Source organism: Micromonospora sp. DT231, from assembly GCF_049847025.1.
Taxonomy (GTDB): domain Bacteria; phylum Actinomycetota; class Actinomycetes; order Mycobacteriales; family Micromonosporaceae; genus Micromonospora.
Map to the genome: position 1 here is coordinate 242,068 of NZ_JBNCNO010000009.1, position 55,715 is coordinate 297,782.

Below are 55,715 nucleotides of genomic sequence, written 5' to 3' on the forward strand. Positions count from 1 at the left end.
CGCCGGCCTGAACGACCACCTGGACGAGATCGCCGTCCTCTTCTTCGCCCGCCGGTTCGCCCTCACCAGGCCCTTCCCGGACGTGCCGGCGGCGTTGGCCGCGTTGCGCTCCCGGTACACCCTGGGCTTCGCCACCAACGGCAACAGCCGCGCCGAACGCTGCGGGCTCACCGGTGAGTTCACCTTCGAGATGTACGCCCACGAGAACGGCCTGCCCAAGAAGCCGGCCCCGGAGTTCTACGCGGCGGTGGTCGCGGCAGCCGGGGTGCCAGCCGGCCAGATCGTGTACGTCGGGGACTCGTGGGAGCACGACGTGGTGGCACCGCAGCGAGCGGGCTTGCGATCGGTGTGGCTGAACCGACACGGTCTGCCGCGCCCGGACGATTCCGTGCCCGATGCCGAAGTGTCCAGCCTGGCCGACCTGCCGGCCGCGCTCACCAACCTGCCGGCCGTGCGGACCGACGTACCGGCGGTGCTGACCGAAGTGCCGGCTTCGCGGGCCGACGTGCGGGCCGACGTGCCGGCCTCGCGGGCCGATGCGCCGGCCGCGCTGATCGACGTGCCGGCCTCGCGGGCCGATGCGCCGGCTTCGCGGGCCGGTGCGCGGGGCGGTCTGCGGGCTTGATCGACTCGATTTTCTTGAAGGTGGGGTGTCGAGGTGCGGTGGAAGGCGCGGTTTGCGGGAACCCGAGTCGATCATGGTCATGTGGGCGATCCCCGTCGCCATCCGCGGCTGACCAGCGCGTCCCGCACCTCCCGAAGCACCGCCGGGAACTCACGGTTCAGCCGTCGGCTGGTCACGTGCAGGACCAGCCAACCCGCGTTGACCAGTAGGTTCAGCCGACGGCGGTCGCGGTGCAGTTGCTCTGCGTCGGAGTGCCACTTCCCGTCGTACTCCACCGCTACCCGATATTGCGGCCAGGCCAGATCGGGGTGCAGGACAACGCCGATGGGCAGGCGTACCGGATGTTGCGCCACGGGGCGCGGCAGCCCACCCAGCACCAACCGCACGCGTAGGTGCGACTCTGGCGGAGATTCGGCTCCGCCGTCGGCCAGGTCGAAGACCCAGCGCGCTCGTCGCCCACCGGGCCGATCGGCGTTGCGGGCAGCCAGGGCGGCCAGGGTGTCGCGATCGGCCAGCCCCTGCCCGAGCAGCGAGTCGACGATGGCGACGGCCCGAACCGGATCGAGCCAGACAGCCGTTTCCCAGGCGGCCCGCCCAGGGTCGGACCGGGGGATGAGGACACCCTGCTCTCGAGACCCGAGTGTGCTGGCCGCCGTCCACCCAACGCCCGGCCGGGCCGTCGCGATGGCCCCTGCTCTGATGGACGCCGCCGGGCGGAACAGTTGTCGTGTTGGGCGTGGTGACGTTCCGCCGGCAGGTGGGCGCTCTGCTCCCATAGGTCGCGCCGCATCACGTGGACGTCCAGCGCTCGACGGCCGCCCTGCGGCTGGTGGCCGTCTTGTGTCCGGTGGTTGGCTCGCGTCCGGTGGTTGGCCCGCGGCTGGTGGCCGTCCTGCGTCCGGCGGATGGCCTGCGGCTGATGGTCGTCTTGTGCCTGGCAGTCGCCGTGTCGTTGGTGAGGGCGCGGCCGGCTCTGGGGTTTCGCTCGCCGTTAGTGGGGTGAGGGCGTTGACGTGCACACTGAGGCCGCGCTGTGGGCCGACCCGCAATGATCGGGGCACGAGGACGTGCACATCGTCGGTGAAACTCGCGGCGTGTAGGACGCCGTGCAGGTAGGCGGCCGACGGGCCGCCGACGACCACTCCGGGCGGTAGCCGGAGGAGTGCGGCGCGACATGCGAGGGCGTGGTCCCGCTCCAGCCGCGCATCGGCGTAAATGTCGTGGCGCAACCGCACCCAGGCGGAGTTGCGCAGCTGATGTTCGGTGAGCAGGCCGTCCCGGACGGCGTCGGAGCCGCGGAAGACCTGCCAGGTCAGGGCATCGGGGCGATGCGGACGTGGTGGCATGCCAAGCAGCCTGCCGACCACCCACCGGCCACCGAAACCCCTGTGGACAACCCGGCCCGCGCGTCCCGCCGGACCTGTGGACAACCACGAACCCGCCTGCCGATTGTGCTATAGCCCCGGCCGGATCGACCGACACGGGCGCCTTTGGACCGTCCGCCGGTGGTGATCCACTCGCGTTTCTGAAAGTCGGGCGGTCGTTGGCCTTGGGACATCGCGACTTTCATGAACCCGAGTTGATCAAGCCAGCGAGGTGGTGGTCGCGGGGTCGGGATTAGCTGAGGGCTGTGGTGATGGCTGTGGCGGCGGCTTGCACCTGGGGGCCGATCGTGTCCACGTCCAGCGGGGCGAGCGCGACCACGCCGACGCTCGCCTCCAGGCCGGGTACGCCGAGCACCGGCGCGGCCACCCCGTACGCCCCGGCCTGTAACTCCCCGCTGCTGCTCACCGGCGCAGCCTCCCCGGATCGGCCGGCCAGGATGGCTCGGCCCGCGGCCCCTCGGTCCAGAGGGTGGCGGGCCCCGGCACGGTACGCGACGTGGAACGACGTCCAGGTCGGCTCGACCACGGCCAGGGCGACGCCCTCGCCACCCTCGACGACGGTCAGGTGTGCGGTCGCGCCGGCCTGCTCGGCGAGGCGGCGTAGCGCGGGCAGGGCACCGTCGGCGAGCAGCGGCTGGGCGCGTCGGGCCAGGTGCAGCAGTCCGGCGCCGAGGTGTAGCCGTCCGACGCCGTCGCGGCGCAGCATGCCGTGCCCGGTGAGCGGGCCGACGAGCCGGTAGACGGCGGCCCGACCGACGCCGAGCCGGTTGGCAGCCTCGGTGACGGTCAGGCCGCCCGAGGCGTCGGCAACCAGGTGCAGCAGCCGTAACCCTCGGTCGAGGGTCTGCGACATCTCCCCGGGGCGTCCCGCGACGGCGTCGACAAGCCCGGCCGGTCCGACCGCGCCGGCTTGTCCGACCGCGTTGGCCTGCCCCGGCACAGCGTCGGTGGGGGCACTGGAGTGGGCTGGGGTCTCACCGGAGCGTGCGGTCGCGTCCACGTCTGGCAGCGTACGACCCGGCACCGGCCGATCCGGACAGGCACGGACAGCTACCCTTGTACGGTGACGCTACGCCTGTATGACACTGCCACCCGATCGGTGCGGGACTTCGTCCCGCGGGAAGCCGGCAAGGTGGGGGTCTACCTGTGTGGTCTCACCCTTCAGTCTCCGCCGCACATCGGCCACCTTCGCTCCGGCGTCAACTATGACGTGCTGCGACGCTGGCTGCAGGCCGCCGGCTACGAGGTCACCTTCATCCGCAACCTGACCGACATCGACGACAAGCTCCTGGTCAAGGCGGGCGAGCAGGGTCGGCCGTTCTGGTCGATCGCGTACGCGAACGAGTTGCTCCTCGCCGAGTCGTACCGGGCGTTGAACGTGTTGCCGCCCACCTACGAGCCGCGGGCCACCGGGCACATCCCGGAGATGCACGAGCTGATCACCAAGTTGGTCGCCGACGGGCACGCGTACCCGGCCACCGACGGCTCCGGCGACGTCTACTTCGACGTGGCGTCGTGGCCTGCGTACGGGTCGCTGTCGGGTCAGTCTCCGGACGCGATGCAGTCGGCCGGGGACGCGCCGGACCGGGGCAAGCGGGACCCGCGCGACTTCGCGCTCTGGAAGGGTGCCAAACCGGACGAGCCGGCGGACGCCTACTGGCCGTCGCCCTGGGGGCTGGGCCGCCCTGGTTGGCACATCGAGTGCTCGGCGATGTGCTGGCGCTATCTCGGCCCCGAGTTCGACATCCACGGCGGCGGTCTGGACCTGACGTTCCCGCACCACGAGAACGAGATCGCCCAGTCCAAGGCCGCCGGTCTGCCGTTCGCCCGCTACTGGGTGCACCACGGGCTGTTGAGCATCGGCGGGGCCAAGATGGGCAAGTCCGCGGGCAACGCGCTCAACCTGGCGTACGTGGACTCGCTCGGGGTGCGGCCGGTCGAGCTGCGGTACTACTACGCCGCCGCGCACTACCGCTCGGTGATCGACTACTCGGAGGACTCGCTCCGCGAGGCCGCGACCGCGTACCGCCGGATCGAGGGTTTCGTGCAGCGGGCGGCCGAGCGGGTCGGCGTCGAGCAGCTCGGTGAGCTGCCCGGCGGCTTCGTCGCGGCGATGGACGACGACCTCAACACGTCCGCCGCGCTGGCAGTGCTGCAACAGCACATTCGGGACGGCAACACCGCGCTGAGCGTCGGCGACGATGTGACCGTCCGCACCACCCTGGCCGCGGTGCGGGCGATGCTGGATATCCTCGGGATCGACCCCCTCAGCCCGGACTGGAGCGGCGGTGGCCGCACGGGTGATCTACGGGCCGTGGTGGACTCCCTGATCGCGTTGGCCCTGGAGCAGCGCGCGCAGGCCCGGGGCCGCAAGGACTGGGCTGCCGCCGACGCGGTACGGGACCAGCTCAAGCTGGCCGGTGTGGTGGTCGAGGACACCCCCCAGGGCCCCCGTTGGACTATTGGAGAGCAGGACTGATGGCCGGCAACTCGCAGCGCCGTGGCCGGCGACTGACGTCGAAGGCAGGCGCCCCCAAGGGCACCGGCGGCAAGAACAAGGACTCGCTGGCCGGGCGGGGGCGCACCCTGCCCGCCGACGAGCGGCCGTGGCACAAGGGCTACTCGGGCACCGAGAAGCTGCCCCAGCGCACCGCCTGGAAGCAGGACAAGGAGCGCCGCGCGGCGGCCGACGAGGGGCGCGCCCCCAAGATCGGTCAGCCGGGCAGCAAGGACACCACCTGGGGCAGGGGCGGCGGTCGGGGCGTACCGGGGGGTCGGGGCGCTGCCACCGGCGGCCGTGGGGCTGCCGGCGGGCGGGGCGGCAAGCCCACCGCGCGGTCCGGTCCTCGGGTCGCGCCGGGGCGCAAGTCCAACCCGAGCAAGGACACGCCGGAGCTGCTGGTCGGGCGTAACCCGGTGCTGGAGGCGCTGCGCGCCCAGGTGCCGGCGACGGCGCTCTACGTCGCCCAGGGCATCGACATGGACGACCGGATCAACGAGATCATCCGGACCGCCGCCGACCGGGGCATCGCCAACCTGGAGATCAGCCGGGCCGAGCTGGACCGGATGACCGGCGGCGTGCTGCACCAGGGCGTCGGGTTGCAGGTGCCGCCATTCGCGTACCAGCCGTTCGAGGACATGGTCGCCGCCGCCCTGGAGCAGCAGGCCCCGTTGCTCGTCGCGCTGGACGGTGTCACCGATCCGCGCAACCTGGGTGCCGTGATCCGGTCGGCCGCCGCGTTCGGTGCGCAGGGTGTCTTCGTACCCGAGCGACGTGCTGCCGGGATCACCGCGACCGCCTGGCGGACCAGCGCCGGCGCGGCCGCGCGGGTGCCCGTGGCGCAGGTGACGAACCTGACCCGGTCGCTGAAGGCGTGTCGGGACGCCGGCTTCATGGTGGTCGGCCTGGACGCCGACGGCGACACCGACCTGTACGACCTGGAAGCCGCCGTCGGTCCGCTCGTGGTCGTGGTCGGTTCCGAGGGGCGCGGGCTGTCCCGCCTGGTCGGGGAGACCTGCGACCTGACCGTCAGCATCCCGATGATCTCCGAGGTGGAGTCGCTGAACGCCAGCGTGGCCGCCGCGGTCACCCTCGCCGAGGTCGCCCGCCGCCGCTCGGTCGAGCTGTAACGACGTCCGACGAGGCCCCCTTCCGCTGCTGCGGGAGGGGGCCTCGCCGTCAGATCTGGTGGGTCCAGGCGACGAAGAGCACCGCACCGGCAAGCGCCATCAGCAGGGTGGTCGGGATCAGCCAGAGCGGGCTCCGCTCCCCGTCGAGACGTCGGGTCAACAGCTGGTGCACGGCGGCGATGCCGACCAGCGCGGCCAGGCCGGCGGCGGCGATCGGCAGGCCGACGAGGAAGTGCGCCAGCCACGCGCCGGCCCGGCTCGGACCGCCCCAGGAGTGGTCGTACGGTCCGGGGTCCACCACGCCGTACAGCACGCCGCGCAGCACCAGCAGCACCTGGACGCCGAGCGGCAGCAGGGCCACCGCGCCGAGGAGCAGGCTGAGTAGCGCGTGGCCGAGCACCGCGACCGGGCCGGGCCGCCGGCCGGGCGCGGGCGTCGGAGGCGCGCCGAGCAGCCCGGTACGCAGGGCCCTCCACCGCGCGACGGCGGCACCTGCCCCGCCCCACGGGACGGTCACAAGCGCGAGCAGGGCGACCGGCACCAGCGTCGCGCAGTAGGCGAGGCTGCGGCTGGCCAGGCGAACCACCAGGTACGGCCGGGATCGGTTGAGCGGTTGAGCGGTGGCGGACACGGCGTCTCCTCGGGTTGGGCGTGCCGCGACGCTACGGGCGCGGCCCACCCCGCCGAGTCACCCCGCGGAGCCACATCCGCGCTGGCTCCGGGGGGTGAAGATCCACCACCGGTACGACGACAGGGGCGGCCCGCCGCAGCGGACCGCCCCTGTCGATTGAGCGTTACGTCAGATCCGGCTGCCGGTGGCGGCGTGGAAGACGTGGCTGCGACCGGTACGCGGCTTGACGAACACGGTGTCACCCATGTTCGGCATGCTGCGCCGGTCGGTGCGGACGACGAAGCGCTCCGAGCTGCCACCCAGCGCGGCGTGGCCGTAGACGTTGGCGTCCGAGCCGAGGTCCTCGACCAGCTCGACCACGACCGGCATGCCGCCCTCGGTCGGGCTGACCAGGTCGCAGTCCTCCGGGCGGAAGCCCACGGTCACCTTGCCGTTGCCACCCTCGCTGCGGGCCGCCGCGACCTGCTCCCGGGTCAGCGGGATGTTCAGCTCGGCGAACTCGGCGCCCTGCTCGTTGAGCGCGACGGTCTTGATGTTCATGGCCGGGGAACCCATGAAACCGGCGACGAACACGTTCGACGGGGTGTCGTAGAGCGCGCGGGGGGTGTCCACCTGCTGGAGGACACCGTCGAGCAGCACGGCGACACGGTGACCCATGGTCATGGCCTCGACCTGGTCGTGCGTGACGTAGACCGTGGTGACGCCCAGCTTGGCCTGCAGGGACGCGATCTGGGTACGGGTCTGCACACGCAGCTTGGCGTCGAGGTTCGACAGCGGCTCGTCCATGAGGAAGACCTGCGGCTCGCGGACGATCGCGCGGCCCATCGCGACACGCTGACGCTGACCACCGGAGAGCGCCTTCGGCTTGCGGCTGAGGTACTCCTCCAACTGGAGCAGGGCCGCCGCCTCCTTGACCCGCCGGTCGATCTCCGACTTGGAGGTCTTGCGCAGCTTGAGGGCGAACGCCATGTTCTCGTACACCGTCATGTGCGGGTAGAGCGCGTAGTTCTGGAAGACCATCGCGATGTCGCGGGCCTTCGGAGGAAGGTGGGTGACGTCACGCTGGTCGATGTAGATCGAGCCGGCGTCCACGTCCTCCAGGCCGGCGAGCATCCGCAGGCTTGTGGACTTGCCGCAGCCGGAGGGGCCGACAAGGACGAGGAACTCGCCGTCGCCGATCTCGAGGTTCAGCTCGTTGACGGCGGGACGCTCTTGGCCCGGGTAGACCCGGGAAGCCTTGGAATAGGTGACCGTAGCCATGGTGAAGCGCTTCCTTTCACCGGCAGGAACGTGCCGGACGATCCGAGTGAAGGAGCGACAGGCACGTATCCGTGCCGGTCAGCGGACTGCGGCTCGCGCGCGGGGGCGCCGGGCTGTCGTCCGTGTGAGTGAACCGTAAACGGGTTTGCCCCTGCTGCCAAGGCGGGGTGCCGCCCGACCCGGCCGACGGCCTACGCATTCCGGGCACTCGGGCACGCTCAGGCATCAATCGACGCACCGGTAAACCCGTACGCGTCGGGTTGTTGACGTTTCCAATGCTCGGGGGGCATCGCGAGCGGGATATCCGGACGTCACTCGCTATGCTGACGTCGACGCACGCGCCCCTGTAGCTCAGCTGGCCAGAGCACTCGCCTTGTAAGCGAGATGTCGCCGGTTCGATCCCGGCCGGGGGCTCCATATTCACAAAGCTCTTCCCGATCGGCTCCGCGGTGAGTCGACATGGCCCGGCGTAGCCTGGGCCGGGCAGAGAGCGGGGGCCGATGAGTCGCGCGGTGGAGGAGTCCAACCGAGCCATGCTGCGTGCCCGGGACGCGATGGACCGGGCGTACGCCCAGCCGCTGGACATCCCCGCGCTGGCCCGGATCGCGTACGTCTCCGAGGCGCACTTCATCCGCACCTTCCGGGCCACGTTCGGTGAGACCCCGCACCGTTACCTGCAACGCCGTCGGGTGGAGCGGGCGATGACGTTGCTGGTGGAAACCGATCGGGACGTCACAGACATCTGCTACGCCGTCGGCTTCAGCAGCCTCGGCACCTTCAGCCGGACGTTCCGCCAGATCGTCGGCAAGTCGCCCTCGGATTTCCGGCGGGACCGCGTCGCGCCGGCCAACGTGCCGTCGTGCTTCACCAAAGCCTGGACCCGACCCAGCAGTTTTGGATAAGCCCCAGGTCACGGTCTACCTCTACCGTTGTCGGCATGACGATGAACGCGATCAGCCGCTCCCAGATCTACGTCCTCGACCAGGACGAGGCCCTCGATTTCTACGTGAACAAGCTCGGCATGGAGGTCAACACCGACCAGGATCTCGGCTTCATGCGGTGGCTGACTGTCAACCTGCCCGGCGACCCGGAGCGGGAGATCCTGTTGGAGAAGCCGGGGGCGCCGGCGCTGGACCCGGCCACCGCCGAGCAGGTCCGCGAGCTGCTCACCAAGGGCGCCCTGGGTGGGTACCTCTTCATGACCACCGACGACGCCCACAAGACGCACGCGGAGCTCGTGGCGAAGGGCGTCGAGATCACCGACGAGCCGACCGAACGCCCGTACGGGATCGACTTCGGCATCCGGGACCCGTTCGGCAACCGGATCCGCATCGGCCAGATGTTCCCGCGGGGCTGAGGCCTGTTTCGTCAGAACTCGGTGTGGTGAGGTGGGCGGCATGGCGACCCGACTGCTGTACCTGACCCGACATGCCGAGCAGGACCTGGCCGCGCTGCGGGAGTCGGATGCCGGGGAACCGGACACCGGCCTCACCGAGCGCGGCCGGCGACAGGCCACCCTGCTCGGCGAGCGTCTGCGGGGCCGGCGGTTCGCGGCGGTCCAGCACGGGCCGCTGCGCCGGGCCGCGCAGACCGCCGAGCTGATCGCCGCGTCGCTGCCCGAGGTGCCGGTGTACGAGACGGAGTTGGCAGGTGACCACCTCCCACACGACACGGATCCGGTGGGACTGCCCCCGGCGTACGCGACGTTCCTCGGTCAGTTTTCGGCGGCCGAGCGGGTCGACGGGCCGCAGGTGACGGCGGCGGCGGTACGGCGGTTCGCCGGCCCGGTCAGCGACGGGCCCACCGGTGACGAGCCGGTTCGCGAGTTGGTCGTGACGCACAGCTTTCTGATCGCCTGGCTGGTGCGGCATGCGCTGGACGCGCCGGAGTGGCGTTGGATGGGCTTGAACCTGCACAACGCGGGCCTGACCGTGATCCGGTACAGCCCGACCGGGCCGCCGAATCTGATCGCCGTCAACGACGTGGCCCACCTTCCGCCGGAGTTGCGGGGGACCGGCCTGCCCCCGGACTACCTGGTCTGAGTGCCGGTGCTCCGCAGCAGCAGCTTGACCAGTGCCTGGGTGGCCGGCGGTGGGGCGGTGTCGGCCGGGCAGTCGACGTAGCCGGTCTCGACGCTGCCCACGGTGAGCCGGTAGGTGAACGCGTCCGAGCAGGTTGTCGAGCTGGTCGGCCGCCGTGCCTCGGCGGCCAGCCGGGGGTCGGCGGCGAGCCCGCTCAAGCCGCCCAGGTCGGCGGGGGTGAGCCGGCCGGTACGCCGACTGCCGGCCCGGTCCACCGCGGTCCACCGACCGTCCGGCTCGACCGTCACGGCGTCACCACGACCGGCGAAGCCGCCGGAGGTTCGCAGGATCACCCGAGTCGGCGCGCCACCGGTCCCGGGGACGACGGTGGCGACGATGGTCGGCGGGGTGCCGGTCGGCGGGGTGGCGACGACGGTCGAGCCGGGAGCGATGGTGACCGGGGGCGGGAGGGGGGTGGGGGCTCGGTCGACGCCTGTGCAACCGGTCAGGACGGCGGTCAGGAGCGCGATCGTGACGGCCGTCGTCGATGCGGGTCTCATCCCCGTCGGACGCACCACCCCAAGCACCGGTTCCCCCACCCCACCCCACCCCGGGCGGAAGCGGTGTGAGCCGTTTCTGGCAATCTTGGACAGTTTCCGTTACGAGCTAACTGTACGAGCTAACGGAAACTGTCCAAGATTGCTTCAGAATCGTGCCCGTCAGGGTCGTCGTAGCGGCGTGCGCCGCCGGTTCGGCCAGATCGGTGGCGTCGCGCAGGTGACGGGGAGGGGCGGACGTGTCGGACGCGGAGTTGACAGTCGAGGTGACCGGACCGGTCGCGACTGTGGTGATCCACAACCCGGCCCGGCGCAACGCGATGACCGCCACCATGTGGCGTCAGCTCCCCGAGCTGCTCGACCGGCTGGAACCCGACCCCGACGTCCGGGCGTTGGTGCTCACCGGCGCGGGCGACGCGTTCTGCGCCGGCGCGGACCTGGGTGACCTGGCCGAGCTGTTGGACGCCGGTGACACGAGCATCGCGGTGGCCGCCGAGGAACGGCTGGCCAGCTTCGCCAAGCCGACGATCGCTGCCATCCGGGGTGCCTGCGTCGGCGGCGGGGCTCAGCTCGCGGTCGCCTGCGATCTGCGGATCGCCGCGGACGACGCCCGTTTCGGCGTACCGCCGGCCCGGCTCGGGCTGGTCTATCCGGCGCCGACCACCCGCCGGCTGGCCCGGCTGGTCGGCCCGTCCGCCGCCAAGCACCTGCTGTTCACCGCCGAGCTGATCGACGCTGAGCGCGCCCTGCGGATCGGTCTGGTCGACGAGGTGCTGTCGGGCGACCGGCTCGCCGCGCGGCTGGACGAGCTGACCGCGATGATCGCCCAGCGGTCGCCGTTGAGCGTCGCCGCCGCGAAGGAGATCGTCGACGACCGGGCCGGGCCGGCGCGGATCGCCTGGTGGCACCGGAAGGTGTCGACCACCGGCGAGGCCCGGGAGGGGGTCGCGGCGATGGTCGAGCGGCGTACGCCCCGCTTCGCCTGGCGGCCCCGCTGAGGGGACGGTATCCGCACCTCGGTCCCACTCATCGCAACACCTCGATCCGGGGTGGCCCGTGGCCGGCCGGTACGGCAGGCTGTCCGTCGTGCAGCGTGATCAGTTGCTTGCGGGCCGCTATCGGCTCCTGGAGCGCCTTGGCAGTGGCGGCATGTCGGCGGTGCACCGGGCGTACGACGAGGTGCTCGAACGGGACGTCGCGGTGAAGGTGCTGCTCGCCACGGACCACGGTGCACGGCAGCGGATCCGGGGTGAGGCCAAGGCCGCGGCCCGTTTGTCGCACCCGCACGTCACGAGCGTCTACGACTTCGGTGAGTCGCTTGTCGACGGCGCCCCGGTCCCGTTCGTGGTGATGGAGCTGCTCGGGGGTCACACCCTCGAACAGCGGTTGGCGCTCGGGTCGTTGCCGCCCCGGGCGGGTCTGCGGGTCTGCGCCGAGGTGGCCTCCGCGCTCGCCGCCGCGCACGCGCAGGATCTGGTGCACCGCGACATCAAGCCGAGCAATGTGATGCTCACGCCCACCGGCGCCAAGGTGCTCGACTTCGGCATCGCGGCGGCCGTCGGCGAGTCGGAGATCGACTTCGAGGGGCGGCTGCTCGGCACGCCGGCCTACCTGGCCCCGGAGCGGCTTGCGGCCGGCGAGGTGCTGCCGGCCTGCGACGTGTACGCCCTGGGCCTGCTGCTGCACCGGGTGCTCACCGGCCGGCTGCCGTGCCCGGCCGAGACGCAGACCGGGATGCTCCGCGCGCACACGCACGTCGAGCCGGACCCGCTGCCGGAGATCGACGGCGTACCGCCCGAGGTCCACCGGCTCTACCGCTGGTGTCTGGCCCGCGACCCCGCCGACCGGCCACCGGCCGCCGAGGCGGCCCACATCCTGCTCGCCGCCATGAGTGGAGCGACGTCCGAGGAGACGGGCGTCAGCCCGGCACCGGGGGCAGGCTCAGGGAAAACGGGCGTCACCGCGGCACCGGAGGCCGGCTCGGCCGAGCCGACCGACGCCGCGACCGCCGACTCGGCCGCTCCGACGAGACGCCTGTCGTGGCGTCGGCGTCGGCGTCGGGCCATCCTGGTGGTCGGCGGCGCGGTGCTCACCGCGATCACGATGGCCGGGTCGCTCGGCGACGTCGGCAATCGTCGACCGGGGCAGGGCGCTCCGTCGACCGGCCGGGGCCCGGGCACCACCGCCGTGGGGATGCCACGCGCCGCGGAGCCGGCCGACGAGATCACGACCGGGCCGTCCGCCGTCCCGCCGGCTCAGGAGACCGCGCCTGCTGCCCGGACCGGCCCCCCGACCGGCCCGGACCCGACGGCGACCCCGGCCCCGTCCGCCACCGCGCCCGGCCCCACGCCGACCACGCCCGGCCCGGCCGCGTCGACGCCCACCCGTTCCGCGAACGTGCCCGTGCAGGCGCAAGGAGGGACGATCACCGTCCGCTGCGTGGGAAAGTCCGTCGAGGTGCTCGCGGTGGCGCTCGCGCCTGGGTTCCGGGCCGAGGCGTACGACCCGGGCCCCGCAAAGCAGATCCAGGTCGAGTTGGTGTCCACCGAGCACCGCAGCGAGATCCGGGTGCAGTGCCCCAACGGCAGCCCGAACTCGAAGGTCAAGGAACGCGCAGCCTGACCGGGGGCCGGCGGGTGCCGCGCCCCGGGACGTACCCGGGACGCGGCCCCCCGTTCCCGCCGGCCGGTCCGTCACCGCCCGGCGAGTGCCCCCCAGCCCGGGTTCACCGGCTCCCGGCGCAGCGGCATGCCCGCCTCCGCCGGCGTCCGGTCACCCTTGCGCTGGTTGCAGCCGTAGCAGGCGGCGGTGGTGTTCCGCCAGGTGTTCCGACCGCCGCGCGAGCGGGGCAGGATGTGGTCGATGGTGGAGGCCGACCCGCCGCAGTACGCGCAGCAGCGGTCGTCGCGGCGCAGCACCCCGGCGCGGGACCAGGCCGGCCCGGCGCTGAACCTCCACCTGGTGACCACGTAGCGGACCAGCCGCACCACCCTGGGCATCGGGAAGACCCCGATCACCTGGTCCGGCTCGGCCTCGTGGATCTCGGCGACCCGGCGGCAGAGCATCCGTACGGCATGTTGAACGGTGACCCGGTGCAGCGGGCCGAGGTCGGCGTTGATGACGAGGACGGCGTCCACCGGGGCTCCTTTCACGATGGTGACGGACAGCGAAAAGCCGCCCGGTCCGGCTGGTGGACGGGGCGGCTGGGCGCGTACGGGTACGCGTCAGTCGGGCCGGCCCGCCCGGGGACCTTCCGCTCGGCAACCGTCGCCGGGCAGCGTCGACGGCACGGTGCTGACGTGCGACATCGTCATGCTCTGCTCCCGCGGCGGTGGTTGACCTTGCCCGATCACGGTAGGTCGGGGCGGGATAGACGGGCAACGTATTTCGATCGGCTGCCCGGCTCCTCCGGGCGGCGCGGACGGCGGGTCCGGGGCGCGACGACCGCCGTGCGTCGGGCGGCGGTCAGCGGCCGGTCCAGCCGCAGGGCCATGCGCGCGGTGAGTTCGGCGTCCAGCAGGGGCCGGTTGACCTCGCCGGCGACCGCCAGCGCCGGCCCGGAGACCGACCGCCAGATCGCGGCCAGCCCGGCGCCGAGACCCACCAGGGCGACGGTGGCCCGGGTGGTCGGTGAGCCGGCGGCCGCGGCGGCGCTCACGCCGACCACCGCGAAGAGCACCAGCAGCAGGGGTACGAGCACGGGCCAGAAGATGCCGCGCGCCGCCTGTGCCACCAGCCGGCGATCCCGGATGATCAGGTTCCGGGCGATCACCGCGTAGTCCTCCTCGTCGAGCAGGTCGCGGGGGTGCAGCCCGCCGGTGAGCACGTCCCGCCAGAGGTCACCCTGGGCGCGCAGGGCCCGGCTCAGCTCGGCGGGCGCGGGTTCGGCCGGGTCCCCGTGGCCGGCCCGGTCGACAGCCGTCGCCCAGGTGGCGAGCGACCGGCGCACCACCGCGGCCGAGTACGGCGGCAGCACGCTCGCCAACTCGTCCAGCCAGCGGCTGATCTGGATCTGCCGACCGCCGAACTGCCGCAGCAACTGGGTGGCGTCGCCGGCTCGGACGGTGTCGGCCACCGATCGGCCCAGTCGGTAGGCCAGCCCGACCCGGTGGTTGGCGGCCATCGCCCAGCGCAGCACCTCGACGTTGAGGTCGTCGAGGGCGAGCAGCAGCGGCACCGGGTCGGCCGGGTCGGGCCGGCCCACGTCGGGTAGCAGGGCCCGGGCCGCGGCCGTGTCGGGCACCGGCCCGGTGTGTCGGGTGAGTTCGGCGATCTGGGCCAGCGCGACGTCCACCCCGTCGAGGTACATGCGCATCCGCCGGTGGGCGGACATCTCGGTGAGGTTGGAGAGCTTGGCCGGCGGTACGGGTGGGCGGGCCTCGACGGGGACGCCGAACTCGGCGTGCTGCCCGTGGTGGTAGGCGTCCGCCATCCACCAGCCCAGGCGCAGTGCGGTGACGATGCAGGCGCGTTCGTCGCGGATCAGTGGGTACGCGTCGTCGCGGCCGCTCTCGTCGACAGGCGAGTCGTTCTCCGCGCCGGCGCGGTGCAGTGGTGACATCCCCCGCTGCCCTCCCGCCCGGTCGATCGACGGTTGATCAACCAAGCGTACGGCAGCGTACCGATGCTTATGTTGTGTTTTGTCGGTTTGGGGTGCGGCGACCGGCAAGCAGCCCTCGGGGCCGGATCGAGCGCACCGGCTCCGCCGCGCCGCCCTCCGCGCGCAGGATGTGGTTCGCGGCGACGATGCCCGTGGCGGCGGAGCGTTCCATCAACGCGCTCGGGAAGTCCGTGGCGATGCCGTCACCGGCCAGGTAGAGGCCGGACGCGTCGGTGCGTACCCCCGGTCGCCAGGCGTGGCTGCCCGGCGTGAACGCCGGCGCCTGCGCCTCCACCCGGGCCCGCAGCTCGCGAACCCGCAGGTCGGCAGCCTCCGGCCAGAGCGCGACAAGCTCGCGGCGCATCCGCTCGGCCAACTCCTCGGCCGGCACCCCCGGCTCGCAGGCATACGCGTGCAGCTCGATGACCGACCCGCCGGTCTGTCGCGCCCACCGCCGCGGCTCGTCCTCCAACCGGTGGTAGAGCGTCACCGAATCCAGCGTGGGCTGCCGGGACACACCGCTGAACACCGCCCGCTCGGCTGCCACGTCCCCGGCACACCAGTACCGTGCCACCGCGTATGGCGGGCCGGGCCGGCCGAAGGCGGGCATCCGGGCGGCCATCTCCGGTGCCCGCTCGACCAGATCCGGGGAGGCGGCGACGAGCGCGGCGAGCGCCGGCGGGTCGACGGCGAGCACCACGTGGGCCGCCGGGTGGCCGTCGCCCTCGGTGGTCGTCACCCGCCAGCCGTCGCCGTCCTGGTGCACCCCCGTCGCGGCGCAGCCGGTCAGCACCCGGCCGCCGTGCTTCTCCACGTGCCGGGTCAGTGGCTCCCAGATCGCCGTGGCGTAGTCCTCGTCCGGGCAGTCGAACGCCAACCCCTCCGGGTTGCCGAGCAGATAGAAGTGGAACTGGGCGACCATCTCGGCGGCCGACATCTCGGCCTCGTGGTTGAAGAACGAGTGCGAGAAGACCTCGAACAGCATTGCCCGAGCCCGGTCCGGCAGCCGCAGCGACGCCAACAGCTCGTCGGCAGTGGTGTCGTCCAACTCGGCGTAGGTGCGCACCGGGTCGTAGGTGAGCAGCGGCAGCGCGGCGTCCCGGTCCATCAGGCGCAGGTCGCCCAGGCGCAGACTGGGGCTGCGCAGCAGCAGCGCGAGCAGGTTCGCCGGCGGCGCGGGCGGCAGCCTGCCGAACTCCTCGGTCGGCCACTGGGCACTGAGGATCGGGTAACCCGGAACGGGCTTGAGGAAGCCCAGGTCAGGATCGATCCGGCGGAGGATCGACCGCCAGTTGTAGTACTGCCGGAAGAACGCGTGGAAACCGTGCTCGTTGCGCTGACTGCCCTCGGCGAGCGTCTCCGGCCAGGCGCCCAGTCGACCGCCGAGCGTCGGTGCCGCCTCCAGCACCGTGACCGCCACGCCCCGCTCGGCCAGCACCACCGCCGCCGACATGCCGGCGATGCCGCCACCCACCACCACCGCCGCGGTCGGTCGCGGCACGCGGTCCGCGCCACCGCCGCCCGGGTCCACCAGATGTTGGCGTACGCCGATGAGCCGGCCCACCACTTGCGACAGCGCCATGGGCCCAGTCTGCCCCACCTCGGCTCAGTCGGCCGGCAGGCAACGGCGCGCGCGGTCGGAGGCCGGCCACACGTACTCCAGGTCCGGCGGAACGTCGTCGCCGAAGAGGGGCCGGTAGTGCGCCGGGTCCTTGCGGACCAGCGACGATCGGTGGCTCAGGTGCAGCTCGTCGCGGCCCAGCCACGGGGGCAGCTCACCAGCCTCGGCCAGCTCGTCCTGGGTCCGTACGACGCCGGCCCCGCAGGCGGCCGCGAGGTCCACGGTCATCGTGGTGGCGCAGGTGTCCGCCCGCCCCGGCTCGGTCCACACCGCGCACATGTCCAGCCCGTAGCGGGTGAGCGCCTCCTCGTACCCGGCCCACATCTTCACCGCCGGGTGGTTGCGCCAGCCGTACCCGGGTCGGGTGAGCCCGCGCAGCACCTGGATGGCCTCCACCCGTTGCTTGCCCAGCCGCTTCTGGTCCAGCGTCCGGGCGCTGGCCAGGAAGTCCGGGTACGGGAGGAACGTCTGCATGCCGCTGCACTACCCGTCGCCGGAGCGGGCATGCCTGGTCGGGGATGATCCGGACGGGGTCGCCCACCGTGGCCGTGCTGATTACGATCCGGGCATGGCGGAGCCGTGGCGGGACCGGGCGCGACGGGCGGTCGAGTGGAACTGGCGGCTGCGCTCCGCCGGTGATCCGCGCCCGCACTACGTGATCTGCGGGAAGGACGCGCTCGCCTACTACGTGGCTCGGGCGCTGCTCGAATCCGAGCTGCCGACGGGTGGGGCCCGGGTGACAGTCGTGGTGCCGGAGCGCTACCGCAGCAACGGCCCGGACGTGGCGGGGCTGCGCGGGGTCCGGGTGATCCGCTCGGATCGGCTCGACGTGTCCACCTTCGAGGCCGCCGGCCTGTCCGGGGCGACCGGGCTGGCCCTGCTGCACCAGGACGACGTCGGCAACCTGCACGCGGCGCTCTGCGCGCAGGCCGTCGACCAGCAGGTCCGCCAGGTGCTGCGGATGTTCAACGGCACCCTCGCCGACGGCGTACGCAAACTGATCAAGGCGCCGGTCGAGGTGCTCTCCGACGCCGAGATGGCCGCGCCGGCCTTCGTGGCCGCCGCGCTCGGCGAGGTCGACCCCAGTTCCTTCCAACATCGGGACAAGACGCTCCGGGTGGCGCGGCGGGCCGACGTCCGCCCGCAGGACGTGGTCTGCGCCCTGGCCCACCTCACCGAGGCGCAGGGGGTGGAGTTGCTGCCGGCCGAGCAGGCCGGCGCGGACCTGGTGCTCGCCGAGGCGACCGGGCAACCGCCGGGCACCGAGGTCGCCGCCCGTCGGCTGGTCCGGGACCGCCGGCGGCGTCGTCCGGTCACGGTGCTGCTGGGAGCCGTACGCGGCTTCGCGACCCGCAAGATCGGCGTCGCGGTGATGCTCGTGCTCGCGGTGATCGCGGTGCTGGGGGCGCTGATCTCCCGCACCGAGGACGCCTCCCCGCTGGAAGCGCTGTACCTGACCCTGGTCACCACGCTCAGCGGCGCCGACCCGGACACCACAAAGCCGGCCGGCGCGCAGATCATGCAGGTGGTGCTCAACCTGGCCGGCTTGGCGCTGATCCCGCTGATCACCGCCGTCGTGGTGGACGGCATCGTCAACGCCCGGCTGGCCCTGCACACCGGCCGGGTGCAGCCCGCGCGGGCCGGGCACGTCGTGCTGATCGGCCTGGGCAACGTCGGCACCCGGGTCATGGCCCAGCTCCGGGAGTACGACGTCGAGGTGGTGGCGATCGACAAGGATCCGGCGCCGCGCGGCGGCGCCCTGGCCCGTCAACTGGAGGTGCCGGTGATCGTCGGCGACGCCGCGCTCTCCGAGACGCTTGTCGCCGCGTCGGTGGCCGACTGCCAGGCGCTGGTGGTGGCGTCCACCGACGACGTGGCCAACCTGGAGGCGGCACTCGCCGCCCGTGACCTCGCCCCCGACCTGCGGGTGGTGCTGCGGCTCTTCGACGGCGACTTCGCCGAACGGGTGGAGGAGACCTTCGCCCTCGGGGTGTCCAGGTCGGTCTCCTACCTGGCCGCCCCGGCCTTCATCGGGGCGCTGACCGAACGCGCGGTGATCACCACGATCCCCGTCGACAGGCATGCGCTGCCGGTCGCCGAGGTGCCGGTTGCCGCAGGCTCCGAGCTGGACGGCCGACCGCTGGAGGTGGTCAACCGGGACGGGCAGGTCCGGTTGATCGCCCGTACCCCGGCCGGCGGGGGCAAGACGATCTGGTGGAAGGACCTCGACCCTCGCCAGGTGATCTTCGCGGGCGACCGGCTGACAGTCGTCGCCCGCCGACGCGGTCTGGACTGGCTGACCAGGCAGTGCGCCCCGCCCGCCCATCCGGGCCCGGCGCCTCGGCCGGCGGGGGCGGTGCACGGCACGGTGCCCACCCCAACGGCGACGCCGCCCTCGCTGCCAAGCCAGACGGACCCAGGTGTCGGCGCGGAGCATCCCGTTCCCCCCGGCCGCGATGCTCCGTCGACATCCACCGGCCGCCCCACCGACGGATCCGAACTGGCCCGCAGGCAGGACGGGACCGCCGAGGTGGGCTGAGGCGTTCACTTTGATCTGCACGCTTGAGACAAACGACGCCACGCGGTACCGCATGGTACAGTTTTGTGCATGGATAGGATTACGCTGCGGGAATTCCGTGATGGCGCGGGGCGGGTGCTAGACGGTGTCGAGCGCACCGGTGAGCCGGTCATCATCACGAAGTACGAGCGGCCCGTCGCCGTGCTCATCGGCATCGACGAGTGGGAGGAGATCGAGGCGTTCCGCGATCGCCGGGACTCAGCGGTGATCGCCCGATCTCGTGCCGAAGCCGAGTTCGTACCACTGTCGGCGGCGCTGGAATCGCTCGGGGTCGATCCACGTGAGGTGGAGGCGCTTCTGGCCGATCGGGCCAACGGCGAGGCGGCGTGAAGGTTCAGATCGACCGAGACGTGCTGGTCTGGCTGCACAAACAGCCACGCAACGTGTTCCTGACCGTATTGGGCGCAATCCTCGGTTTGGTCTCCGATCCCGCGCCACAAAACTCGACCGAGATGCGCGACGGATCTGGGCGCCGTTTGCGGGTCGGTGACTACCGGGTCCTATATCGCCTCGACAGTGACGAGCTGACCGTCCACGACGTCGGTCATCGTAAGGACGTCTACTCATGACCCGTCTGGCTGTGCGCCCTATCTGCGCGCGACGGAGCTGACGAGCGGCCGGCCACTCTCATCGGCGGGCCTGAGTGACAATCAGTGCCATGCGTTTCCGCGTCCTGGGGCCGACCCAGGTGCTGCTGGCCGACGGGCGTGAGATCGCCCCGGGTGGTCCACGGCTGCGCGCGCTGCTGGCGCTCCTGGTGCTCGACGCGGGCCGGGTGGTGTCCGCCGAGCGGCTGATCGACGGCCTGTACGGCGAGCACCCGCCCCGGGGCGCCGCCAACGCGCTTCAGTCCCTGGTGTCGCGCCTGCGTCAGGCGCTGCCCGCCGAGCACACCCCGGTGGAGTTCCACCCGGCCGGCTACCGCCTCGCCGTGGATCCCGCGGACGTCGACGCGTACCGGTTCGAGCGGCTCGCCGAGGTCGGGCGGCGCGCTCTCGCCGGCGGTGACTGGCCCCGCGCGGCGGCCGTGCTACGCGAGGCGCTGGAGCTGTGGCGTGGTCCCGCACTGGCCGACGTCATCGACGTGGCCGGCGTACCCGCGCAGGCGGCCCGGCTGGACGAGCTGCGGCTGGCCGCCACCGAAGATCGGATCGAGGCGGAGCTGGCGCTGGGCGGGCACGCGGAGCTGGTCCCGGAGCTGCGGCAACTGGTCGTGGCGCATCCGCTGCGGGAGCGGTCGCGAGGCCAGCTCATGCGTGCCCTGTCCGCGCAGGGCCGGCCGGCCGAGGCGCTTGCCGAGTTCGAGGACGCTCGGCGCGGCCTGGCCGAGCAACTCGGGGTCGACCCGTCGGCGGCGCTGGCCGCGATCCACCTGGCCGTACTGCGCGGCGCCGAGAGTCCCGCCGGGCCGCGCGGCGGGGACAGCTTCGCCGGGCCGCGCGGCGGGGACAGCTTCGCCGTACGCCCGACGGTCGAGCCGGGGCTGCCGAGCCAGCTCACCACCTTCGTCGGGCGGGAGGAGGAACTGACGCGCGTTCGCGCGTTGCTCGGAGAGCGAAGACTTGTCACCCTCACCGGCCCCGGGGGAGCGGGTAAGACCCGGTTGGCGATCGAGGCGGCGGGTCGTTCGGACGGCGAGGTCTGTTTCGTCGAGCTGGCCGGGCTGGCCGACGGGTCGGACGTGCCGCAGGCGGTGTTGAGCGCGCTCGGTCTGCGGGACGCGGGCCTGCGGGCCCCGGCCGAGCCGGGCCGACAGTCCACCGACCGTCTGGTCGAGGCGCTCGCCGAACGGCGGCTGCTGCTCGTGCTCGACAACTGCGAGCACGTGGTCGCCGACGCGGCCCGGCTCGCCGCACGGCTGCTGGGCGCGTGCCCGGCGCTGCGGGTGCTGGCCACGAGTCGCGAGCCGCTCGGGCTGGCCGGCGAGGCGTTGTGCCAGTTGTCCGGGCTCACCCTGCCGCCACCCGACGCGTCGACCGAGCAGGCCGACGACTACGCGGCGGTCAGCCTGTTCGTCCAACGGGCCGCCGACGTCGCACCCGACTTCACCGTCACGCCGGCCAACGTCGACGTGGTGCTGCGGATCTGCCGTACCCTCGACGGCCTGCCGCTGGCCATCGAGCTGGCCGCCGCGCGGCTGCGGGCGTTGCCCGTCGCCGAGGTGGCCGCCCGGCTCGACGACAGGTTCCGGTTGCTGTCCATGGGCAGCCGGGCCGCGTCGCCCCGACACCGCACGCTCCGGGCCGTGGTCGAGTGGAGCTGGGATCTGCTCGACGAGGCCGAACGGATACTGGCCCGCCGGCTGACCGTCTTCGCGGGCGGCGCGACGCTGGAGGCCGCCGGGCGGGTCTCCGGTCTCCCCAGCGCCGAGTTCGTCGACGCGCTCAGCGGTCTGGCCGACAAGTCCTTCGTGGAGTTGAGCGGTGGCCGGTACCGGATGCTCGAAACGGTGCGCGCCTTCTGCGCCGAACGTCTCGCCGAAGCCGGTGAGGCCGACGAGCTGCGCCGCGCGCACACCGCGTACTTCCTGGAGCTCGCCTGGACCGCCAGCGACCACCTGCGGCGCGCGGAACAGTTGCACTGGTTGCGGCGGCTCGACGCCGAACGGGACAACCTGCACGCCGCGCTGCGGCGTGCCACCGCGGCCGGCGACGCGTCCGAGGCGGCCGGGTTGGTCGCGGCCCTGTCGTTCTACTGGTGGTTACGCGGCATGCGTGGCGAAGGGGCCCGGCTAGCCGCCGACGTCCTCGACGTGCTCGGTGCCGAGGCGCCGCCCGGGTTGGGCGAGGAGTTCGCCCTCTGCGTCTACAACGCCGCGCTCGCCGGTGCCGGCCACCTCCCGTCGCTCGGTACGCAGGGGTCCGTGATCCGCAGCCTCGACCGGCCCCCTCGACAACCGTTCCTCCTGTATCTGTCGGGGATCTCAACCGGACCCCCGCCCGGCGGAGCCGATGACGTCGAAGAGCTGATGCGGGAGCTGCGGCGGCTGGTCGGCCCGGACGTCTGGATCAACGCGCTCGGCGCGATGGGGCACGGCACGGCGCAGATGTGGGGTGGTCAGTCGGACCGTGCCGGGGCAGCGCTGGCCACCGCGCTCGACGGCTTCCGGAGCACCGGAGACCGGTGGGGTTCCATGATCACACTTGGCGCGCTCGGCGAACTGGCCGCCTGGCACGGTGATCCGGAGGCGGCGGGCGACCACATGAAGCAGGCAATGGGCTTGGCCGAGGAACTCGGCTCAGCCGTCGACCAGGCCGACATGCTGCGTACGCGGGGTGAGATAAGGCTGCGTGCCGGTGACCTGGCGGCAGCCCGGGACGACTTCGCCGGCGCGCTGCTCCTGGCGCAGGGCAGTGGCGCGCCCGAGTTCGTGTCCGCCGCCCGGCTCGGCCTCGCCCAGGTGGCACGGCTGCGTGGTGATCTCGCCGAGACGAGGCAGCTCTGCGAAGCGGCGTTGGCCGGCGGGCTCACCGGCTGGTACGTCGGCGAGGCGACGCGCTCGGAGATCATCCTCCTTCTTCAGCAGATCACCGAGGAGGAGAAGGCCGGTGCCGCGAGCCGGCCCGGTGCGCCGCCGTCAGCGGACGGTGCGTGACCCGTCAGCGTCCGACCGCACCCTCGCGGCATGACGACATTCGACGTGACAGCCGAAGGGCTGGGCAAACGGTACGGCCCCACCCGAGCGCTCGACGCCTTCGACCTGACGGTGCCGACCGGCACGGTGTACGGACTGCTGGGACCGAACGGGGCCGGGAAGACGACTGCCGTACGGATCCTCACCACGCTGCTGCGCTTCGACACGGGCCGGGCCACTGTGGCCGGGTTCGACGTACGGCGTCAGCCGGACGAGGTGCGGGCCCGGATCGCGTTGACCGGGCAGTACGCCGCGGTCGACGAAACCCTCAGTGGGCGGCAGAACCTGGAGTTGTTCGGCCGGCTGTTCCGGCTGGGTCGACGGGCCGCCCGCCAACGCGCCGACGAACTGCTGCAACGGTTCGGGCTCGACGAGGCGGCCGGCCGGTCGGCGGGTGAGTATTCGGGTGGGATGCGCCGTCGGCTGGACCTGGCGGCCAGCCTGATCCGTACACCCCGGGTGCTCTTCCTCGACGAGCCGACCACCGGTCTGGACCCGCGTAGCCGCAACCAGGTGTGGGACCTGGTCCGCGACCTGGTCGCGGACGGGACCACGGTCCTGCTCACCACGCAGTACCTGGAGGAGGCCGACCAGCTCGCCGGCCGGATCTCGGTGATCGACACCGGTCGGGTGGTGGCCGAGGGCTCGCCGGACGAGTTGAAGGCGATGACCGGCGGCGACCGGATCGAGGTGGTGGTGCGGGAGGCGGCCGACCTGACCCGGGCTGCCCGCATCGTCGCGTCGATCTGTGCCGCGGAGCCGGAGCGCGATCCGGAGGTGCGGCGGCTCAGCGTGCCGGTGGCCGACCGGGTCGCCGGGCTTGTCGACGTGGTGCGGGCGTTGGACGACGCCGGGGTCGCGGTGGAGGACGTCGGCCTGCGGCGCGCGACGTTGGACGAGGCGTTTCTGTATCTGACCGGGCACCGGCCGGACGAGGCCCGCGAGCCCGTCGGCGTTGGAGGAAAGGCGGACGGGGCATGACGGCGGCGGTGGTCGACGGCTGGACGATGACCAGGCGGAACATGATCCACGTGATCCGCGCACCGGAGGAGCTGATCCTCTACTTCTCGTTGCCGATCATGTTCGTGCTTGTCTTCGGGTACGTGTTCGGCAGCGGCATGCAGGTGTCGGGTGGCGGCAACTATCGCGAGTTCCTGCTGCCCGGGGTCTTCGTGATGACGATGCTGTACGGCCTCGGCGCCACCGCGACCGGCGTGGCGCTGGACCTCAGCCGGGGTGTGGTCGACCGGTTCCGGTCGATGCCGATGGCCCGGTCCGCTCTGATGACCGGCCGGAGCGCCGCCGACCTGCTGCGCGCGCTGCTGGAGATGTCCACCCTGCTGGTCTGCGGCCTGCTCGTCGGGTGGCAGTGGCGGCAGGGTGTCGGCAAGGCGTTGCTCGCCGTCGGGCTGCTCCTGCTGCTGCGGATCGCGATCACCTGGGTCGGGATCTACCTGGCGCTGCTGGTGCGCAACCCGGACACGGTCGGCGTGATCGTCTTCCCGGCGGCGTTCCCGTTCACCGCGATCTCCAACGTCTTCGTGTCGCCCGAGCTGATGCCGTCGGTCATCGGGACGATCTCGGAGTGGAATCCGCTCTCGGCCACCGTCGCCGCGATCCGTCACCTGTTCGGCAACCCCGGTCTGGGTGGCGACTCCTGGCCGGCGGAGCACGCCATGCTGTTGGCGGTGGTGTGGCCGGTGCTGCTGATCGCGACGTTCGCGCCGCTCGCGGTGCGCCGATACCGGCGGCTGAGTCGCTGAACCCGGGTCGCCGGTGGCCTGCTCAGGTCACCGGCGGGCGGGGCGTAGCGCGTACCACGCGGCGCCGACGGCGAGCACACCGAAGCCGGCGAGGACACTGCCCGTCGGCAGGTTGACCGCGAGTAGCAGACAGCCGAGCAGCCCCAGGCCGGCGAGCACCCGCACCGGCAGTTTCCGCTCCCGCTCCCGACCCAACGTCAGCGCCGCCGCGTTGGTGATCGCGTAGTAGACAAGCACTGTGCAACTGGAGAAGCCGATGGCGTCGCGCACGTCGCCGAGCAGCACCACCACGACCACCACGGCGGCCACGGCCAGTTCGGCGCGGTGCGGCACCTGGCGTACCTGGTGCACGGCGGCAAGCGCACCGGGCAGGTCCCGGCGGCGAGCCATCGCCAGGGTGGTCCGGCCGACCCCGGCGACCAGGGACAGCAGGACCCCGACGACCGCGATGGTGGCTCCGGCGCGGACCAGCCAGGCCAGGCCGGGCAGCCCGGCGGCGGTCACCACGTCGACAAGGGGCGCGGCGGACCCGGCCAGCCGGTCGGCGCCGAGCACGCCGAGTGCGACCACGGCCAGCACCAGGTAGATCGCGAGCACCACCCCGAGCGCCAGCGGCACCGCCCGGGGAATGGTCCGCCGCGGATCGCGGACCTCCTCGCCGAGCGTGGCGATCCGGGCGTACCCGGCGAACGCGAAGAACAGCAGCCCGGCGGCGGTGAGCACGCCCCGGGCGGAGCCGCCGGGCTCGCCGAGCCGATCCAGGCGCACCGGCCCGCCCACCAGGCCGACGACCGCGACCAGGGCCAGCACCGCGAGCACCAGCACGACAAGTGCCCTGGTCACGGTGGCCGTCTTGCCGATGCCGCGCAGGTTCACCGCGGTCACCGCGAGCACCGCGCCGACGGCGACCAGCCGGGCCTGCCCCGGCCACAGGTACGCCCCGATGGTCAACGCCATCGCCGCGCAGCTCGCCGTCTTGCCGACCACAAAGCCCCAGCCGGCCAGGAACCCGGCGAACGGCCCGAGGCGCTCCCGACCGTAGACGTAGGTGCCGCCGGACTCCGGGTACCGGGCCGCCAGCCGCGCCGAACTCGTCGCGTTGCAGAAGGCGATGAAGCCCGCCAGCACCAGCGCGGGCAGTAGGCCGGCGCCGCCGGCCGCCGCCGCGGCCGGGCCGAACACCACGAAGACGCCCGCGCCGAGCATCGAGCCCAAACCGATGACCACCGCATCGGGTACGCCGAGCCGCCGCGCCAGTTGATCCATGGGACCCAAACCTAGGGGTACGAGGTGAACGGCCGGTCCCATGCGCGTAACCGCCCGGGGAGCGGCACGTCGTCCCACGGCACCCGATGCAGCAACCGGTCCAGGAAGAGCCCGATCAGCAGGGCGGCCACGCCGTCGGTGAGCCAGTGGAAGTTCAGGTAGGTCGTGGTGACCAGCAGGATGGCCGGCGGGGCGAACCGGATCAGCCGGTGCACCCTCGGGTGCAGTCGCCCAGCCGTCAGCGCGGTCAGCAGCACGGCTATCACCCCGTACCAGAGGATGGCGTTGACGACGTGCCCCGACGGGTAGGACAGGTCGTACTCGGTGGGCGGCAGGTCATTGAAGATCCGGACCGACTGGGTCGGCGGCAGATCCGAGCTGGGCGCGGCCCGGTCGGTCAGGACCTTGAGCGGCCCGACCGTCAGGTAGAGGAGCACGAACGCCCCCGCCACTAGCAGCAGCGGCCGCACGGTGCGCCTGCGCCAGGCCACCGCCACGGCGAGCGCCCCAGCGAGGGGCGTCAACAGCCAGCCCCCCTGGCCGATGAGGTTGAACGCCCGTGCCGTCCAGTAGATCGGTGCCGGGTGGTGGGCGTACGCCCATTCCCGGACCGCCAGGTCCAGCCCGAGCAACGCACCTGTGGCGAGCGCCATGGTCACCGCACCGAACCCGGCCAGGAGGAGGGCGTCGAACCACCAGCCGGCCGGGCGGACGGGCCGTAGCCGCAGGTCACGTCGTACCGCCGTGGGTTTGAGCACGCGACCACGCTACCGGCCCGGCGCGAGGCCGGGGTGGTCGGCGCTGTGGGCCCAACCACGATCGGAGGCGGAGGCGGGGGCGAGGCGTCATGCTTGTGCCCGTGCGGATCACGTCTGCCCTCGTGGACCCGGCGCTGCTCGACCTGCCCTGGTCGACACCGCTGGAGGAGTGGCCTGCCCAACACCTGGTGGCGCTGCCGCAGGGCATCTCCCGACACGTCGTCCGGTTCGTCCGGCTTGGTGACTACGTCTACGCGTTCAAGGAGACCCGCGAGCGGATCGCCGAGCGGGAGTACGACCTGCTCCGGGCCCTGGAGCGGATCGACTTCCCGTCGGTCGAGGCGGTGGCGGTGGTCGCCGACCGGCAGACCGAGGACGGGGAAGCCCTGGAATCCGTGCTGATCACCCGGCACCTCCAGTTCTCCCTGCCGTACCGGGCGCTCTTCTCGCACACCCTGCGGCCGGAGACGATGAGCCGGCTGCTCGACGCGCTCGCGGCCCTGATCGTGCGGATGCACCTCACCGGGTTCTTCTGGGGTGACTGCTCGCTGTCGAACACGCTGTTCCGCCGGGACGCGGGGGCGTTCGCCGCCTACCTCGTGGACGCGGAGACCGGCGCCTTGCACAACTCGCTCTCCAACGGTCAGCGCGGTGAGGACCTGGAGATCGCCCGGGTGAACATCTTCGGCGAGGCGTTGGATCTGCAGGCCGCCGGCCTGCTGCACGAGTCCATCGACCCCGAGGTGGTCTGCGAGGAGGTCGTGCAGCGCTACGAGCGGCTCTGGCACGAGATCACCTACGAGCAGGCGGTCGAGCGGGAGGCCCGGCACGACATCGAGGGCCGGATCCGCCGCCTCAACGAGCTGGGCTTCGATGTGGCCGAGGTGGCCATGTCCTCGATCGACGACGGGCGTTACCTGGTTCGGCCGAAGGTCGTCGACGCCGGCTACCACACCCGGCGGCTGCTGCGGCTCACCGGTCTCGACGCCGAGGAGAACCAGGCGCGCAAGCTGCTCAACGACCTGGACGCCTACCGGGCGGAGAGCGACCTGATCGACGAGCAGCAGGCCGCGCACCGCTGGCTCACCGAGGTCTTCGAGCCGGTGGTCCGGGCCGTACCCGCGAATCTGCGCCGCAAGCTGGAGCCGCAGGAGCTGTTCGCGCAGATCATCGAGCACAAGTGGCTGCTCTCCGAGCAGGCCGGCCGAGATGTCGGGATGCGCCACGCGGTTCAGTCCTACCTGGCCGACGTGCTTGTGCACCGCCCCGACGAGCAGGCCATCCTCGGCGTCGACGTCCCCACCCTGAGCTGAGCCGGCCTCCGCTTGGCCGGGGTCGCCGTGCTGGCGGATCGGAGTTCGTGGGGATGTAGACGCGTCCTGTAGAGCTGCCCCAGAAATGGGGCAGTCACCGTCTGAGGTTCTGCCCCGCCCGAGGTTCTTGCCCCGCACGTGGGGCAGCTCTACAGGGTGCGCAGTAGTGCAGGGGTGCAGCCCGTCCAGGATCGCGCAGCGGCGGAACGGGCCCGCCGGCTTGGGCGCCTCACTCCACCCAGGAGCCGCCGCGGAGGACCCGGACCACGTTCAGGTCGGCGTCCAGCACCACCAGGTCGGCGCGCAGCCCGACCTGCAGGGAGCCCACCCGGTTGCCCAGGCCGATGGCGCGCGCGGGGGTGGTGGCCACCATCCGCGCCGCGTCGGCGATCGGGATTCCGGCGTTCACCGCGTGCCGCAGCGCGGCATCCATGGTCAGCGTGCTGCCGGCGATGGCACCGTCGCGGGCGAGTCGGGCCACCCCGTCGGTCACGGTGACGGCCTGGCCGCCCAGCTCGTACGAGCCGTCGGGCATTCCGGCGGCGGCCATCGCGTCGGTGATCAGCGCCGCCCGGTCCGGGCCCGCTGTCGCGGCGGTGAAGGTCAGCATTCCGTCGTGCAGGTGCACCCCGTCGGCGACAAGTTCGCAGATGACTGTGGGCGCGTCGAGCAGGGCGACCACCGGCCCCGGCTCGCGGTGGTGCACCGGGCGCATGCCGTTGAACAGGTGGGTGCCGACACTGGCGCCGGCGGCGACCGCGGCACGGGTCTGCTCGTACGTCGCGTCGGTGTGGCCGACCGCCGCCACCACCCGCTGTGCGGTGAGCAGCTTGATCGCCTCCAGCGCGCCGTCGCGTTCGGGGGCGAGGGTGACCATCCGGACCGCGCCCCGGCCCAGCTCGATCAGCTCGGTCAACTCGTCGGTCGACGGGTCGCGCAGGTACTCCGGGTTCTGCGCCCCACAACGGGCCGCGGAGAGGTAGGGCCCTTCGAAGTGGACTCCCGCCAGCACGCCCTCGTCGACGAGCGGAGCGAACGCCTCGGTTGCCGCGCGCATCAGCGGGAAGGGCGCGCTGACCAGGCTCGCCAACAGGGTGGTCGTGCCGTGCGCGAGGTGGAAGTCGGCCGCCGCTCGGGCCTCGTCGGCGTCCCCGGTGGTGAAGGTGTGCCCACCACCGCCGTGGGTGTGCATGTCGACGAAGCCGGGCAGGATCCAGTTGCCGTCCCGGACCGACGGATATTCGGCGACCGCGGTGATCCGATCTCCGTCCCACTCGACGCAGCCCTGTCGGATGACACCGTTCGGGGTCACCACTCGGCCGTCCACCCGCACGGTCATCGCTCCTCCTGATGGTCACGGACGCGCACGGCGTCCTGGTCACGGACGCGTACCGCGTCCAGGGCGAGCAGGGCGGCGCCGAGGCAGCCGGCCTCGTCGCCGAGGGCTGCCGCGACCAGCCGCGGCTCCCGATGGAAGGTCATCCGCTCGTGCAGCGCCGCCCGCAGTGGGGTCAGCAGCCGGTCCCCGGCCTGGGCCAAGCCGCCGCCGAGCACGATCGTCGCCACGTCGAACAGGGCCTGCCCGGTGGCGAGGCCGTCGGCGAGCGCCTCGATCGCCTCCCGCCAGACCTGGCCGGCGAGTGGTTCCCCGGCTGCGGCCCGCTCGGCGACATCGGCCGCCGTCACCGGAGCGTCCGCCGCCCCACCAGCCAGTTCGGCGTAGCGGCGGCCGACGGCGGCGGCCGACGCGATCGTCTCCAGGCAGCCGGGGCGACCACAGCCGCAGCGCGGGCCGTCGGGCCGGACCAGGATGTGGCCGATCTCCCCGGCGGCGCCGTGCGCGCCCACGGACGCCGAGCCGTCGACCACGTGCGCGGCGGCGATGCCGGTGCCGATGGCCACGAACAGCACGTGCCCAGTGCCGCGCCCGGCGCCGAGCCGCGCCTCGGCGAGACCACCCACGCGCACGTCGTGGCCGAGCGCCGTGGGCAGGCCGAGCCGCGCCACCGCCAGGTCCCGCAGGGGTACGTCCCGGAAGCCCACATTCGCCGACCAGACCGCCACGCCGCGCGCCTCGTCCACCACTCCGGGCACGGCGATGCCGACCGCGATCGGTGTGAGCCCGTCGGCTCGGGCCTTGTCGGCCAGCCCGACGGCCACGTCCAGGATCGTGCCGACCACGGCCGCCGGGCCGCGCGCGGCGTTCGTGGGGTGCCGCTCGGTGCGTACCGCGACGCCGTCCGGTCGGACCAGGGCGCACTTCATGCCGGTGCCGCCCACATCCAGCGCGACGACGACCTGCTCGGTGGCCCCGGCGTCGCCGCTCGTCACGCCAGCACCACCGACCGGGACAGGTGTCGGGGCGCGTCCGGGTCCAGGCCTCGGCTGGCCGCCAGCGCGACCGCGAAGCGTTGAGCCAGGATCAGGTCGGCCATCGGGTCGACCGGGGTACGACCGGCTGACCAACTGCCCAGCACCGTGCGCCAACCGTGTGTGCGGCTGTGCACGAAGGCAGCCCCGGTGGCGGCCACGTCCTCGGGTAGCCCGTCGGGCAGCTCGCCGAACGCCCAGACCAGTCTGCCGGGCGCGGCGACCGAGATGGGACCGTGCCGATAGTCCATCGCCGGGTACGCCTCGGCCCAGAAGGTGGCCGCCTCACGGCACTTCAGCGCTGCCTCCTGGGCCAGCCCGATCGTCCACCCGCGACCGAGGAAGGTGGCCTGCCCGATGGTGGCCGGGTCGATCGGCAGCGGGGATCGCACGGCGACTTCGGCGTCGGCGGCGAGCGCGGTCACCGGGTCGCCGAGGTGGGCCCGGAGCAGGGCCAGCGCGGTGGTCGCGAAGCGGGTCTGCAGCACCGACCGCTCGTCGGCGAAGGGCATCGTCACCGCGGCGGTGGCCAGCTCGACCGCCGGTGACGCCGGGTCGCCGACGAGGACAGTGGTCGGCGTCCGCCCGCGCAGCGCGGCGAGCAGGTCCAGCACCTCGGTGGTGGTGCCGGAGCGGGTGATCGCGATCAGCCGGTCGTAGTGGCGGCCGGCGGGGAACTCGGACGCCTGGAACGCGTCGGTCTCACCCTGGCCGGCGTGCTCGCGGCGACCCGCGTACGCCATCGCCATGAACCACGACGTGCCGCAACCGACGACGGCCACTCGCTCACCGGGGCGGGGCAGGTCACCGTGGACGACACCGGCCAGCGCGGCCGCCTCCCGCCAGCAGTCGGGCTGGCTCGCGATCTCCGCTTCCACGTACGTCATGGGAAACTCCTCGCAGGGGGCGACCGGTGCGCAATACGGCTCGTTAAGCACGCATTTCGCGCGTCATTCTGCGCGAACGCCGGTGGCCGTGGCAACTGACCAACCGATCGCGCAGGACTGCCTTTTGCGCAAGCCTAGTTTCGCGCACTAGTGTGCACGCAATCAATCACCGTCCGTGCAGTCACTGGGAGGGCCCCCGCGGTGGACCGGTACGCCAGATGGAACGCCCTGCTCGAGATGCTGACCGACAACGGCCGGGTCAGCGTCGAGGCGGCAGCCGAGCGGCTGGACGTCTCCCAGGCCACCATCAGGCGTGACTTCGACCAGCTCGCCCAACAGCAGATGATCACCAGGACCCGGGGCGGCGCGGTCGCTAACGGCGTGTCGTACGACCTGCCGCTGCGCTACAAGACGGCCAAGCACTCGGCGGAGAAGCAGCGGATCGGCGCGGCCGCCGCCGCGCTCGTCGCACCGGGCACCGTGGTCGGCCTCAACGGCGGCACCACAAGCACCGAGGTGGCGAGGGCGCTCGCGGTGCGTCCGGACCTGAACACCAGCGCCGAGGGCGCCCAGCTCACCGTTGTGACAAACGCGCTGAACATCGCCAACGAGCTGCTGGTCCGGTCGCGGATGAAGGTCGTGGTGGCCGGCGGTGTGGTGCGCCCGAAGTCGTTCGAACTTGTCGGCCCGCTGGGTGGTGCGCTGCTGCGCGAGGTCACCCTGGACGTCGCGCTGCTCGGCGTGGACGCCATCGACCCGCAGCTCGGTGCCGCCGCCCACCACGAGGGGGAGGCCGCGATGAACAACCTGATGGTGGCCCGGGCCAAACGCGTGGTGATCATCGCGGACTCGTCCAAGCTGGGCGGTCACGCCTTCGCCCGGATCTGTCCCATCGAGCGGGTCGAGACGCTGGTGACCGACTCCGGCGCCGCCCCGGAGTTGGTGGACGCGTTCCGCGCCGCCGGCGTACAGGTCATCTGCGCCTGAGCGGTAACGCTCCGTCGATGGATTGACCCATTCGGCGCGTCGGTGCATACCGCGTATTGCGCGCGTCTGCATACCGCGTATGGTGTCGGCTGTCACGCCCACCCATTGGGGGAGGTGCAGCTTGCCTGCTGTCCTGGAGATCGAAGGTCTACGTAAGACGTACAAGAGTCGTCGACGCGGTACCCGCAACGCGCTCGACGGCTTCGACATGCGGGTCGACGCAGGGCAGGTGCACGGCTTCCTGGGCCCCAACGGGTCCGGCAAGACGACCACGCTGCGTACCCTGCTCGGCCTGATCCGACCCGACGGCGGCCGGATGGCGCTGCTCGGACACGAGGTCCCCGACGCCCTGCCCACCGTCGCCGGCCAGGTCGGCGCGATCGTGGAGAGCCCGCAGTTCTTCCCGCACTTCACGGCACGGGACACGCTGTCCCTGCTGGCCGGGGCGGGCGGGGTGCCGGCCGTCCGCGTCGACGAGGTGCTGGAACTCGTCGGGCTGCGCGACCGGGCCGACGAGCGGGTCAAGACGTACTCGTTGGGTATGAAGCAGCGGCTCGCCGTGGCCTCGGCCCTGCTGAAGAACCCGAAGCTGCTCATCCTCGACGAGCCCGCCAACGGCCTCGACCCGGGCGGCATCCGGGAGATGCGCACGTTGATGCGCGGTCTCGCGGAATCCGGGATGACAGTGCTGCTGTCCAGCCACATCCTCGGCGAGATCCAGCTGATCTGCGACTCGGTCACCATCATCTCGCTGGGTCGGCGTGTCGCGTTCGGTCCGGTCGACGAGGTGCTCGCGCAGCACTCGTCCGGCGCGGTCCGGGTCCGGCTGGAGGCGGTGAGCGACCTGCCGGTGGCCACCGAGGCGCTCACCACGGCCGGCATCGGGGTCACCGGTCACCCCGACCACCTGATGTTGACGGGCGTCGACAAGCCGGCCACGGTGACCCGCCTGCTCGCCGAGCGCAACCTCTACGTCAGCGAGTTGGCTCCGATCGCCGTCGATCTGGAGAGCGTCTTCCTCGAACTGACGTCCACCGCGCCGGTCCCCGGCCAGCACCGGCAGGTCGACGAGTCCATGAAGGTCGGTGGGACGGGTCAGCCCGGCACCACCGCGGGAGGGTGGGGCGCGTGAGCCTCTTTCGTACGGAGCTGCGCCGGCTCACCAAGCGGCGGTTCACCAGGTACATGACACTGCTCGGCCTGCTGGTGCTGGCCGCGGTGGTCGTCGGGGTGTTCTTCACCAACCAGAAGCTCGACGCCGGCCAGCTCGCGAAGGCCGAGCGTCAGGCCGACCAGCAGTACCAGGACCAGGTGCGCTGGAGCGAGCAGGCGCGGGGCGACTGCGAGCGGGCCAAGGCGGCCGGTACGTCGAACGACGACCGTTACCCCGACGACTGCTCGCAGATCACGCCGCCGCCCCGGGAGGAGATCCAGGCGCAGTGGTTCCTGCCCTCGACGTTCGACTTCCGGGAGACGTTCGACGAGACGCTGCTCCCGTTCGCGGCGATCCTCGCCCTGGTCGGGTTCGTCGTCGGCGCGTCCTTCATCGGTGCCGAGTGGAGCACCGGCGGCATGATGAACCTGCTGCTCTGGCGGCCGAAGCGGCTCACCGTACTGCTCACCAAGCTGGCCGCGCTGCTCACCGGCATGCTGGCGGTGACGTTGCCCGCCGCGGTGCTCTGGTTCGCCGGGTTCTGGGCGGTCGCCACGTTCCGCGGCAGCACCGAGAAGATGACCTCCGGCACCTGGCAGTCGTTCGCGCTGACCGGTGTGCGGGGCGTGGTGCTGGTCCTGGTGCTCACCACCATCGGCTTCGCCCTGGCGTCGCTGGGTCGGCACACCGCGATGGCCCTGGGTGGCGTGGTGGCCGTGATGGTGGTCGGCCAGTTCGGCCTGGGCATCCTGCTGGGACTGGCGAACGTGCGCTGGCCCGAGGCGTACCTGCTGCCCACCTACCTCCTGGCCTGGATGCTCAAGACGGTCAAGCTGCAGGACTGGGACTCCTGCGAGGCGACCTTCAACGGGTCGTGTGAGGCGGCGACCATGGACATCACCTGGCAGCAGTCCTCGGTGCTGCTCTCGGTCGCGGTGGTGGTGGTACTCGGGGCGGCGCTCTGGGCGATGCGTCGCCGCGACATCACCTGACCGGACCGGTCTGACGCGGCGCGGTCGGCCCGGCCGTCGGGATTCCCGGCGGCGCAGGGTCGGCCGCGCCGGCTGGTGCGACCGAGGTCGTCCCTGGCTAGGCTGAGTGCCATGTCCGCCGACGCCGCCCCCGAGCCGTCCACTGACGCTCGTCGCAGCGAGGTCGCGGGTGCTGTCGCGCCGGCGGTGCCGACTCCGCGGCCGGTGCCGCCCATCGAGAGCACCGACGATCCCGAGCCGGACGACGAGGTCGACGTCGCGCCAGGCGCCCCGACGGTCGCGCTCACCGAACGGGAACGGGCCATCCTCGCCTTCGAGCAGCAGTGGTGGCGGCACGCCGGCGCCAAGGAGCAGGCCGTCCGGGACACCTTCGGCGTCTCGTCGACCCGGTACTACCAACTGCTCAACGGGCTGCTCGACAACCCGGCCGCCTTGGCCGCCGACCCCATGCTGATCGGCCGGCTCCGCCGGTTGCGCTCGTCGCGCGCCCGCAACCGTCGCCGCTGACCGCCAGCGGCCCGGCCCGGCCCGCGCGGATTGTCGCCGCGTCGGTGGTGTTCGGCGAGGTCGCGCCAGCGGTTTGCACACCCTGACACCCGGTCGGGTGACAACAGAGCGTGATGCGGAACACCTCGCCCGCCCGACCGGCCGGTACCGCTGGCCGGACCGCCAGTGGATGGCGAATGGGGTGGACTTCGGCCGATGAGAGCGGCAGACTGCGGCACGTGGCGGGTGCGGTCCGGCTGGAGCCGGTGGACGAGCAGAACCTGGAGCCGTTGCTCTCCGTAGCGGCAGCGGAGGCAGAGCCGAGCGACGTGATGCCTCCCGTCGAGGCCCCCGCCGGCTGGTCGCTCGCCCGTCGAGAGGCGTTTCGGGAGTTCCATCGGGCCAGCTTCGGCGGACTGGACGGCCCGACCCGCTCGCAGATGTACGCGATCCTCGTCGGTGGCGAGGTGTTGGGCATGGTCCGCATGACGCGCTGTGACGAGCCCGGCACGGTGGAGACCGGCATGTGGCTCGGTCGCTCGGCGCGCGGGCAGGGGATCGGCGCAACGGCCCTGCGGGAGTTGCTGAACGCCGCCGCTCGGGCGGGCATGCGGGTGGTGGTCGCCGAGACGACCCCGGACAACATCGGCGCGGTCGCCGTGCTGCACAAGTGCGGCGCCAAACTGTACGAGGACGACGGCAAGGTGCGAGCCGAGATTTGCCTGGACTCGACGCCGCCGGCGCTCTGAGGCGCTGCGGGGGTGCCCGGGGTCGGTCGGCGGTGACCGCGGGGGCCACCGCCGACCGCGTGGATCAGGCCGGCACCCGGACGATGTCGAAGTCGGTGGTCGGCGTCGACTCCACGTCGAACCGGCCGTTCACCACGTACAGCGCCGAGCCGAACAGGTCACCGGTGGCTGGCGACCGTAGCTGCGGACCGGTGATCTCCCGCTGCACAGTCCCGGCGGTGTAGCCGGCGTTGAGCCGGACCACCGCGATGACGTTGCTCAGGTTCCGGATCACGTACAGGGTGCGACCGCGCAGCACCAGCCCGTCGGCCCGGTCCACCGAGTAGCCGCCGAGGTCGAAGACGCTGCTGCCGCCGGTGCTCGGGTCGACGCGGACGAGTTGGCCGGTCAACATCTGCGCGACGAGCAGGTCGCCGTCCGGAAGCGCAACGATCCCGTTGTTGAACGCGTCGGGCGTCGCGCCCGGACCGGTGAGCGGGAGCACCCGGACGGCGGCGGGGGCGGGCAGGCGGCCACCCGGGCCCAGCGGCACCACGTACAGCACCGGTCGGGTGGAGTCGGTGAAGTAGACCGCCCGCTCGGTGATCACCATGTCGTTGACCAGGGTGTTGGGGTCGGTGGTGAACGGGTAGTGGGCCAGCCTGGCACCGGTGCCGGGGTCGTACACGCTGGCTCCGCCGCCGGTGAAGTCGGCGGTCCAGAGTCGGCCCCGCTCGTCGATCTTGAGGCCTGCCTTGGCGGCGCCGGGGGTGCCCGGGATCAGCACCGAGCCGCGCCCGGTACGAAGGTCACCCCGCCACACCGCGCCGTCCAGGACGGACCCGACGTACACGGTGGTGCCCCGACCGATCGTCAACCCTTCCGGGGTGAACCCGTCGGGCAGGGCGATCCGGGCCGGGAACGGCTTCGCCGGATGGGCGGTCGCCGGCGTGCCGACAGTGGCCAGGGTCGCCGCCGCGACCAGGGGGACGAGAAGAAGGGACAGTAGCTTGCGCAAGAAACACCGCCTGACGTCCAGGTGGAGGACTCCACAGAGGAATGTGACGCCCTAATAACACTCCGGAGCCGCCAAAAGGTTGGGAACGGCGCTCAGTCCCGCCGGGCCGCGTACGCGGCGAGCGCCGCGACCTGGGTCGGGTCCAGCGACGGGCGTACCCGGGCCCGTGCCGTCGCCACGTGCCCGGCGGTGACCGTGGCGGCGGCGAGTGACTCCCGCATCGCGGCCAGCGCCGCCTCCCGGACCAGCGCAGCGCAGTCCGCCGCGGAGAAGCCGGTCAGCTCGTCGCCGAGGGCCGCCAGGTCGACGTCAGGTGCCAGCGGCACCTGCCGGGACGCGGCTCGCAGGATCTCCGCGCGGGCCGGCCCGTCCGGCGGTGGCACGTAGACCAGCCGCTCCAACCGGCCCGGTCGCAGCAGCGCCGGGTCCACCAGGTCGGGCCGGTTGGTGGCACCGACCACCACCACGTTGCGCAACGTCTCCACCCCGTCCAGTTCGGTGAGCAGCGCGGCGACCACCCGGTCCGTGGTGCCCCCGTCGGTGGCCTGCCCGCGTACCGGCGCCAGGGCGTCCACCTCGTCCAGGAAGATCAGGGTGGGGGCCGCCTCCCGGGCCCGGCGGAACAGCTCGCGGACCGCGCGTTCGCTCTCACCGACCCACTTGGAGAGCAGTTCCGCGCCCTTCACCGACAGCACGTTGGCCCGGCCCGAGCCGGCGAGCGCGGTGACCAGGTAGGTCTTGCCGCAGCCAGGTGGCCCGTAGAGCAGCACACCGCGCGGCGGCTGCACCCCGAGCCGGGCGAAGGTGTCCGGGTAGGTCAACGGCCACAGCACCGACTCGGTGAGCGTCTGCTTGACGTCGTCCAGGCCACCCACGTCGTCGAGGGTCACCGACGCCAGATCCAGGGTCGAGGCGGCCATCGTGGTCGGCCGGACCACCTCCCGGGCGGCGGTGAAGTCGGCCATCGACACCGTCGGCGTCTCGGCGGACTTCTGCCGCAGCGCCGCGCGTACCCCGGCCTCCCGGACCAGCGCGGCCAGGTCCGCCGCGACGAACCCAGGGGTACGCGCGGCCACCTCGTCCAACCGGACGTCGTCGGCCAGCGGCACCTGCCGGGTCAGCACGGTGAGCTGTTCGCGGCGCAACGCCTGGTCGGGAAGCGGAATGCTGATCCGCAGCGACAGCAGGTCCGGCGCCCGCAGTGCGGGGTCGACCGCCTCCGGCCGGCCGGTGGCGCAGACCACCGCCACACCGGCCCGGACGCACTCGGCGAGCACCTGACGGAACACCGTCGCCACCGGGCCGGGGCTCTCCGCCGGTGCGAGCGCCTCGACGTCGCTGACCAGCAGCACCGCCGGCCCGCCGGCTCGGGCCGCCGTCGCCGCGGCGCGTAACCGGTCGGCGGCGGCCTGGTTCGTCGACGCGGCCACCTCGGGCGCCCACAGCGGGTGTACGCGGGCACCCACCCGGGCGGCGACGGCCCGGACCAGCGCCGACTTTCCGGAGCCGGCCGGACCGACGAGCAACACCCCCAGCGAGATGGCGGTGCCCAGCCGGCCCAACACCTCCCGGTGGTGGAAGCCGAGGTCGAGCAGCTCGGTCAGCTCCTCGGCCTGGGTGCGCAGCCCGGGCAGCTCGTCCACGTCCGGGGTGTCGTCGGGCTGGCCCACCGCCGCTGCCGCGTCGTCCGTCCGGGCCGGCGGCGTCCATTCGGCGTCGACCGGGGCGGGCCCGCCGTGGGTGGCCGGGCCGTGCTCCCAGCCGATCACCGTGTCCATCGTGACAAGAGCGCCGGCGGCCGGCTCGACCGTGCGTACGGTGAGCAGAGTGCTGGTCCAGGCGAAGCCGACGGTGTTGGCGAGGCTGCGTCGAGCCGCCTCGACCAGGCTGCGCACCGAGGCGTCCGGCAGCACGTCCTGTGGCAGCAGCGACACGTCGTCGCCGCCGGTGAGCACCTTGCCCAGCAGGGCCAGCCGGAGCATCTCCGGGCTCACCGCCGCGACCACCTCCACCGGCCCGGCCAGGACGACCCGGCCCGCCGGCACCAGCGGCACGGGGCTGACCCGCACCTGAGCGCCGTCGCGCACACCCAGGTTGCCCAGGGTCAGGTCGTCGGCGTACAGCAGGGCGCTGCTCGCGCCCGGCCCGGCGGTCGCCACGATCCCCGCCGTCTCCCGGCGGCCGGTGAGCCGGACCGGGTCGCCGGGCCGCAGCCCCAGCGCGGTCAGCGCCTCCGGATGCAGTCGCACGATGCCCCGTCGGGCGTCCAGCGCGGCCGGCCGTAGGCTCGCCGTCAGGGTCAGGTCGGGTTGCGCCACCGCCCGACCGTAGCCGCCGCCGGCCAGCCCCGCCGGTCAGCGCCGCGGATCCAACTCGTCCAACAGCGACGGGTCCCGCCGGATCAGCTCGGCCAACCGGGCCGCCGGGTCCGGGGTCAACCCGTCCGGGCCGGGCGCCCACTCGGGGACCGTCCGGCCGGACAGCGGCCAGGCCGGCGGGGGTTCCACAGGCGCCGCCGGGGGCACCGGCCCGACCGTGACGTCCGGTCCGTCCCAGGAGACCCGCATCGGGTACGTCTGCCCCTCGTGCTGCACCTGCACGGTCACCACCAGCCCGGGGTGGCCGCCGACGACCTGACGGACCGCCTCGGCCACCTCCTCGACCGGACCCCACCCGGCGGCCTCGCCCGGGGAGTCCGTCCCCGCGTGCCGGGGGTCGTGCCGTCCCGCCCCGCCGCCGCGAACCTCGTCCGGGCCGGGCCCGGGAAGGCCCGGCGGCGGCATGCTGTCGTCACGGTCGTTGGTCCGCCGGCGCCGCGCCTCCTCGCGCCGGGCCAGTCGGGCCAGCGTCTCGTCCAGGTCGCCCCTCACCAGATCACCTCTTCCCGCACGGCCGGAGCCGGTCGGCTCAGGCTTGCCTGTCCCGGGTGGCACGTTCCAGCGCGCGGTCCAGGACGACAAGCAGGGCGTCCCGCACCGAGAGCCGGTCCCGGGCGTCGAACTGCACGAGCGGCACGTTGTCACCGATGGCCAGCGCCCAGCGGATCTCGCCGAGTTCCAGGGCCAGCCGCCCGTCGAAGGCGTTGACCCCGACCACGAACGGCAGCCCGGCCCGTTCGAAGAAGTCGATCGCGGGGAAGCAGTCGTCCAGCCGGGCGCTGTCCACCACGACCAGCGCGCCGAGCGCCCCGCGGGCGAGGTCGTCCCACATGAAGCCGAACCGGGCCTGCCCCGGCGTGCCGAACAGGTAGAGCTTCAGACTGCGATCGATTGTCACGCAGCCGAAGTCCATCGCCACCGTCGTGGTGGTCTTCGTGGAGCGGACACCCGGATCGTCCACGCCGATCCCGGCGCTCGTCATCTCGGCCTCGGTGGTCAGGGGAGCGATCTCGGAGATCGCACCCACGGTGGTGGTCTTGCCCACCCCGAACCCACCGGCCACCAGGATCTTGACCGGGATCGGCGGTGCCGCCGGTTTAGCGACCGGCGGCGAGGACGTCCCCGCGCCGGACGGCGGCTGGTACGGCGGTGGCGGCGGGCCGGCGCGTCCGACCGCCGGCCCGCTGCCCGGCGTGACGTAACGGGCGGCGGCGCTGTTTGCGGCGACCCCGCCGAGCGGGGCGACCGGCCATTCAGGAGATCGCACGAAGTCCATCAATCACTCGCAGGATGAGGTCGGGGTCGGCGGCGTCGTTGGTGTCGCTGACGTGCACGTCCAGGTGTCCGGCCGCCCGTAGGTCGCCGACCAGGACCCGCGTCACACCGAGGTGCAACCGGGCGCGGGCCGAGATCTCGGCGACCGAGATCGGTTCGGCGCAGAGCGCGATGATCGCCTGGGATTCCGGTGCCAGCAGGGCACCGTGCGGGCCGGTCGGCCAACCGCCGTCCGTACGCGCGGTCACCTGCGTCTCCAGCCCGATCGCCGGGTCGGCGCCCGCCACCCGACCGGAGGTCAGCACGAACGGTCGGGGACCGGCCGGCCGGCCGCCGTCCGGCTCCGGCGACGCCGGCGCCACCACCTCGGCCGCGTCGGTCGCAGAAGCCGTGTGCAGGTACGGGCGGATCCGGGTCCTCGGTTCCGGGTCCGGGTCCTCACCGGCGACGTCGGGGGTCACTGCTGAACGGCGTTCTTCAACTCGACGATCAGCCGCGGGGTCAGGGCGCCACCGGCCCGCCCGGCGAAGAGCGTCATCTCGTACGCGACGGTGCCCAGGTTGGCGGACCGGTCGGCGACCACCCCGAGCACGGAACCGCTGCTGATCGCGCTGATCAGCAGGTAGCCGTCGGCCATGTCGACGATCACCCGGTTCAAGCCCCCGAGCGCGTACCAACTGGCCGCCCCACCGGCGAGACTCGTCATCCCGGAGACGACCGCGGCCAACCGCTCCGCGTTGGACCGGTCCTTGATCGCCGACATGGCCATCAGCAGGCCGTCCGAGGAGACCGCGATCGCCTCCAGGACCCCGGCCGTGCCGGAGGTGAAGGAGTCCAGCAACCAGTTGAACGTACGGGCCTCCGGGCTGAGGTCCCCGCTGGCGCCGGACTGACTCTGGTCGACGTTGTCGTGCAGGAAGGGACTGGTCACCGTGATGATCCTTCTTCGTTCCGGCGGTCTGGGCCGACTTCGCGGAGAGCGCGGGCCACGCCCTCCTCGAACTCGCTGATGCGCTTGCGGACCTCGGCCGGGTCACCGAGGTGCGTACTGGGTGGCTGACAGGCCGGGACGACCGTGAGGTTCGCCCCCGGCACCCGTCGGCTCAGTCGGGGCCGACCCGGGGTGGCGTCGGACGGACCGGCGCCACCGGCCACCGTAGGGCCCCCGCCTCCGGGTGTGCTCGGGAGGTCGACGCCGTTGCGCTCGGCCCGGCGTACGCCGGCCTGGAACGCCTCGACAAGCGCCCGGGCGGCGGCGGGGTCCGCGCCGGTGGCGTCCACCGGCCGGGGTGGCGTGGCGGTGGCGTGCAGGCTGGCCCCGGGCACCCGCTGTCGGACCCGCGGGGTGCTCGGCGCGGCGGACGGTTCCGGCTCCTGGACCCGCGGGGTGCTCGGCGCGGCGGACGGTTCGGGCTCCTGGGGGGTCGCCACGGGCTGCTGCGGCGGCTGGCCGGGGCTGAACGCGTTCCAGGACGGGCTGGCCTCCAGGCTGCGGGTGGCCCGGTTGAGCAGGTCCGAGTCGAAGCGGCCCGGCTCGTCGACGGTCGGCGTGACGGACCGCGCGGCGCGCTCGGACGCGGCCACCGTACGCCTGTCCCGTTCCGGCACCGAGGCCCGGGCGACGGTGCTTCCGGCCGGGTCGGCGCGGCGCAGCACGAGTGACGTCGACGGGATCTCCAGGTGTGCCGTCACCCCACCGCCGGCGGTGGCGGCCAGGCCCACCTCCCAGCCGTGGCGGCGGGCCAACCGACCCACCACGAAGAGACCGAGCACCTCGGTCGGCGCCAGGTCGAGTCGTTCCCGGCGGGTGATCCGGGCGTTCTCCTCGGCCAGCCGTTGCTCGCCCATGCCGATGCCGTGGTCCACGACTGTGATCCGCGCGCCGACGCCGGACGGTTCGGCGGCCACCAGCACCCGGGTGTGCGGCGGTGAGAAGGCGGTGGCGTTCTCCATGAGTTCGGCGAGCGCCAGGATGAGGTCGCCGACGACAGCCGGCGCGGCCGAGATGCCCGCCGGCACCCGCACCTCCACCCGGGTGTAGTCCTCGATCTCACCGAGCGCCAACCGGACCACGTCGGCCAACGGCACCGGCGCGGTGTGGGCGTCGGCGCCGGCCGAACCGGAGAGCACCACCAGGCTGCCGGCGTTGCGCCGCAACCGGCTGGAGATGTGGTCGAGCCGGTACAGGTGCTCCAGCCGGCCCGGGTCGGCCTCCTGCTGCTCCAGCCGGTCGATGAGCGCGATCTGCCGACCCACCAGGTTCTGGGTACGCCGTCCGACGTGGCCGAACATCTGCGCCACGTTGCGTCGGCCGGCGACCTGCCGCTCGACCAGCCGCGCGGCGGTGCTCTGCACCCGGTCGAAGGCCCGGGCCAGGTCACCGATCTCGTCGTTGGCCCGGATGTCCACAGGTTCCAGCCGCACCGGCTGGGGGCTCTCGCCCTCGTCGTCGGTGACCCGGACCAGCTCCGCCTCGGCGACCCGGGCGACCCGGTCGGCCGAGCGGGTGAGTCGGGTCAGCGGTCGGGCCACCGTCCGCGCGACAGCCGCGCTGAGCAGCACCACCAACGCCAGGATCAGCGCTGCCGTGGCCCCGACCAGGTACGCGGCCGTCAGCGCGCGCCGCTGCTCGGCGGTCACCTCGGTGAGCACGTCGGCGACGAGCTTCTTCTCCACGAACTGACCGAGCCGGATCATCGTGCGGACGGCCGGGAAGAGTGCCTCCATCGGCACGTCGCGGACGGCGGTGGCCGGGTCGCGGGCGCTGCTGGCCAGGAAGTCCGAGCTGGTCCGCGCGGCCACGGCCGCGTCGTTGAGCTGGGCGACCATGAGCTGCTCGGGCGTGATCAGGCTGCGGAAGCGCTGGTTGTCGACCAGGAGCGCGGCGATGCACGCCACGTACCCGTTGATGGTGTCCGAGTTGCCGACCGCCTTGACCAGCAGGCTCAGGGTGGCGCAGGCGCCCAGCCCCTCGTCGGCGCGGAGCAGCCCGTCGAGGGCGAGCACCTGACGGCCCGGCAACGTGTCGGTGTCCACCCCGAACACCAGCCGCAACGAGTCGATCAACCCCTTGTTGACCGGGCCGAACGCATCCATCACCTGGCCCGGGTTCGCGACCCGGGCCAGCACGGACGTGCGCAGGTCGATGAGGCTGGACACCCCGTCCAGGGCGCGGTCGACGCGGTCGGTGAGCGCGCCGCTGCGTCCGGCCCGCAGGTCGGCCACCCGGTCGTCCACGTCGGCGGACTTGCGGACCACCTCGCCGCGCTCGACCCGGCCGAGCAGGAAACCGACCGAGAGGACGCGTTCCTGTTGCAGGTCCTGGACCAGGCTGCCGACCCGGCTGGCGAGGCGTACCCGCTCGGCGGTGTCGCTGGCCCGCTGCGCCGCGGCCACCCGGTCGAGCATCACGGGCACGGCCAGGCCGATCATGCTGAGCAGTGGGATCACGACGAGCAGCGCGAGCTTGCCGCGGATCCGGAGCCTACCGAGCAGCATCGAAGGCCCCCCACTGCGCGGGCTCCGAGTCGCGGGCCGCGCCGGCCGGTTGCAGCGCGCGTGGGTCGCTGGGCACCGGCTGCCAGGAGTCTGCCGGCGACGGGGTGTCGGCGTTCTCCGCGTGGTTCGCGGCCATCGTCGCCCGGCGCCGGGCCCGGCCACGGGCGGCCAGCAGCAGTGCGGCGAGCCAGCCCAGCAGCAGCAGGGCGAACGCCCCGGCCGCGCCGATCAGCCAGCGGTCCCGGTCGAACGCGTCGATGCGCTCGACGAGCAGGGCGTCCAGTTCGGCGAGGATGACCGGCTGGAGTTGGCGGGCCGCGCGGTGCGTGTTGAGCCCGGCGGCGCTCAACTGGCCGGGGTCCACCACGCTCGTGCCCTTGGCCGGGGTGGAGTACGCGGCAAGCGCCTCCACCGAGCGTTGATAGGTGTCGAGTGGGGTCAGCACGTTGGCGCCGAGGTCGGTGCTCTCCGAGCCGTCCACGGCGGAGCGTAGGTTGTCGACGAGGTCACCGGCGGGTGCCAGGGCGGCGACCCGCATCGCGGTCAGCTCCATCAGGCCGCGTGGTTGCTCGGCGGCCGGCCGTCGGGCGACAAGCGTGCCCAGGTCGGCGAGTCGGCCGGCGGCCACCACCGCCTCGGGCAGGTCCTGGCCGGCGCTGTCCTGGAGGAAGAAGGAGTCGGCGACGGGATCGCGGACCAGCCCGGAGCTCTCCCGAACCTTGCGGTGCAGTGCCAGCAGCAGGTCCGAGACCTCGCTGTACGACGTGTAGGCGGCCTCCGGGTCGGCAGGGCTGCGGCCGCGCAGAGCCTCCAGCTTGGCCCGTACCCCGGCCCAGCGTTCCTGGCTGAGCAGCTCGTCGCCGATGCGGGCGTCCAGCGCGGCGGCCTCCTCGACCGCCCGGTTCAGCGGGTCGCCGGACACCTGCCGATTGCTGATCGCGGCGGACTGGGCCTCCACCAGGGCGTCGGTGACCGAGCCCAGCGCGGTGAGGTACTGCACGCCGAGTCGCTCCCGGACGGCCAGGTTCCGGTCGTCGGTGGTCTGCCGCCAGGCGGACGTGACGAGCAGACCCACGGGTGCCAGTAGTGCCCCGATGAGCAGCAACGGCAGCAGTCGGCCCAGGGTGGACGGACGTCGACGGGCCCGCGGCGCGGGGACTGTCATGGTGGTGTCTCCTCCGGCATGGGGCGCGGATCGGCGCGGCGTCGGGCGGCCCGACAAGTCCCGTGCACCGGACCGGAAAACTAACCGACCCCCCTGCTGGTGAGGCCGAGGTGGACGAGTCAGGTTCGCGTCACTTCGAGCAATGTCACCATTCGCCGCGTTCTCGACACGCTCTGTTTCGTCAGTGGGTGTGACATGGAGGGATCCAGGCGGATATCCGTTAAAGATCGGAATTCACGGGATCCGAACTCAACCCACTGGGCCGCGCCGGACATGGCGCGCTCGCTGCCGCCCGCGCACCGATCGGGGCAACCGGACGGACGTACGGCGGATCTCAGCCAACGCTCAGGCTGCGGGCCGTAGCGTGTGCCGCATGACAACGCCGTCGCCGGCCGCGTGGTTCCGGCGTGCCCTGCCCACCCGCCGCCGCACGATCGCCGCAGCGGCGGCCGTCGTGCTGGTGGCTGCCGCCGTGACCTGGGTGGTGTGGCCACAGGGACCGGGCGTACGCAGCACGAGCGAGATGCTCACCGTCCGCTCCGGACCGTCCGACGACCAGCCGGTGGACCTGGACACGACCTTCTACCTGCCCGCCGACGCCTCGTCCGGTCGGAAGGTCCCGGCGGTGCTGCTGGCACACGGGTTCGGCGGCACGAAGGAGTCGGTGCGCTCCGACGCGGAGGAGTTCGCCGGGCGCGGCTACGCGGTGCTCACCTGGACCGCGCGGGGTTTCGGCCACAGTGGCGGCGAGATCCACCTGGACAACCCGGACTACGAGGTGCGCGACGCGTCCCGGCTGCTGGACTGGCTGGCCGCCCGGCCGGAGGTTCGTACCGACGCCGCGGGTGACCCGAAGGTCGGTGTGGTCGGCGGCTCGTACGGCGGCGGGTTGGCGCTGCTGCTCGCCGCGCAGGACCAGCGGGTCGACGCGATCGTCCCCATGATCACCTGGAACGACCTGTCCCGCGCCTTCCTGCCGGAGAGCACCGGCGGGGCGCCGACCGAGGGTGTGTTCAAGAAGGGCTGGGCCGGTCTCTTCTTCGGCGGCGGCGGCAACGTGGGCTCCGGCCCGGCGGGGCTCTCCGGCGGCACCGCCGCCCAGCCGCAGGGCGCACCGGCGTCGGCCGGCCCGCCCAGCCCGGGGCCGGGCGCCGGTCCGGGCAGCGGTCCCGGTGTTGCCCCGGCCGGTGCGGCCGACCCGTCCTGCGGCCGGTTCGCGGCCGACGTGTGCGCCGCGTACCTAGGGATCGCCACCACCGGGCGGGCCGACCAGGCGGCCGTGGATCTGCTGCGCCGGTCCAGCCCGGCCGGCGTCCTGGACCGGATCAAGGCGCCCACCCTGCTGGTGCAGGGCGAGGCCGACACGCTGTTTCCCCTCGGCGAGGCGGACGCGAACGCGAAGGGCATCGCCGCCACCGGGACCCCGGTGCGGGTCGCCTGGTTCACCGGCGGGCACGACGGTGGCAGTGGACCCCGCTCCGACGAGGACCGGGTGAAGTTCCTGACCGTCCAGTGGCTGGACCACTACGTCAAGGGCGAGGGCGACGCGCCCGGTGACGACTTCACCTGGTCGCGGATCGCCGGGTTCGACGCGCTCGACCGGGGTCTGGTCGCCACCGGATTCCGCCGCGCGGACTATCCCGGCCTGACCGGCAACGCCCGCCGGGAGGTCACGGTCGCCGGACCGGCCCAGCCGATCGCGAACCCGCCGAACGGCAACCCGGCCGCCATCTCCTCGGTCCCGTTCGCCGGTGGGCTCACCTCACTGCTGGACGGCGTGGCAGGTGACGTGCCCGGCCAACACGCCCGGTTCGAGTCGACACCGCTGACCGAGGCGGTGGACGTGGCAGGTGCGCCCACCGTCACCCTGCGGGCCGCGTCGCCGACCGGTACGGCGGTGCTCTTCGTCAAGCTCTACGACGTCGACCCCGACGGCGCGGCGACCCTGCCGAACGGGCTGGTCGCCCCGATCCGACTCACCGGCCTGCCGCAACGCGTGCAGGACGCCAACCCGGTCACCGTGACGCTGCCCGGGATCGTCCGCCGGGTGGAGGCCGGGCACCGGTTGCGACTGGTGGTGGCCACCTCGGACCAGGCGTACACCACACCCGCCGAACCGACCGTCTACACCGTGTCGGCGGACGGCGCGGTCACCCTGCCCACTGTCGACGGCGCGCCGATCCCCACCGCCGCGACGCTCTGGCGCTGGGTGCTCGCCGGTCTGCTCGCCGCCATCGTGATCGGGCTCGTCGTGGTCGTCGCCGTGCTCCGCCGCCGGCATCGCCGCCAGGACCGGTCGGTGCATCCGGAGTACGCGGACACGCCGTTGGCCGTGCGCGCGTTGCGCAAGGAGTACGCGGACGGCTTCGTGGCGGTGTCGAACGTCGACTTCGAGGTGCACCCCGGTCAGGTGGTCGGTCTGCTCGGACCCAACGGCGCCGGCAAGACCACCACCCTGCGGGTGCTGATGGGGTTGACCCAACCGACCGCCGGAGAGATCTACGTCTTCGGTCGCCGGCTGGTGCCCGGCTCGCCGGTGCTGTCCCGGATCGGCGCGCTCGTCGAGGGGCCCGGCTTCCTGCCGCACCTGTCCGGGCTGGAGAACCTGAGGGCGTACTGGCGGGCCACCGGGCGGCCGTGGGAGGACGCCCAGTTCGACGCGGCCCTGGAGATCGCCGGTCTGGGTGACTCCGTGCAGCGGAAGATCAAGAACTACAGCCACGGTATGCGCCAGCGCCTCGCCATCGCCCAGGCCATGCTCGGCCTACCCGAGCTGCTGGTCTTGGACGAGCCGACCGACGGGCTCGACCCGCCGCAGATCGCCGAGATGCGCCGGGTGCTCCAGCGCTACGCCACGGACGGTCGGGCGGTGCTGGTCTCCAGCCACCTGTTGGCCGAGGTGGAGCAGACCTGCACCCACGCGGTGGTGGTGAACAAGGGCCGGATCGTGGCGTCCGGGCCGGTGGAGGAGATCGTCGGCGAGTCGCCGAGTGTGCTGTTCGACGTCACCGACCCGGTGGCGGCGCGGGCGGTGCTGGACCGGCTGCACGGGGTGCGGGTGCTGCCGGAGAGCGACGGCCAGTTGGTCGTCGACACGAACGGCACGGCCCGCAGCGAGGTGGTGGCCGAGCTGGTACGCGCCGGCATCGGGGTGGACCGGGTGGTGCCGCGGCGCCGCCTGGAGGACGCGTTCCTCGCCCTGGTGGGCGACAACTCTCGGGGAAGCGGTGACCGGTGATGGTTGTTTCCGACGCGGGTGCGGCCCAGGGCTATCGGCCGTCGGCCACCATGCCGTTCGCGGCGGAGTTCCGTCGACAGGCGTCCCGGCGGCGGACCCAGCTGGCGCTCGGGTTCATGGTGCTGCTGCCGCTGATCATCCTGATCGCGTTCCAGTTCAACTCCGGTGGCGACGACGACAACGGCAACAACGAGTTCGCCAGTCTTGTCGACCTGGCCACCTCCGGCGGCCTCAACTTCACCCTCTTCTCGATCTTCGTGTCGGCGTCGTTCCTGCTGGTGGTGGTCGTCGCGCTGTTCTGTGGCGACACGGTGGCCAGTGAGGCGAGCTGGGGCAGCCTGCGGTACCTGCTGGCGATACCGGTGCCCCGGGCCCGGTTGTTGACGGTGAAGCTGGTGGTCGCGCTCGCGTACTCGGGGCTGGCTCTTGTGCTGTTGGCCGGCACCGCGCTGCTGGCCGGCACCCTGCGCTACGGCTGGTCGCCGCTGCGCAGCACGGTCGCCGCGGAGCTGGAACCCACCGAGGGGCTGCTCCGGCTGCTGGCGGTGCTCGGCTACCTGGCGGTCGTACTCCTGGTGGTGGCCGGGCTGGCGTTCCTGCTGTCGGTGACCACGGACGCCGCGCTCGGCGCGGTCGGCGGCGCGGTGTTGCTCTGGATCCTGTCCAGCATCCTGGACCAGATCACCGCCCTGGGCGCCCTGCGGGACTTCCTGCCCACCCACTTCAGCACCGCCTGGCTGGGGCTGCTCTCGACCCCGGTGCAGACCGACGACGTGGTGCGCGGCTGCATCTCGGCGATCGGTTACGCGACGCTGTTCTGGGGGCTGGCGTTCTGGCGCTTCACCCGCAAGGACATCACGTCGTAGCGGCGGGGCTCACAGCCGGCCGTCGGGTGGGCTCACCGACGACGGCACCGCGCTGGGCACCGGCGGCGGGGCCGGCCGGTCCGGCACCGGCGCGGCCGGGTCGGCCTTCTTCCAGGCGCTGACGCCGATCCGGCCGGTGTTGCCCAGGTCGATCGGCCCGTCCGGATCGACCTCTTCGCCCGGCTGCCCGGCCGCGGGCGCCACCGTCAGGTACTCGCCGTTGGTGGCCACCACCGTCGAGTCGGTGACCAGGTTGCGCCAGAGCACCACGGCCGTGGCCCGCTCGTCGGGGGCGAGAGTGATCTGCCGGGGCGGTTGGTCGAAGCCCGAGGTGATCTCCCTGCCGCCGTTGACCACGCGCAGCAGGACCGGCTCGTGCTTGTCGTCGAACACATGCAGCACCGGGTACCCGTTGAGCTGGTACGGGCGGTCGCCGCAGTTGACCAACTCCAGGCCGAGGGCGCGTAGGCCCATCGCGGCGTCCCCACCGGTCGAGCGGATCCGGACACCGGAGGCCGGGCAGTCGGCCAGCGGGCTGGTGCTCGGCGACGGGCTCGGCGCGGTGGGCGGCGGCGGGCCCGGAGGGTCCCCGCCCTGGCCCCGGTGGTCGCCAGGGGTGCAGCCGCCGAGTAGGAGAGCCGCGGCGACCGCTGTGCTGGCCCGTCGCCGTGCTGGTGTGCCGGCCCGTCGCCGTGCTGCCATGATCATTCGCCGATCCTCGCCCATGTGGGCATCCCACCGCAGCCCGGCCCCCTCGCAGCTCTGCCTCGCGCCGGCCTGCCGTCCCCTGACTGGGGCACTGTAGAGCTGCCCCAGATTCGGGGCGGCGTCGCTGCCTTGCCGGCGGGCGGGCCCCCTGGTGCGCCGATGGAGCTGAATCGTTTGTGCCATCGCGTGCCCCCGTCGCCAACGGCCCGGATCATGTCCAGGTTGTAGACCTTGACCTCAACGCGGGGCCTGCCGGCCACCATCGGCGCGAACTACCAACTCAGAGTTGATAGTTGCCACGGTCACTCTCCAGCAGGAACAGTCACCCTCTGCCCCCTTCGCTGAGGGCTTGGGTGATCTCGGTGGCATCGAACCGGGCGGGCTGAAAATCGGCGGCCGAGGTCAGCCCGAGCCAGTCCAGCCGGTCGCCGTGTTCGGGGTGGCCGGGATCGCTCAGCACATCGACAAGCTCGGCATAGCCCCAGACACCGCCGCAGTCTTCCGGCGGGGCCGCCCGCCGCCCGCCGGTGCAGCGTGGGTACGTGATGGGCTGGCGAGGCAACACCTTCTCCACGACGATGTCGTGTGCCCAGTCGTCGCCAAAGTCGTACGTGTATGTGAACCGGTCACCGACGCCGGACGCGACCTGTTCCAGGGTCACCGGGGCTTCGGCGCGATAGCCCAGATCCCGGTCGGCGACCCCGAAGTCGCCGTACGCGGTCTCGAAGACGTGCAGGTGGGAGTCATGCCATCCGAAGGCCACCTGGATGGTGTGGTGCAGGTCGGCCAGGCTGGTGTCGGCGGGCAGTTCCAGACGCCGCCAGATCGGCGGCTTCGCCCCCCGCAGACCGACCTTGAGCTGGTAGACGGGCGCGGCTGGGCCGGACCTCTTCCGTTTCGCCGGCAGCTTCCGCCCGCCGGTACGTCGACCTGGGCGGGCTTGGATCTGCGGTCCCTGCCCGGCGAACTGGGTCATCATCTCCAGCAGGTCGAGGGTGGGTTGACGGGTGTCGGCGTCGTGCTCGGCCGGTGGGCGTGTCGGCTCGGGTAGCGTGCGGATCCGGGCTCGCAGCAGCTCCGCTAGCATGTGGTAGCCCGGCCCGTCCTCGTCGGCGAATTCGTCGTCGAACTCCGCGGGGTCACGTTCCTGGTCGTGGTCCGCGCGGGCGTCGAGGGCCCGTTCGACCTGCCACCGAAACTCGGCCGGGTCCAACAACTCCTCGGCGGCCGTCAGGCCGGCACGGTTGCCGTTCTGCTGGATGGTGCTGACAACCTCGTTCATGGCGTCGGCGGGAAAGAACACGATGTCGGCCGCCGCGTCACAGTCGAGGTGGTCGACGTGGACGACGAACCCGTACGAGCGTCCGGCCCGCTCGAAGTCGCAGACGAGCATGGACGCGCTGCCAACCGGGTCGGCGAATCGTCGACCTGGGCCGACCCGCACAGGCTGACGCAGCTCGCTGGCCCAACTCGGCGCTGGCACGCCCGCGTCCACCAGACGCCGGGCGGCAGCCGCAGCGGCGGTGCTCGGCCGGACGGCGTCGATCGCGAGCAGCACCGCGAGCGCTTCCGGCGTAGCGATGTCGGCGACGGCCGGCAGCATGTCCCCGTTGAGCGCCTCGGTGAAGCCTTCGCCGGCCAGGTCACCGGCGGACAGGAACGTCGCGGCAAACAACTCGGCCTCGACGGGATCCTCCGCCTTCACCAGGTCGGCACCCTCGGCAACCAGGTCGTCAATGAAGTGCTCCGGATCGAAGTCAGCATCTGAACACGCCGGGCACGCACACTGAATCACGTCGGCGGGTCGGACGCGACGCACGACCTGCTGGCCGGAGCGGGCGGACCTGGCGCGCTTACGACGGCGGCTGTCAGGACTCATCCGAACATGTTTCCACGGCTGCGGGGTCGGCTTCACACAACGCGCCCGGGGTGGCCGGTCCTCCAGGGTGCAGCGCGCGCCGGCCGCCCGACCGCTCGACCGCCCGGCGATCATGAGGTTATTGCTGTTCATCTCGGCGTGTCGCAGCTATAACCTCATGATCGACGGGCGGAGTGTGAGGATCCGGGCACGAGCCGTCCGTTTTGGCCCCGCGCTTGGGCGGGCGTGCCGCAGGAGGTCGGTCTAGTGATGATCGACTCGGGTTTCTGGAGGCCGGGGCATTCCGGCGCGTGCCCAATGGTGCCCGTTGAGCAGGCCGTACCCACAGTATGGGAGCGTGCCCACGGCGGTCGTTGCGGTTTGGATTTGGTTGTATCCGCAGCTCAGGGGCTATGACTGTCCCGCCCGCAGCGCTGCCGGCGCTCGACGCTGGGCTGTGGACACCGGTACATTCCGACCGGGGACTTTCCCACTAGCAAGGAATTTATAAGCTTCGATAGTTTCATGCCTCACATTGAAGAGATCCGGATCCTTCGATGGAGGTTGTGATGAACGTTTCTCGGCTCGGCGGGCCGACCCTGTCCCTGTTCCGCACCGTGGTCGGCCTGCTGTTCACGTTGCACGGTCTGACCTCGGTCTTCGGGTTGTTCGGTGGCAACCCGATGACCGGTACGGCAATACCCCCTGGCACCTGGCCGGGCTGGTGGGCCGCGCTGATCCAGCTGATCTGCGGCGCCCTGGTGCTGGCCGGGCTCTTCACCCGACCCGCCGCTCTTCTCGCGTCCGGCTCGATGGCGTACGCCTACTTCGTGGTGCACCAGCCGGATGACCTGCTGCCGCTGCACAACGGGGGTGAGCTGTCGGCCCTCTTCTGCTGGTCGTTCCTGCTGGTCGCGGCCCTCGGCCCGGGTTCCTGGGCGCTCGACGCGCTGCTCGCCCGTCGCCGCGACATTCGGCCCGCGCCCGCGCCCGCGGTGCCGGCGACAGAGCCCAGCTCGATGGTCATCTGACCGCACCCGTACCGCGCGTCGCCGGAGCCTCGACGAGGCGGCTCCGGCGACGCGCCCGGTCCGGGTTGCGGGGCTGAAAATCTTGCGGACTCGATGCGCTGCCGACCATTGGCCGTTCAGCTGGCCAGCAAGGCCGGTGCCGGCGAGCCCACGGGGCGTTGGCGCATGACCTCCGCGATCGTCGTTCCGCCTGAGAGCCCGAGGTCCCCCAGCGGTCTGGCGGCAGCATCGAGATCCTCGGCGTTGGTGAGATGGAACGACCAGAGCAGCTCGTCAGCTACGTTGCAGACCACCACCGCCGCGTCGCCGGAGGGATGAAGCTGAGCGGAGATGTCGTGCAGTGTGTCCGAGGGCACTGCAGCGATGAAAAGGACCTCGCCCGTCCTGGTGCGTGGCGACGAAAGCAACTGCTCCCGCTGCTCTGCCACGGTGAGAGCAGCACGTAGGCGCTGTGCGGTGGCAGAACGCTCAGTCCGGTGCCCGTCCTGACTCTGGCGGATGATGTAACTCGTGCCATCCGAGTCGTACACGTCCTCCATGTGGAAACGAATCTGTGCTGGCAGTGGGACATCGGCGAAGCGGAGGATTTCCGGCAGGTCTGCGCGCAGTTGAAGCAGGCTGCTGCGCCCGCCCACCAGCCCCGTTATCTGAGGGCTGTGGAAGGTCCAGTCCTCGTCATCCGTGTTCGGGCTGATCACGATCAGATCGATGACGTTTTCACGCACTCTTCAGCACCTCCCTGGCTTCCTCGGGGGTGAGCCCGACCTGTTGTACCAGTATGACGCCGACCGCGCGTGGCGAGACCGTGGATTTGTCGTGGAAGGCAAAGGTGATCGGCGGGCGGCCGTTGGCAACGAGGCGGCGGTGAGAGCCGGACTGCCGTTCGACCCGGTAGCCGAGCTCGCCCATGAGCAATCTCAACAAGGCTCTCGCCTTCAACGATGGCCACTGGCTCCCCATGCACAGCAGTTTTCTCCATCCGAGCGTGTCTCACCCGTACCGACACTGACCGTTTGGTGATGCTGTACCCAGCGCACGCACCGCTTGTCCGTCAGGCCGAGGTGTGCGTGCTGAGCACCGCGTCCAGGAGGCCGGGGTAGAGGCGGTCCAGCTCGTCGCGGCGGAGCCGGACCAGGCGGCTGGTGCCGGCGGCCCGGGTGCGGGTCAGGCCGGCCTCGCGCAGCACTTTCAGGTGGTGGCTGCGGGTCGCCTTGGAGACGCCGAAGTCGAAGCTGCCGCAGGTCGCCTCGCCATCTTCGGCAAGCGCCCGCACGATCTTCAGCCGCACGTCGTCGGCGAGTGCGGCCAGCACGGTGGTCACCGGTACGTCGGTCAGGTCGGGTTCGTGCGGCTCCATGTGACCAGTGTAACCCTTGTTCGACAACTATCGAACAAGCCCCTATGGTCGGTGTCGTTGGTTCGACGATACTCGAACATTGGAGCTGACGATGCGATCCCGTGCCGCCGCCTATCCGCTGCTCGCCGTACTCGGCTGGGGCGTGATGTTCCCGGTCCTGGCCAGTGCGCTGACCCGGGTCGACCCCCTCAACCTGACCACCGCCCGTTACCTGCTCGCGAGCCTCATTCTGGTCGCGATCCTGCTGCTCCGCGAAGGTGCCGGCGCGCTGCGGCACGGCGGCCGGACCGGCGAGATCGTGCTGCTCGGCGTGGTCGGCTTCGCCGGCTTCAACGTGCTCACCAACCTGGCGCTCGAACACGCCGCCCCGCAGCAGATCGCTCTCTTCGTGGCCACCACCCCGCTGATCACCCAGTTGGTCCGGTGGGCCCGGGACGGCGTACGGCCGAAGCCGCTCCTGTTGGCCCTCTCCCTGGTGGCGCTCCTCGGAGTCGGCCTGGTGATCACCCGCGGGAGCCTGGCCGGGCTCGGCCAGTTCGGTCTCGGTGGGCTGATGATGATCGGAGCGGTGCTCGGCTGGGGCATCTACACGCACGGTGCCAGCCGGTTCGGCGACTGGTCACCGCTGCGCTTCACCACCCTGACCGCCCTCGCCGGCACGGCGGCCATGCTGGCCGCGAGCATCGGCGCGGACGCCGTCGGCTGGCAGCACGCGCCGGCCGCCGCCGACCTCGCGGCGGTCACCCCGCAGTTGGCGTACGCCGTGGTCGTCGGCGCGGTCATCGCGGTCCTGGCCTGGAACACAGGTGTGCAGCGGCTCGGCGCCGCCAACGCCGCGCTGTTCATGAACCTGGTCCCGGTCACCACCTTCGCGGTGCAGATCGTCCGCGGCTACCGCCCGGAGCCCATCGAGCTGGTCGGAGCCGCCATCACGATCGGTGCGCTGGTCGCCGCGAACCTCGCCACCCGTGCCCGGATCCGGCCTTCGTCGCCGCCGCAGTCGAGCGCCATCACGGACCGGATAGCGGTGGTCGATCCGGTCGCGGTGAGCGCCCGCTGACCCACCCGCCGGCGCCCCGGGCCCAGCTGGCCCTGCTTGCCGCCCTCGGCGCCGTGGCGATCTACCTCGGGAAGCGCCGCCGCCGGTGACTGGCTGAGTTGTTCGGCTCACAGCGTGGGATCCGCGGTGGAGGCGGCGGACATAGTTGCCTAGACTCGACAGCACAACTGCATACCTCATCCAGAGGGGCTGAGGGATACGGCCCGACGACGCCCCGGCAACCACCCCGCGCGCTCACCGCTGAGCGACCCGCGGGGCAGGTGCCAATTCCGTCCCTGCCGCACCGTGCGATGTGGGGAAAGATGAGAGGACTCTCGACATGACGTCGACGCTCGCCGCCTCCGGCATCGACACCTCCGCCAGCCCCGCCCGCGCCCTGGTCTGTCGCGCCTGCTCGGCCCGTTACCCGCTCGTCGCCCAGCACGCCTGCTACGAGTGTTTCGGCCCGCTGGAGGTCGACTACGACACCGCCGCCCTGGCCACCGTCACCCGCGAGCAGATCGAGGCCGGCCCGGAAAACATCTGGCGCTACGCCGCACTGCTCCCCGCCGGTCAGGACCCGGCCAGCCGGGTCACCCTCGACCCGGGGCTGACCCCGCTGGTGGCGGCCCCGCGCCTCGCCGCCGAGCTGGGCATCTCCGCGCCGTTGTGGGTCAAGGACGACAGCGGCAACCCGACCCACTCGTTCAAGGACCGGGTCGTCTCGGTGGCGCTCACCGCCGCGAAGGCGCTCGGTTTCACCAGGTTCGCCTGCGCGTCGACCGGCAACCTGGCCAACTCGGTGGCCGCGCACGCCGCCCGCGCCGGGGTGCCCTCGGTGGTCTTCATCCCCAGTGACCTCGAGCAGGGCAAGGTCATCACCACCGCCGTCTACGGTGGCGAACTGGTCGCCATCGACGGCTCGTACGACGACGTCAACCGGCTCTGCGGCGAACTGGTGGAGACCGACGAGTTCGAGGACACCGCGTTCGTCAACGTGAACGTCCGGCCGTACTACGCGGAGGGCTCCAAGACCCTC

51 protein-coding genes, 1 tRNA gene, 1 pseudogene and 1 riboswitch (2 of these 54 only partly in view) are annotated in these 55,715 nt (G+C 72.3%); of the genes and pseudogenes, 26 read left to right on the plus strand and 27 right to left on the minus strand.

Annotated elements, in window-relative coordinates:
- Positions 1 to 445, plus strand: a pseudogene (locus ACPXBU_RS23325) (HAD family hydrolase) (its annotated part extends 227 nt beyond the left edge of the window); the annotation flags it as partial.
- Between the two features lie 257 nt (positions 446 to 702).
- On the opposite strand, the gene ACPXBU_RS23330 reads toward ACPXBU_RS23325, so the two are convergent.
- Together ACPXBU_RS23330 and ACPXBU_RS23335 are read right to left on the minus strand one after the other, a co-directional pair.
- On the minus strand, positions 703 to 1,401 hold the full coding sequence (locus ACPXBU_RS23330; RefSeq protein WP_425759654.1) for an endonuclease domain-containing protein: 699 nt from the start codon (positions 1,399 to 1,401) through the stop codon (positions 703 to 705).
- An 841-nt stretch (positions 1,402 to 2,242) separates the two neighbouring features.
- Positions 2,243 to 3,010, minus strand: coding sequence for an IclR family transcriptional regulator (locus ACPXBU_RS23335; RefSeq protein ID WP_425759655.1), 768 nt, complete (start codon positions 3,008 to 3,010; stop codon positions 2,243 to 2,245).
- A 63-nt stretch (positions 3,011 to 3,073) separates the two neighbouring features.
- Here ACPXBU_RS23335 and cysS point away from each other — a divergent pair, with 63 nt between their 5' ends.
- Together cysS and rlmB are read left to right on the plus strand one after the other, a co-directional pair.
- Positions 3,074 to 4,489 carry a cysteine--tRNA ligase gene (cysS, locus tag ACPXBU_RS23340; RefSeq protein ID WP_393369592.1) on the plus strand — a complete coding sequence of 472 codons (1,416 nt, stop codon included), beginning with the start codon at positions 3,074 to 3,076 and terminating at the stop codon, positions 4,487 to 4,489.
- Positions 4,489 to 5,640, plus strand: coding sequence for a 23S rRNA (guanosine(2251)-2'-O)-methyltransferase RlmB (rlmB, locus tag ACPXBU_RS23345; protein ID WP_425759656.1), 1,152 nt, complete (start codon positions 4,489 to 4,491; stop codon positions 5,638 to 5,640). Before cysS ends, rlmB begins: the two co-directional genes overlap by 1 nt.
- Before the next feature lie 49 nt (positions 5,641 to 5,689).
- Here rlmB and ACPXBU_RS23350 read toward each other — a convergent pair whose 3' ends face one another.
- Complete coding sequence (locus ACPXBU_RS23350) at positions 5,690 to 6,271, minus strand: hypothetical protein (RefSeq protein WP_425759657.1); 582 nt, start codon at positions 6,269 to 6,271, stop codon at positions 5,690 to 5,692.
- A 168-nt stretch (positions 6,272 to 6,439) separates the two neighbouring features.
- The gene (locus tag ACPXBU_RS23355; protein ID WP_393369601.1) at positions 6,440 to 7,531 is read right to left on the minus strand and encodes an ABC transporter ATP-binding protein; all 1,092 of its coding nucleotides are present in this window, start codon (positions 7,529 to 7,531) and stop codon (positions 6,440 to 6,442) included.
- A 340-nt stretch (positions 7,532 to 7,871) separates the two neighbouring features.
- Here ACPXBU_RS23355 and ACPXBU_RS23360 point away from each other — a divergent pair.
- The 4 genes from ACPXBU_RS23360 to ACPXBU_RS23375 all read left to right on the plus strand — a co-directional run bounded on the left by ACPXBU_RS23360 (position 7,872) and on the right by ACPXBU_RS23375 (position 9,573).
- Positions 7,872 to 7,948: transfer RNA gene (locus ACPXBU_RS23360), tRNA-Thr, on the plus strand.
- An 83-nt stretch (positions 7,949 to 8,031) separates the two neighbouring features.
- Complete coding sequence (locus tag ACPXBU_RS23365) at positions 8,032 to 8,433, plus strand: helix-turn-helix domain-containing protein (protein WP_393369604.1); 402 nt, start codon at positions 8,032 to 8,034, stop codon at positions 8,431 to 8,433.
- A gap of 35 nt (positions 8,434 to 8,468) precedes the next feature.
- Positions 8,469 to 8,888 (plus strand): VOC family protein, encoded by a 420-nt coding sequence (locus ACPXBU_RS23370; protein WP_425759658.1) that lies wholly within the window; start codon positions 8,469 to 8,471, stop codon positions 8,886 to 8,888.
- A gap of 40 nt (positions 8,889 to 8,928) precedes the next feature.
- Positions 8,929 to 9,573 carry a histidine phosphatase family protein gene (locus tag ACPXBU_RS23375; RefSeq protein WP_425759659.1) on the plus strand — a complete coding sequence of 215 codons (645 nt, stop codon included), beginning with the start codon at positions 8,929 to 8,931 and terminating at the stop codon, positions 9,571 to 9,573.
- On the opposite strand, the gene ACPXBU_RS23380 is transcribed toward ACPXBU_RS23375, so the two are convergent.
- Positions 9,561 to 10,112 carry a hypothetical protein gene (locus ACPXBU_RS23380; protein WP_425759660.1) on the minus strand — a complete coding sequence of 184 codons (552 nt, stop codon included), beginning with the start codon at positions 10,110 to 10,112 and terminating at the stop codon, positions 9,561 to 9,563. The genes ACPXBU_RS23375 and ACPXBU_RS23380 overlap by 13 nt on opposite strands.
- A 236-nt stretch (positions 10,113 to 10,348) precedes the next feature.
- Between ACPXBU_RS23380 and ACPXBU_RS23385 the strand changes: the two genes are divergently transcribed.
- Positions 10,349 to 11,107, plus strand: coding sequence for an enoyl-CoA hydratase/isomerase family protein (locus ACPXBU_RS23385; protein ID WP_425759661.1), 759 nt, complete (start codon positions 10,349 to 10,351; stop codon positions 11,105 to 11,107).
- A gap of 88 nt (positions 11,108 to 11,195) precedes the next feature.
- A complete protein-coding gene (locus tag ACPXBU_RS23390) occupies positions 11,196 to 12,731 on the plus strand; it encodes a protein kinase domain-containing protein (RefSeq protein ID WP_425759662.1) in 1,536 nt (511 codons plus the stop codon).
- A 71-nt stretch (positions 12,732 to 12,802) separates the two neighbouring features.
- On the opposite strand, the gene ACPXBU_RS23395 is transcribed toward ACPXBU_RS23390, so the two are convergent.
- The 4 genes from ACPXBU_RS23395 to ACPXBU_RS23410 form a co-directional block, all read right to left on the minus strand.
- Positions 12,803 to 13,246 (minus strand): HNH endonuclease, encoded by a 444-nt coding sequence (locus ACPXBU_RS23395; protein ID WP_393369617.1) that lies wholly within the window; start codon positions 13,244 to 13,246, stop codon positions 12,803 to 12,805.
- 212 nt (positions 13,247 to 13,458) lie between these two features.
- Positions 13,459 to 14,670 carry a hypothetical protein gene (locus tag ACPXBU_RS23400; RefSeq protein ID WP_393369620.1) on the minus strand — a complete coding sequence of 404 codons (1,212 nt, stop codon included), beginning with the start codon at positions 14,668 to 14,670 and terminating at the stop codon, positions 13,459 to 13,461.
- Positions 14,671 to 14,737: 67 nt separating this feature from the next.
- Positions 14,738 to 16,291: an FAD-dependent oxidoreductase gene (locus ACPXBU_RS23405; RefSeq protein WP_425759663.1), complete on the minus strand. Its 1,554-nt coding sequence runs from the start codon at positions 16,289 to 16,291 to the stop codon at positions 14,738 to 14,740.
- Positions 16,292 to 16,315: 24 nt separating this feature from the next.
- Entirely contained in the window at positions 16,316 to 16,804 is a 489-nt protein-coding gene (locus tag ACPXBU_RS23410; RefSeq protein WP_393369624.1) for an MSMEG_6728 family protein, read from the minus strand.
- 94 nt (positions 16,805 to 16,898) lie between these two features.
- On the opposite strand from ACPXBU_RS23410, the gene ACPXBU_RS23415 reads away from it, so the two are divergent.
- The 6 genes from ACPXBU_RS23415 (at position 16,899) to ACPXBU_RS23440 (ending at position 24,305) form a co-directional block, all read left to right on the plus strand.
- Positions 16,899 to 18,869, plus strand: a complete 1,971-nt coding sequence (locus ACPXBU_RS23415) for a potassium channel family protein (protein ID WP_425759664.1) — start codon at positions 16,899 to 16,901, stop codon at positions 18,867 to 18,869.
- Between the two features lie 69 nt (positions 18,870 to 18,938).
- Positions 18,939 to 19,238, plus strand: a complete 300-nt coding sequence (locus ACPXBU_RS23420; RefSeq protein WP_425759665.1) for a type II toxin-antitoxin system Phd/YefM family antitoxin — start codon at positions 18,939 to 18,941, stop codon at positions 19,236 to 19,238.
- Positions 19,235 to 19,477, plus strand: a complete 243-nt coding sequence (locus ACPXBU_RS23425; RefSeq protein ID WP_357570811.1) for a type II toxin-antitoxin system RelE family toxin — start codon at positions 19,235 to 19,237, stop codon at positions 19,475 to 19,477. Before ACPXBU_RS23420 ends, ACPXBU_RS23425 begins: the two co-directional genes overlap by 4 nt.
- Positions 19,478 to 19,566: 89 nt before the next feature.
- Positions 19,567 to 22,503, plus strand: coding sequence for a BTAD domain-containing putative transcriptional regulator (locus ACPXBU_RS23430; RefSeq protein WP_425759666.1), 2,937 nt, complete (start codon positions 19,567 to 19,569; stop codon positions 22,501 to 22,503).
- Between the two features lie 30 nt (positions 22,504 to 22,533).
- Positions 22,534 to 23,523: an ATP-binding cassette domain-containing protein gene (locus ACPXBU_RS23435; protein WP_425759667.1), complete on the plus strand. Its 990-nt coding sequence runs from the start codon at positions 22,534 to 22,536 to the stop codon at positions 23,521 to 23,523.
- Complete coding sequence (locus ACPXBU_RS23440) at positions 23,520 to 24,305, plus strand: ABC transporter permease (RefSeq protein WP_393369634.1); 786 nt, start codon at positions 23,520 to 23,522, stop codon at positions 24,303 to 24,305. Before ACPXBU_RS23435 ends, ACPXBU_RS23440 begins: the two co-directional genes overlap by 4 nt.
- 27 nt (positions 24,306 to 24,332) lie before the next feature.
- Here the strand turns inward: ACPXBU_RS23440 and ACPXBU_RS23445 are convergent, their stop codons facing one another.
- Together ACPXBU_RS23445 and ACPXBU_RS23450 are read right to left on the minus strand one after the other, a co-directional pair.
- The gene (locus ACPXBU_RS23445; protein WP_425759668.1) at positions 24,333 to 25,571 is read right to left on the minus strand and encodes an APC family permease; all 1,239 of its coding nucleotides are present in this window, start codon (positions 25,569 to 25,571) and stop codon (positions 24,333 to 24,335) included.
- 11 nt (positions 25,572 to 25,582) lie between these two features.
- Positions 25,583 to 26,329, minus strand: coding sequence for a phosphatase PAP2 family protein (locus ACPXBU_RS23450; RefSeq protein ID WP_393369640.1), 747 nt, complete (start codon positions 26,327 to 26,329; stop codon positions 25,583 to 25,585).
- Between the two features lie 89 nt (positions 26,330 to 26,418).
- Here ACPXBU_RS23450 and ACPXBU_RS23455 point away from each other — a divergent pair, with 89 nt between their 5' ends.
- Positions 26,419 to 27,642, plus strand: coding sequence for a DUF4032 domain-containing protein (locus ACPXBU_RS23455; RefSeq protein ID WP_425759669.1), 1,224 nt, complete (start codon positions 26,419 to 26,421; stop codon positions 27,640 to 27,642).
- A 229-nt stretch (positions 27,643 to 27,871) separates the two neighbouring features.
- On the opposite strand, the gene nagA is transcribed toward ACPXBU_RS23455, so the two are convergent.
- Genes nagA through ACPXBU_RS23470 form a run of 3 tightly spaced genes read right to left on the minus strand, consistent with a single transcriptional unit; the run spans position 27,872 to position 30,899 of the window.
- The gene (gene nagA / locus ACPXBU_RS23460; protein WP_425759670.1) at positions 27,872 to 28,981 is read right to left on the minus strand and encodes an N-acetylglucosamine-6-phosphate deacetylase; all 1,110 of its coding nucleotides are present in this window, start codon (positions 28,979 to 28,981) and stop codon (positions 27,872 to 27,874) included.
- Entirely contained in the window at positions 28,978 to 29,973 is a 996-nt protein-coding gene (locus ACPXBU_RS23465; protein ID WP_425759671.1) for an ROK family protein, read from the minus strand. The genes nagA and ACPXBU_RS23465 overlap by 4 nt, the downstream gene beginning before the upstream one ends.
- Complete coding sequence (locus ACPXBU_RS23470) at positions 29,970 to 30,899, minus strand: SIS domain-containing protein (RefSeq protein WP_425759672.1); 930 nt, start codon at positions 30,897 to 30,899, stop codon at positions 29,970 to 29,972. Before ACPXBU_RS23470 ends, ACPXBU_RS23465 begins: the two co-directional genes overlap by 4 nt.
- A gap of 201 nt (positions 30,900 to 31,100) precedes the next feature.
- Here ACPXBU_RS23470 and ACPXBU_RS23475 point away from each other — a divergent pair, with 201 nt between their 5' ends.
- From ACPXBU_RS23475 to ACPXBU_RS23495, 5 genes are all read left to right on the plus strand, one after another.
- Positions 31,101 to 31,886, plus strand: coding sequence for a DeoR/GlpR family DNA-binding transcription regulator (locus tag ACPXBU_RS23475; RefSeq protein WP_393369654.1), 786 nt, complete (start codon positions 31,101 to 31,103; stop codon positions 31,884 to 31,886).
- A gap of 121 nt (positions 31,887 to 32,007) precedes the next feature.
- A complete protein-coding gene (locus ACPXBU_RS23480; RefSeq protein WP_393369657.1) occupies positions 32,008 to 33,018 on the plus strand; it encodes an ABC transporter ATP-binding protein in 1,011 nt (336 codons plus the stop codon).
- Entirely contained in the window at positions 33,015 to 34,031 is a 1,017-nt protein-coding gene (locus tag ACPXBU_RS23485) for an ABC transporter permease subunit (protein ID WP_425759674.1), read from the plus strand. The genes ACPXBU_RS23480 and ACPXBU_RS23485 overlap by 4 nt, the downstream gene beginning before the upstream one ends.
- Positions 34,032 to 34,142: 111 nt before the next feature.
- Positions 34,143 to 34,538 (plus strand): DUF3263 domain-containing protein, encoded by a 396-nt coding sequence (locus tag ACPXBU_RS23490; protein WP_425759676.1) that lies wholly within the window; start codon positions 34,143 to 34,145, stop codon positions 34,536 to 34,538.
- A 218-nt stretch (positions 34,539 to 34,756) separates the two neighbouring features.
- Entirely contained in the window at positions 34,757 to 35,266 is a 510-nt protein-coding gene (locus ACPXBU_RS23495; protein ID WP_425759677.1) for a GNAT family N-acetyltransferase, read from the plus strand.
- Between the two features lie 64 nt (positions 35,267 to 35,330).
- Here the strand turns inward: ACPXBU_RS23495 and ACPXBU_RS23500 are convergent, their stop codons facing one another.
- From ACPXBU_RS23500 to ACPXBU_RS23535, 8 genes are all read right to left on the minus strand, one after another.
- Positions 35,331 to 36,263 carry an SMP-30/gluconolactonase/LRE family protein gene (locus ACPXBU_RS23500; protein WP_425759679.1) on the minus strand — a complete coding sequence of 311 codons (933 nt, stop codon included), beginning with the start codon at positions 36,261 to 36,263 and terminating at the stop codon, positions 35,331 to 35,333.
- A gap of 92 nt (positions 36,264 to 36,355) precedes the next feature.
- A complete protein-coding gene (locus ACPXBU_RS23505; RefSeq protein ID WP_425759680.1) occupies positions 36,356 to 38,581 on the minus strand; it encodes an AAA family ATPase in 2,226 nt (741 codons plus the stop codon).
- Between the two features lie 36 nt (positions 38,582 to 38,617).
- On the minus strand, positions 38,618 to 39,133 hold the full coding sequence (locus ACPXBU_RS23510; protein ID WP_393369670.1) for a hypothetical protein: 516 nt from the start codon (positions 39,131 to 39,133) through the stop codon (positions 38,618 to 38,620).
- A 37-nt stretch (positions 39,134 to 39,170) separates the two neighbouring features.
- Positions 39,171 to 39,917, minus strand: a complete 747-nt coding sequence (locus tag ACPXBU_RS23515) for a GTP-binding protein (protein WP_425759682.1) — start codon at positions 39,915 to 39,917, stop codon at positions 39,171 to 39,173.
- Positions 39,895 to 40,377 (minus strand): DUF742 domain-containing protein, encoded by a 483-nt coding sequence (locus tag ACPXBU_RS23520; RefSeq protein WP_425759683.1) that lies wholly within the window; start codon positions 40,375 to 40,377, stop codon positions 39,895 to 39,897. Before ACPXBU_RS23520 ends, ACPXBU_RS23515 begins: the two co-directional genes overlap by 23 nt.
- Positions 40,374 to 40,847 carry a roadblock/LC7 domain-containing protein gene (locus ACPXBU_RS23525; protein ID WP_355027544.1) on the minus strand — a complete coding sequence of 158 codons (474 nt, stop codon included), beginning with the start codon at positions 40,845 to 40,847 and terminating at the stop codon, positions 40,374 to 40,376. The genes ACPXBU_RS23520 and ACPXBU_RS23525 overlap by 4 nt, the downstream gene beginning before the upstream one ends.
- Entirely contained in the window at positions 40,844 to 43,414 is a 2,571-nt protein-coding gene (locus tag ACPXBU_RS23530; RefSeq protein WP_425759684.1) for a sensor histidine kinase, read from the minus strand. Before ACPXBU_RS23530 ends, ACPXBU_RS23525 begins: the two co-directional genes overlap by 4 nt.
- A complete protein-coding gene (locus tag ACPXBU_RS23535) occupies positions 43,401 to 44,579 on the minus strand; it encodes a hypothetical protein (RefSeq protein WP_425759685.1) in 1,179 nt (392 codons plus the stop codon). The genes ACPXBU_RS23530 and ACPXBU_RS23535 overlap by 14 nt, the downstream gene beginning before the upstream one ends.
- 373 nt (positions 44,580 to 44,952) lie before the next feature.
- On the opposite strand from ACPXBU_RS23535, the gene ACPXBU_RS23540 reads away from it, so the two are divergent.
- Complete coding sequence (locus tag ACPXBU_RS23540) at positions 44,953 to 47,817, plus strand: alpha/beta fold hydrolase (protein ID WP_425759686.1); 2,865 nt, start codon at positions 44,953 to 44,955, stop codon at positions 47,815 to 47,817.
- Positions 47,817 to 48,683 carry an ABC transporter permease gene (locus tag ACPXBU_RS23545; RefSeq protein ID WP_393369688.1) on the plus strand — a complete coding sequence of 289 codons (867 nt, stop codon included), beginning with the start codon at positions 47,817 to 47,819 and terminating at the stop codon, positions 48,681 to 48,683. The genes ACPXBU_RS23540 and ACPXBU_RS23545 overlap by 1 nt, the downstream gene beginning before the upstream one ends.
- 9 nt (positions 48,684 to 48,692) lie before the next feature.
- Here the strand turns inward: ACPXBU_RS23545 and ACPXBU_RS23550 are convergent, their stop codons facing one another.
- Together ACPXBU_RS23550 and ACPXBU_RS23555 are read right to left on the minus strand one after the other, a co-directional pair.
- Complete coding sequence (locus ACPXBU_RS23550; protein WP_425759687.1) at positions 48,693 to 49,391, minus strand: DUF4232 domain-containing protein; 699 nt, start codon at positions 49,389 to 49,391, stop codon at positions 48,693 to 48,695.
- 322 nt (positions 49,392 to 49,713) lie between these two features.
- Complete coding sequence (locus ACPXBU_RS23555) at positions 49,714 to 51,270, minus strand: plasmid pRiA4b ORF-3 family protein (protein WP_425759689.1); 1,557 nt, start codon at positions 51,268 to 51,270, stop codon at positions 49,714 to 49,716.
- A 548-nt stretch (positions 51,271 to 51,818) separates the two neighbouring features.
- Between ACPXBU_RS23555 and ACPXBU_RS23560 the strand changes: the two genes are divergently transcribed.
- Positions 51,819 to 52,280, plus strand: coding sequence for a DoxX family protein (locus ACPXBU_RS23560; protein ID WP_425759690.1), 462 nt, complete (start codon positions 51,819 to 51,821; stop codon positions 52,278 to 52,280).
- Between the two features lie 116 nt (positions 52,281 to 52,396).
- On the opposite strand, the gene ACPXBU_RS23565 is transcribed toward ACPXBU_RS23560, so the two are convergent.
- The 3 genes from ACPXBU_RS23565 to ACPXBU_RS23575 form a co-directional block, all read right to left on the minus strand.
- Complete coding sequence (locus ACPXBU_RS23565) at positions 52,397 to 53,005, minus strand: hypothetical protein (protein WP_425759691.1); 609 nt, start codon at positions 53,003 to 53,005, stop codon at positions 52,397 to 52,399.
- Positions 52,998 to 53,189 (minus strand): type II toxin-antitoxin system HicA family toxin, encoded by a 192-nt coding sequence (locus ACPXBU_RS23570; RefSeq protein ID WP_357370574.1) that lies wholly within the window; start codon positions 53,187 to 53,189, stop codon positions 52,998 to 53,000. Before ACPXBU_RS23570 ends, ACPXBU_RS23565 begins: the two co-directional genes overlap by 8 nt.
- 142 nt (positions 53,190 to 53,331) lie before the next feature.
- On the minus strand, positions 53,332 to 53,637 hold the full coding sequence (locus tag ACPXBU_RS23575; protein WP_393369701.1) for an ArsR/SmtB family transcription factor: 306 nt from the start codon (positions 53,635 to 53,637) through the stop codon (positions 53,332 to 53,334).
- A gap of 91 nt (positions 53,638 to 53,728) precedes the next feature.
- Here ACPXBU_RS23575 and ACPXBU_RS23580 point away from each other — a divergent pair, with 91 nt between their 5' ends.
- Both ACPXBU_RS23580 and thrC read left to right on the plus strand, forming a co-directional pair.
- Complete coding sequence (locus ACPXBU_RS23580) at positions 53,729 to 54,697, plus strand: DMT family transporter (protein ID WP_393369704.1); 969 nt, start codon at positions 53,729 to 53,731, stop codon at positions 54,695 to 54,697.
- Positions 54,698 to 54,870: 173 nt separating this feature from the next.
- A riboswitch (SAM riboswitch) is annotated at positions 54,871 to 55,006 on the plus strand.
- Between the two features lie 10 nt (positions 55,007 to 55,016).
- Positions 55,017 to 55,715 carry the 5' portion of a threonine synthase gene (thrC, locus tag ACPXBU_RS23585; protein ID WP_425759693.1) on the plus strand. The gene runs 588 nt beyond the window's last position, so the window shows 699 of its 1,287 coding nt (coding positions 1–699); it begins with the start codon at positions 55,017 to 55,019; its stop codon lies beyond the right edge, outside the window.

What these genes read in the sequence shown, in the direction of transcription:
- ACPXBU_RS23330 (WP_425759654.1), bottom strand. Translation starts at nt 1,401, where the DNA reads ATGGGAGCAGAGCGCCCACCTGCCGGCGGAACGTCACCACGCCCAACA.
- rlmB (WP_425759656.1), top strand. Translation starts at nt 4,489, where the DNA reads ATGGCCGGCAACTCGCAGCGCCGTGGCCGGCGACTGACGTCGAAGGCA.
- ACPXBU_RS23355 (WP_393369601.1), bottom strand. Translation starts at nt 7,531, where the DNA reads ATGGCTACGGTCACCTATTCCAAGGCTTCCCGGGTCTACCCGGGCCAA.
- ACPXBU_RS23365 (WP_393369604.1), top strand. Translation starts at nt 8,032, where the DNA reads ATGAGTCGCGCGGTGGAGGAGTCCAACCGAGCCATGCTGCGTGCCCGG.
- ACPXBU_RS23370 (WP_425759658.1), top strand. Translation starts at nt 8,469, where the DNA reads ATGACGATGAACGCGATCAGCCGCTCCCAGATCTACGTCCTCGACCAG.
- ACPXBU_RS23375 (WP_425759659.1), top strand. Translation starts at nt 8,929, where the DNA reads ATGGCGACCCGACTGCTGTACCTGACCCGACATGCCGAGCAGGACCTG.
- ACPXBU_RS23380 (WP_425759660.1), bottom strand. Translation starts at nt 10,112, where the DNA reads ATGAGACCCGCATCGACGACGGCCGTCACGATCGCGCTCCTGACCGCC.
- ACPXBU_RS23400 (WP_393369620.1), bottom strand. Translation starts at nt 14,670, where the DNA reads ATGTCACCACTGCACCGCGCCGGCGCGGAGAACGACTCGCCTGTCGAC.
- ACPXBU_RS23405 (WP_425759663.1), bottom strand. Translation starts at nt 16,291, where the DNA reads ATGGCGCTGTCGCAAGTGGTGGGCCGGCTCATCGGCGTACGCCAACAT.
- ACPXBU_RS23410 (WP_393369624.1), bottom strand. Translation starts at nt 16,804, where the DNA reads ATGCAGACGTTCCTCCCGTACCCGGACTTCCTGGCCAGCGCCCGGACG.
- ACPXBU_RS23415 (WP_425759664.1), top strand. Translation starts at nt 16,899, where the DNA reads ATGGCGGAGCCGTGGCGGGACCGGGCGCGACGGGCGGTCGAGTGGAAC.
- ACPXBU_RS23420 (WP_425759665.1), top strand. Translation starts at nt 18,939, where the DNA reads ATGGATAGGATTACGCTGCGGGAATTCCGTGATGGCGCGGGGCGGGTG.
- ACPXBU_RS23430 (WP_425759666.1), top strand. Translation starts at nt 19,567, where the DNA reads ATGCGTTTCCGCGTCCTGGGGCCGACCCAGGTGCTGCTGGCCGACGGG.
- ACPXBU_RS23435 (WP_425759667.1), top strand. Translation starts at nt 22,534, where the DNA reads ATGACGACATTCGACGTGACAGCCGAAGGGCTGGGCAAACGGTACGGC.
- ACPXBU_RS23440 (WP_393369634.1), top strand. Translation starts at nt 23,520, where the DNA reads ATGACGGCGGCGGTGGTCGACGGCTGGACGATGACCAGGCGGAACATG.
- ACPXBU_RS23445 (WP_425759668.1), bottom strand. Translation starts at nt 25,571, where the DNA reads ATGGATCAACTGGCGCGGCGGCTCGGCGTACCCGATGCGGTGGTCATC.
- ACPXBU_RS23455 (WP_425759669.1), top strand. Translation starts at nt 26,419, where the DNA reads ATGCTTGTGCCCGTGCGGATCACGTCTGCCCTCGTGGACCCGGCGCTG.
- nagA (WP_425759670.1), bottom strand. Translation starts at nt 28,981, where the DNA reads ATGACCGTGCGGGTGGACGGCCGAGTGGTGACCCCGAACGGTGTCATC.
- ACPXBU_RS23470 (WP_425759672.1), bottom strand. Translation starts at nt 30,899, where the DNA reads ATGACGTACGTGGAAGCGGAGATCGCGAGCCAGCCCGACTGCTGGCGG.
- ACPXBU_RS23490 (WP_425759676.1), top strand. Translation starts at nt 34,143, where the DNA reads ATGTCCGCCGACGCCGCCCCCGAGCCGTCCACTGACGCTCGTCGCAGC.
- ACPXBU_RS23515 (WP_425759682.1), bottom strand. Translation starts at nt 39,917, where the DNA reads ATGGACTTCGTGCGATCTCCTGAATGGCCGGTCGCCCCGCTCGGCGGG.
- ACPXBU_RS23530 (WP_425759684.1), bottom strand. Translation starts at nt 43,414, where the DNA reads ATGCTGCTCGGTAGGCTCCGGATCCGCGGCAAGCTCGCGCTGCTCGTC.
- ACPXBU_RS23535 (WP_425759685.1), bottom strand. Translation starts at nt 44,579, where the DNA reads ATGACAGTCCCCGCGCCGCGGGCCCGTCGACGTCCGTCCACCCTGGGC.
- ACPXBU_RS23540 (WP_425759686.1), top strand. Translation starts at nt 44,953, where the DNA reads ATGACAACGCCGTCGCCGGCCGCGTGGTTCCGGCGTGCCCTGCCCACC.
- ACPXBU_RS23545 (WP_393369688.1), top strand. Translation starts at nt 47,817, where the DNA reads ATGGTTGTTTCCGACGCGGGTGCGGCCCAGGGCTATCGGCCGTCGGCC.
- ACPXBU_RS23550 (WP_425759687.1), bottom strand. Translation starts at nt 49,391, where the DNA reads ATGATCATGGCAGCACGGCGACGGGCCGGCACACCAGCACGGCGACGG.
- ACPXBU_RS23555 (WP_425759689.1), bottom strand. Translation starts at nt 51,270, where the DNA reads ATGAGTCCTGACAGCCGCCGTCGTAAGCGCGCCAGGTCCGCCCGCTCC.
- ACPXBU_RS23560 (WP_425759690.1), top strand. Translation starts at nt 51,819, where the DNA reads ATGAACGTTTCTCGGCTCGGCGGGCCGACCCTGTCCCTGTTCCGCACC.
- ACPXBU_RS23570 (WP_357370574.1), bottom strand. Translation starts at nt 53,189, where the DNA reads ATGGGCGAGCTCGGCTACCGGGTCGAACGGCAGTCCGGCTCTCACCGC.
- ACPXBU_RS23575 (WP_393369701.1), bottom strand. Translation starts at nt 53,637, where the DNA reads ATGGAGCCGCACGAACCCGACCTGACCGACGTACCGGTGACCACCGTG.
- ACPXBU_RS23580 (WP_393369704.1), top strand. Translation starts at nt 53,729, where the DNA reads ATGCGATCCCGTGCCGCCGCCTATCCGCTGCTCGCCGTACTCGGCTGG.